This window comes from Citrobacter sp. Cb004 (assembly GCF_030337065.1).
Lineage (GTDB): Bacteria > Pseudomonadota > Gammaproteobacteria > Enterobacterales > Enterobacteriaceae > Citrobacter > Citrobacter braakii.
On the sequence record NZ_JAOWCH010000067.1, the window covers coordinates 1 to 57,671 of the forward strand.

The following is a 57,671-nucleotide window of genomic DNA, read 5'->3' on the forward strand; positions in this document are numbered from 1 at the left end:
CTGGATCGAGCTGGAAAAGGGCTTTACGAACGAAGGGGTAGTACATGAACTCTCCTGGATTCCCGGTGTGCAAACCGGGGTCGTATTATGTGCGATCGCGAGCAAAAAGGGAATTGACCTGCGGCAATAAATAGCAATCGTTTTCCTACTTACAAGTTTGACAGCTAGTGTAGAGGGCGTTTATAGCTCGACTGCGAGATTCAGGAGAATGGTACCTGAGGATCTTATTTTGGCTGTCCATATTCAGCAACTACTCTATCTTTTCAATATTGAATCCATCACGACGAACAAAATCGATTAATCGCTCAATATTTCCAAGTCCCCATTGGTTTGAAATAGCTACAAGCTCGCCTGATGGTAACTCAATCATCGCATCATCATTCATATGAAACCTGTTCTTACGCCCTTCAGGGATATGATCTGCTAATGCTATTGTTCTACTTTTTAATATTTCACTTAATTTTGCTGTCAGCTCACTAAAATCGCTTGGGTTATGCTTCGCGATCCAGTCGGTAAAAAGCTCAAGAGCAAGTTTTCTTTTATTAAAAACCAGCCCCTTATACCTATATTCAGAGTAATCTCGCTCTGATTTCTGGCTGCTTGCAATCTGCTCTACGCGCTTTTCTCTGAACCTCACCTGATACTCTTCAAGCTCCGGAACAGGAATTATCTGCTCCGCATTGATTAAGACTTCACCGTTGAAGTTATACGGCGTCAAGCGGACACAACGAATATCCACTCCTTTATCTCTCAACCAGATAGCTGTTGTCGTCAACTCTTTACTAAAATCGGCTGAAGCAAGAATAATTCTGATATCTTTGCCAAAATCCACAAGTTCAGTATCTTCCAGTTCAACAAATTCGAGTATTTGTGCTTTAGCATCTATATCTAAGTCATGCTTTTGCAGATAAGCTTGGTAATACTCACATGCTTTCGCAAAACTCATAGTAGAAATCATCGCGGCATATCTTAATGCCTGCAATTCCATATGTGCACCGACTTCATCACGTTTTAATTCAATGACAACTAAATTCGCCTGCTTATCGATGGCTAATAGATCTATTCTTCGCCTACTGTCTTCCCAGTCTGAAAACTCTTCCGATATAACGAGACAGTCTGGTGCGACAATATCGATATTTTTCTTGAGAGCCTCTTGCAAGTCATAACGTTCTTGCAAGCCTTCAATAGTAAATGTCGTTTTTGTTAATGCAGTAAGGTTTTTATCAGAGATGCAGTACAGCGCCACGTAGAATTCCTTTTATCAAAAATACAGGAGTTACATATTTTTCAATACATACCTTATTAACTAATTTTTTTATAAAACACCTTACCATTAATTCTTACATATAAATAGCAAGGTGCTTTCACTCCTCTACATACTTAACTAACAGTTTTTTTCATCTTTATATTACTGGCTCTAAGCTTATCTGCTTCAGATATTGCGCCAACCATTTCTTTCGCAACAGCATCAATCACATTAATACATACCGAATTGCCAAACTGTTTATAAATCTGACCTTGTGAAACAGCATCAACAATATAATCATCAGGAAACCCTTGGAGCCGAGCACACTCACGCGGAGTTAGCTTTCTCGGATTTTTATTAAGATGAGACTGATCAATTAATATCTCAGAACCATCTTTATAGTAACGTGCACTAATTGTATTAGTGTATTCACTATTTTCATTAAAAAGTGAATAACCGAAACCATTTCCTTTCTTTTCATGCTCAAGTTTTCGTTTCTGATGGCCGATCCAAAGTTTGTCAGATATTGTATATCTATCATCAAGCTCAGAAATATTGCTCAGATCCTCTAAAATATCACCAACTTTTGTTGGTGTCATTGGGGGTTTTGGCCAATTAAAGATATTATCAAAATCAACCCCACTAAAATAATCCTTATCAAAGCCGACAATAAATATCCGTTCACGATTTTGTGGTGCACCGAAATCGCCTGCACGAAGTACTTTATAATCAACCCAATAATTGAGTTTCTCCGATAACGCAGTCCGAGCATCTTCGCTAATCGGAATATCATCAGGTATTGAATGGGCGCTTTGCCCTCTGAGAATATCCAGAATCGTCTTTAGCGTACGGCCTTTATCATGGCCTTGGAGTTGTTTGACATTTTCAAGCATAAATGCTTTTGGGCGTTTAGTTGCAAGAATCCGTTGAATCTCGAAGAACATAGTCCCGCGAGTATCACTAAATCCTTTTTTAAGTCCTGCCTGGGAAAATGCCTGGCAAGGGAAACCACCAAGAAGGATATCGTGATCAGGAATATCCGTTGCTTTAATCTTAGTGATGTCTCCATGTGGCATCTCACCAAAGTTAGTCAAGTATGTCTTCTGTGAGAATTTATCCCATTCAGAAGAAAAGACGCATTGCCCCCCCAACCGCTGGTAAGGTAGTCGAATTCCACCGATACCAGCAAACAGATCAATAAATGTAAATTTTGATTCACATGTTGCTTTTTGCCGGAAAGGGGCATTCTGTAAGTATTCAGTCATTTGTTTTTCAACAGCTAGTATAGCCTGCCATTTTGTGGATGAAGGGGTATGTTCCCCTTCTTCCCAACCACGGACAGTCCGTTCGCCAGCAGAGCCTAGCCCTAGTAGGTTGGCGAATTCTGTGCGTCCGAGCCCTAATCTTTTTCTCAGTTCTTTGATATGATGCGATTTATTCTGATTGTTCATGATAGGTCATTTTTATCCGGTTTTTGTCCTGGTAATCGTAACACTGTACAAATGATCAATCAATACAGCTAATGGAGGATGGCTATGTCACAGTCTCAATTGCAGCAATTGTATGATAAAAATGTTCAGTGGAATGCTAGCTCAGTTTTTAATGTAAATTTTCTCGGAACTGGTTCTTTTTTTGAGGTGAGTAATTCATCAGGGAAAGTGCATGATATCTCTTTCCAATGCATCCTTCAGTCACTGAAAGATATCCAAGCTAGTGATAAAGCTAAGCAATTTATAAATTATACTGTACAAACACCAACTCCGATAAGAAATGAGCTGATAGCAGACCAACAGACATTTGTCAGTATTTCCCCTATAGGCAACATTCAATGTATTGAATGGAAATATTTTGAAAAAATGGTCCGCGTGTTAGGCTTAAACGTTTTTACCCATCCTCGCGCCAAAGTAGCGGCGCAAGAACAATCCAAGCTTTTTTTTAATGTTGTATCCAGATTTATACATATTGCTACTAATAAAATTCCGCAAGAGCTTGACGAACGAACATCGTTCAGTGAACAAGATATCCTAATCACAATAGAATATCTTGAGCAAGTAATATCTGATTGTACTATATTCACACCTATGTCATTAAAAAGTTCAACCATAACATCCAGTGTAATTTCTAAAAGAATAAAGAATACTATTTATCTTGGTGCTCCTGGCACTGGGAAAAGTTATACGATTGAACAGTTGACTGCTGAAGCGCAAAAATTTCGTACAGTATTCCACCCTGACACACAGTATAGTGATTTAGTAGGAAGTTTAAAACCAAGGATGAGAAGTAATGGTGAATCACAAACTATTAGTTATGAATTTCGCCCTGGAGCTTTCACTAATGCATTTATCCAAGCGAAAAACAATCCAAATCAGAGAGTTTTTTTAATAATTGAGGAGATTAATAGAGCACCCGCGGCAGCAGTATTCGGTGATTTATTTCAGTTACTCGACCCAGACTGTAACTATGAAATAGATATCGACCCAGATATGTTAGATTACATAAATAGTCATCTTACACAATGCATCGATAAATTATCTTTACCAGTAAATTTAACTATCTTGGCAACAATGAATAGCAGCGATCAAGGAGTTAATTTCTTGGATACTGCATTTAAACGTCGCTGGGCTATTCGATATATCCCGATTGACTATTCAAAAGCAACCCCAGGGGTACTTTATCTTCCTTTACAGGGCGATATTTATCAGGTCGAATGGAGTGATTTTTCAAAAATAATCAATGAAAGGCTCACAGTGTTGGGTATCCCCGAAGATCGTCTGCTTGGTCATCGCTTTTTATCATTAGGAGACCTAAGCGATCCTAGCTCTGCAAATGATTCACTTCGTTACAAACTCTTCGTCTATCTATGGGACGATGTTTTACGACACGGTAAAAGGTCTAATATCTTCGCAACAGAGATTGGAGGTATCAGCATCACAAGTTTCGGGCAACTAGTTGCCGCATTCTCGGAAGGTAAATCTGTTTTCGAAAGTAGCCTAGAGGAAACACTTATATCAGCTGGAACTATTCAACCAGAAGAGGTCGAATAATAATGAATATAGTTCTACATGAGGATAAGTGTGTAGTTAATAGTTTACCTAAACATGTCCGTAATATATTAAACACAGAAAACCTAATTTATAAAGAACAAGACAGACTAGATTTTTGTGGCATTGTGGTACAAAAAAACAGAGTCGATATATTTTTACCAAGAAATAGTGGAGCGACAAGAGATGAGGATCCACTAAAACTTGGCGCATCTCTTATCCGTGCAATCTATAAATATACCTTGAATAGAGATCGTACTTCAGTTTCAGATGGTGTCTCTGAAAACGTTATAGGAGATTCATTAATTAGTTTAGCATTTACACTTCTCGATGACTATATCAAGAATGGTATTTATATAAGGAGGGAATCTTCCATCAAAAAAAACATAGGAAAAACAGATTGGAAGCGAACTATTCGTAGAGTTCAAAATTATCCTGTTTCAAACTCTTTTATATATTTGAATACTCTTGGTAGGAAAAGAACTACCCATCATGATGATGAAGTATCTCGCATTCACGCGGAAGTCATTCGTGAGTTAAATGATCTCGTTGGATGGATTATCTTCGATACAACTTCAACAATTTCCTCTGAACTTGTTCATATAAACCATTCCTCTGGGGATATCAAAACTAAATTACAAATATTAGAAAAGGAAATGAGATTAATCTATGCAGACAAAGATTTAAAACTCATGAAAGATCTATCAATGTATTTATCAAATAAAAATAAATATTCGGATAACAATATCGTTATTGGCATAAATAGATTTCACACAATGTGGGAACATATGATTGATTCTTGCATGCTTTGGAAATTTGATATCAATCGTAGGCTGGCTAAGCCTAGTTATAAAATAGATAGTGAATTCAAAATTGCAGTACAAAAAGGAGGTCGTACTGACACTGTTTTGATGAATTCTGATGAAAATGTATTCGCCATTATTGATGCAAAATACTATGGTGCGAACAATGTAGCAAACCTGCCTGGATGGCCAGACCTCATCAAACAATTTTTTTATGCCTCAGCATTAAAAGATATATACCCAGAAGCTACAATCTATAACTATTTTATATTTCCAGGAATATCTGGAATCGTAGAATCAGCACATATTGAAGATCCAATCACAAGAGAGCAACAGGACGTTCAGTATCCCCCCATCAAATGTGAATATCTCAATCCAATGATGCTCATTGAATTCTATGTATCTGGAAAAAAGCTTGTAGACCTATCTGAAAAACTTCTTCATATGTAATAACTCGACTAAAAATTAAAGCCATGAAAATTATAAAAATATAATTTGGACAGATTAATTAATGTTACCGGATATAATTTATTTTATTTATATACACCTCTTGACGAAGTTAACCCAACAAAATATTTTAATTGCTGTCTTTTAGAGGGATTATCTCCCTGCTCAAAAATTGAATTAAAGTAATAAAAAAATTTATTACTTGATTATATTTATTTGACCTTTATATTTTGATTAAAAACTATACGCATATTGATCCATGTCATGTTTTCTCAACTTTATATCAGATCTATAAAAAGTATATAAGTTAAGTTTATCATATGGTTACTAAGAATATTTGTTATATATATCATTGCCGACTTGACTCGGCAACTTAGTTGTTTAGTATATAGTCGTTATATTATTTCATCCATAGACTTTAAACTTATTTATTAAACCTAACATATATTTAATTATTATTAACAAGAGGTTGATAATGACTACGTCCCCGATTTACCTTAAGCAATCATGTATTAAAACTTTAACCGCAGTTGAAGCCAATCGAGACGCCTCAAATCAACACGAATTTAACGGAGTTTCTCAACTAAAACAGATATTTGGTAAAGCTAGATTCACTAAGGAAGTAATATTTTCTATTAGAGGAACGGATACATTCTGCAAAGATACTATCACTTGGTATGATGCTAGAGAGAATTCCCCGGACAGAAGCGAGTTTCGCCTCTATTTTCGAGATAATTATGTTATGGAACAAGCTTGTGAAGGTGACAACATTATTGTTGGCATTGATAAAAGTAACCAAACTCATATTATTTTAATCAAACAGAATAATGCTGAGTATCAAGGACGCATACCTAACTGGAGTTGATTTTTGTTGTTTATTGAACTTACTAATAAAAAATTAGTAAAATTATAATTCCTTGCCCCAGAGTCAATATTCTGGGGCATTATTTATTTTCTAACTATGCTAGTTTAATATATTTAGATTTATGAACACTGGGTTCTAACACGTTTACATCAACGCTCTTGATATACTGACAAATTCTGGCCTAGATATCCTCTTTGGGTACAGTTGAGCGCATTAGTGTCAAATGTACTATTTCATGCGGTTCATAACTGCTGCGTTACTCAATGAATGCAGAAATTACTGCCCGCGTAGCTTTTTCATGCATACGCACCACCACGCCAAAAAACGTTGAGAAATGTTTAGGGTAGCTATCGTATTGTACGGAAATCCCTAGCCCGTAGACATCTTGAGCTACTTAATTAAATAGCCTATTAGGGCGCCATGATAACGTCAAATATTGATAAGCTGGCCCCAGATCTTATCAGTCCAAAACTGTGGATACGAATACGTTTCACAACAGTTGAACACTGCCGGATAGATCCCCCTGCGCCTGACCTTAGAGTTCAACCTCGAGGCTTTATCCGGTGTTAACTCAGTTCAGATTTCTTATCGGAAAAATTCGTTACAGACTTAAATGAGTTGAATTTGTCCATCAACGGCTCAAATGTATCTAGATTATCCGAGCCGATTCAATCGACTGAGATTGAGCAGCCCGTGCATAACTTACTCAACGTCAGTTTGAAAGATTTGTCGGACACCGACGATACCATTCGTTGGCATATATGAACAGAAAAGGGTAGACGTGGACAGACTAAGCAAGACAGAAAATGTGCTTACATTCCATTTTTATGGACTAAACTAGAGATTAGTATACTTGAAAAAAGCTTTGTATGGTGCCGAAGGCCGGACTCGAACCGGCACGTATTTCTACGGTTGATTTTGAATCAACTGCGTCTACCGATTTCGCCACTCCGGCACGGAAGGGATGCGGAAAACGTTGTGGATTATACCTGTCATGCGCCACCATGCAAGCACCAGCGTGTGCCTGACTCGCTAAGTGTTGAAAATTTCAGCATTCCCTCTCTCACCTGCAACCATCGTCACAGTTTGCCCCCTTATTAATCCCCCCTTCTGCGAAGCGTCCCGTTTCCCCATGCTCTACACTTCCAGTTCAACACCACACTGAGGGAAACACGATGTCGATGATAAAAAGCTACGCCGCAAAAGCGGCGGGCAGCGAACTCGAACTCTATGAATATGATGCGGGCGAGCTTAAGCCGGAAGATGTCGAAGTCCAGGTCGATTACTGCGGTATCTGCCATTCCGATTTGTCGATGATCGACAACGAATGGGGGTTCTCTCAGTATCCACTTGTTGCCGGGCATGAGGTGATTGGTCGCGTGGCGGCGCTTGGCAGCGCGGCGCAAGATAAAGGTCTGAAGGTTGGTCAGCGTGTCGGCATTGGCTGGACGGCGCGCAGCTGCGGGTACTGCGACGCCTGTATCAGCGGCAATCAGATTAACTGTCTGGAAGGTTCCGTTCCCACTATTCTCAATCGCGGTGGCTTTGCCGAGAAGCTGCGGGCCGACTGGCAGTGGGTGATCCCGCTGCCGGAGAGCATCGATCTGGCGGCGGCGGGTCCCTTGTTGTGCGGCGGTATCACGGTGTTCAAACCGCTGCTGATGCACCATATCACCGCCACCAGCCGCGTTGGGGTGATCGGCATCGGCGGCCTGGGGCATATCGCCATTAAGCTGTTACACGCGATGGGGTGCGAAGTGACCGCGTTCAGCTCCAATCCGGCGAAAGAGCAGGAAGTGCTGGCGATGGGAGCGGATAAGGTGGTTAACAGCCGCGATCCGGATGCGCTAAAAGCGCTGGCGGGCCAGTTCGATCTCATTATTAACACGGTTAACGTCGATCTCGACTGGCAGCCTTATTTTGAAGCACTGGCCTACGGCGGTAACTTCCATACCGTCGGCGCGGTGCTGAAGCCGCTGCCGGTGCCAGCGTTCACCTTAATTGCCGGCGATCGCAGCATCTCCGGTTCGGCAACCGGTACGCCGTTCGAACTGCGCAAGCTGATGAAGTTTGCCGGACGCAGCAAGGTGTCGCCCACCACCGAACTGTACCCGATGTCGCAAATTAACGACGCTATCCAGCACGTGCGTGACGGCAAAGCCCGCTACCGCGTGGTGCTGAAAGCCGACTTCTGATGCAAGGCTCAGTCCCGCAAGGGGCTGGGCTTATTGCCCGTTACGAAACGCGAGCACCGCCTGGCGGCACTGTTCCGTCACATGCTCAATGTCATGGTTCACGTCGATGCGGGCAATATCACGTTCGTCCTCCTGCGGGCACTCCAGCGCATCGAACTGGCTTTTGAGTAATCCCACAGGCATAAAATGCCCTGCCCGACGCTGCATGCGCGCCAGAATGGTCTCGTAATCGCCGTCCAGCCACAAAAAATGCACATTCGGACTGCCCTGCCGCAATATATCGCGATACTGTTTTTTTAATGACGAGCAGACAATAAACCCGGTCTCATTCTTTTTATATAAACTGTATGAAGCGTCATTTAATCGCGCTAACCACGGTAGTCGGTCTTCATCGGTTAATGGAATACCTTCAGACATTTTATCAATATTTTTGGCCGGATGGAGATCGTCACCATCAATGAATTTAGCCGATAATACTGCAGCAATTTTGCTGCCAATTAAAGATTTACCGCTACCCGAAACGCCCATCAAAATATAACTTTCCCCGGCCATTGAAAAAACTCCAGATTCATATTCCATGGCGCGATACTACGCCTTCCACATTGCAGAATTCACCTTTTTTTGGCGTGGCTGAGCAGATTTACAAGGCGCATCACGTTATGCGTAACATTGTAGTGTAACAATTTTCCAGCGTGATCTTTATCACAAATAATAACAATCAAAACCGTTTAAATGCTGCCGAGGTTACTACCTGACCAGTGAGGCATTTATGCAAGTCAAAACCCAATCCTGCGTTGTCGCGGGTAAGAAAACTGTTGCCATTACCGACCAAAATATTGAATGGAATAATAAAGGAACGCTGGTGCAAATTACCCGCGGCGGAATTTGCGGTTCCGACTTACATTATTATCAGGAAGGAAAAGTCGGTAATTTTACCGTTAAAGCACCGATGATTCTAGGCCATGAAGTTATTGGTAAAGTGGTGCACAGCGACTCAAAAGAATTACATGAAGGTCAGTCGGTGGCTATTAATCCGTCGAAGCCCTGTGGCCACTGTAAATACTGTCTGCAGCACGAAGAAAACCAGTGCACGGAAATGCGCTTTTTTGGCAGCGCCATGTATTTTCCCCACGTTGACGGCGGCTTTACCCGATTTAAAACCGTCGATACCGCGCAGTGCATCCCCTACCCCCAGCACGCCGATGAAAAAGTCATGGCCTTTGCCGAACCGCTGGCAGTCGCGATCCACGCCGCGCATGAAGCAGGAGACCTGCAGGGAAAACGCGTGTTTATCTCCGGCGTGGGGCCTATCGGCTGCCTGATCGTCAGCGCGGCGAAAACGCTCGGCGCAGCAGAAATTGTCTGTGCTGATATCAGCCCGCGCTCGCTGTCGCTGGCCCAGCAGATGGGTGCTGACACGCTGATTAACCCGCAGCAGGACTCGCTCGATGAGTGGAAAAAAGAGAAAGGCTACTTCGACGTCAGCTTCGAAGTCTCCGGTCATCCGTCCTCAATCACCACCTGCCTGGAAGTCACCCGCGCGAAAGGCGTGATGGTGCAGGTTGGCATGGGCGGCGCGGTACCGGACTTCCCGATGATGATGCTGATCGGCAAAGAGATCGCGCTCAAAGGCTCGTTCCGCTTTACCACCGAGTTTAACACCGCGGTGTCGTGGCTGGCGAATAACGTTATCGATCCACTGCCGTTACTCAGCGCTGAATATCCGTTTACCGAGCTTGAACAGGCGCTGATCTTTGCCGGGGATAAAACCCAGGCGGCGAAAGTCCAGCTCGTTTTTGCTGAAACAAAATAAGGAAGAGCATAATGAACGATCTTTTTTCACTGGATGGCAAAAATATTCTGATCACCGGTTCGGCCCAGGGTATTGGTTATTTACTGGCGACCGGGCTGGGTAAATATGGCGCGCAGATTATCGTCAATGATATTACGCCGGAGCGCGCGGAGGCTGCCGTCGCCAAACTGCAACAGGAAGGGATCCGCGCCGTTGCCGCGCCCTTCAATGTTACGCAGAAACAGGACATTGATGCCGCCATCGACCATATCGAAAAAGACATTGGCCCAATCGATGTGCTGGTGAATAACGCCGGTATTCAGCGCCGCCATCCGTTTACCGAGTTCCCGGAGCAGGACTGGAACGATGTGATTGCCGTTAACCAAACGGCGGTGTTCCTGGTCTCGCAGGCGGTAACGCGTCGCATGGTGGAACGTCAGGCCGGGAAGGTCATCAACATCTGCTCCATGCAGAGCGAACTGGGCCGCGACACCATCACGCCGTATGCCGCCTCGAAAGGCGCGGTGAAAATGCTCACCCGCGGTATGTGCGTTGAGCTGGCGCGCCACAATATCCAGGTCAACGGTATCGCACCGGGCTACTTCAAAACCGAGATGACCAAAGCGCTGGTCGAGGATGAAGCCTTCACCGCCTGGCTGTGCAAACGTACGCCAGCCGCGCGCTGGGGCGATCCGCAGGAGCTGATTGGCGCGGCGGTCTTCCTCTCTTCCAAAGCATCCGATTTTGTTAACGGGCACCTGTTGTTTGTCGATGGCGGCATGCTGGTCGCCGTCTGATACAACACAACGCAACATCACGCAGCGCCCAGGCGCTGCATTTTTGGCCACCTCTAAATAATCCGAGTTGCAGGACGGCGGCAAGTGAATGAACCCGATGAGCTTACTTGAGTAAGTGATTCAGGTGAGTGAGCGCAGCCAACACACCTGCAACTTGAAGTATGACGGGGATATAAGAGAAACGATTATGCCATTAATAATAATTGCGGCAGGCGTCGCGCTGCTCCTGGTCCTGATGATTGGTTTTAAAGTTAACGGCTTTATTGCTCTGGTCCTGGTGGCGGCGGTCGTCGGTTTTGCCGAAGGGATGGATGCCCAGGCCGTTTTGCACTCAATACAAAATGGGATCGGCGGGACGCTCGGCGGTCTGGCGATGATCCTTGGCTTCGGTGCAATGCTCGGTAAGCTGATTTCCGATACCGGCGCGGCTCAGCGCATCGCCACCACGCTGATTGGCACGTTTGGTAAAAAACGCGTGCAGTGGGCGCTGGTGATCACCGGTCTGGTGGTGGGTCTGGCGATGTTTTTCGAAGTCGGCTTTGTTCTGCTGCTGCCGTTGGTGTTTACGGTGGTGGCCTCTTCCGGCCTGCCGCTGCTGTACGTTGGCGTCCCGATGGTAGCTGCGCTGTCCGTGACCCACTGTTTTCTGCCGCCGCATCCGGGGCCGACCGCGATTGCCACCATTTTCGAGGCTAATCTCGGCACCACCCTGCTGTACGGCTTTATTATTACTATCCCGACGGTGATTGTTGCCGGGCCGCTGTTTTCTAAGCTGCTGACCCGCTTTGAGAAAGCGCCGCCGGAAGGGTTATTCAACCCGCATCTGTTCACCGAAGAAGAGATGCCGTCGTTCTGGAACAGTATCTTTGCCGCAGTAATCCCGGTCATACTGATGGCGGTCGCCGCAGTGTGCGAAATCACACTGCCGAAGACCAACAGCGTACGGGTGTTCTTTGAATTTATCGGTAACCCTGCGGTCGCGTTGTTTATCGCTATCGTGCTCGCCATTTTTACCCTTGGCCGACGTAACGGACGTACGATCGAGCAAATTATGGATATCATTGGCGACTCTATCGGTGCGATTGCGATGATTGTGTTTATCATCGCCGGGGGCGGCGCGTTTAAGCAGGTTCTGGTCGACAGCGGCGTGGGGCAATATATCTCGCACCTGATGACCGGCACGTCGCTTTCTCCGCTGCTGATGTGCTGGACGGTCGCCGCCTTGCTGCGTATCGCGCTCGGTTCAGCCACCGTGGCGGCGATCACCACCGCAGGCGTGGTACTGCCGATTATCAACGTCACTCATGCCGACCCGGCACTGATGGTGCTGGCTACCGGCGCGGGCAGCGTGATTGCCTCCCACGTTAACGATCCGGGATTCTGGCTGTTTAAAGGCTATTTTAATCTCAGCGTCGGGGAAACGTTGCGTACCTGGACGGTAATGGAGACGCTGATTTCCATTATGGGGCTGCTGGGGGTTCTGGCGCTGAACGCCATTCTGCATTAAGACGGTCATCACCGGGGAGCACAGATCCGCGCTCCCCGGCTCTGGAGAGAAAATGAGGAACCACAGAATTTCTTTGCAAGACATCGCCACGCTGGCGGGCGTGACCAAAATGACGGTGAGCCGCTACATTCGCTCGCCAAAAAAGGTCGCAAAGGAAACCGGTGAACGCATCGCGCAGATTATGGAGGAGATTAATTACATCCCCAACCGCGCGCCCGCGATGCTGCTGAATGCGCAAAGCTATACGCTTGGCGTGCTGATCCCCTCGTTTCAAAACCAGCTGTTCGCTGATATTCTGGCCGGCATTGAGTCGGTCACCTCGGATCATAACTACCAGACGCTGATCGCCAACTACAATTACGACCGGGAATCCGAGGAAGAGTCGGTGATCAATCTGCTGTCATACAATATCGACGGCATTATCCTGTCCGAGAAATATCACACCCTGCGCACGGTGAAGTTTCTGCGTTCAGCCAACATTCCGGTGGTAGAACTGATGGATATTCAGGGCGATCGTCTGGACATGGAAGTGGGCTTCGATAACCGTCAGGCGGCGTTTGATATGGTCAGCACCATGCTGGATAAACGCCAGCGGCGCAAAATCCTCTATCTCGGTTCGAAAGACGACGTCCGCGATGAACAGCGCTATCGCGGCTATTGCGATGCCATGACGCGCCGGGATCTGGTGCCGCTGCGCGTCAATCCGCGTTCTATTTCGTCCATCCATCTCGGCACCCAGATGATGCGGGACGCGCTCGCCGAGCATCCGGATTTAGACGGCGTTTTTTGCACCAACGACGATATTGCGATGGGCGCGCTGCTGCTGTGCCGCGAGCGCGATCTGGCCGTTCCGGAACAGATCTCGATTGCCGGTTTCCACGGGCTGGAAATGGGCAGGCAGATGATCCCAAGCCTCGCCAGCGTGATCACCCCGCGTTTTGACATTGGCCGCATGGCAGCGCAGATGTTGCTGAGCAAAATCAAGAACAACGACCATAACCACAACACCGTGGATTTGGGGTACCAGATTTATCACGGCAATACGCTTTAAGTCATTTTCTCTGGCCATCGCATACTCTCTTTGATGGACATTGCCTATACTCCAGGCAAGATAAATGGAGGAAATCTCAATGAGCACACCCCTGCTAATTGCCCGCACGCCGGACACCGAACTGTTTTTACTGCCAGGCATGGCCAACCGTCACGGACTGATTACCGGCGCGACCGGGACCGGTAAAACCGTCACGCTACAGAAGCTGGCCGAATCGCTGTCTGAAATTGGCGTACCGGTATTTATGGCCGATGTGAAAGGCGACTTAACCGGCGTGGCCGAGGAAGGGCAGGCCTCTGAAAAGCTGCTCGCCCGCCTGAAAAATATCGGCATTACCGACTGGCAACCGCATGCTAATCCGGTCACGGTGTGGGATATCTTCGGCGAAAAAGGTCACCCCGTGCGGGCCACGGTATCTGACCTCGGCCCGCTGCTGCTGGCCCGTTTGCTGAACCTCAACGACGTACAGTCCGGCGTGCTGGATATTATCTTCCGCATTGCTGATGACCAGGGTCTGCTGCTGCTCGATTTCAAAGACCTGCGAGCCATTACCCAGTACATCGGCGATAACGCCAAATCCTTCCAGAATCAGTATGGCAATATCAGCAGCGCCTCGGTCGGGGCAATCCAGCGTGGACTGCTGTCGCTGGAGCAACAGGGGGCGGCGCACTTCTTTGGCGAACCGATGCTGGACATCAAAGACTGGATGCGAACTGACGCCAGCGGCAAAGGGATGATCAACATCCTCAGTGCTGAGAAGCTCTACCAGATGCCCAAACTGTACGCCGCCAGTTTGCTGTGGATGCTCTCCGAACTGTACGAACAGCTGCCGGAAGCAGGCGATCTGGAGAAGCCAAAACTGGTGTTCTTCTTCGATGAAGCTCACCTGCTGTTCAACGACGCTCCGCAGGTGCTGCTGGATAAAATCGAACAGGTGATCCGCCTGATCCGCTCGAAAGGGGTCGGCGTGTGGTTCGTCTCGCAAAACCCGTCAGATATTCCAGACAACGTGCTCGGTCAGTTGGGGAACCGCGTGCAGCACGCCCTGCGCGCGTTCACACCGAAGGATCAGAAAGCGGTGAAAACCGCGGCACAAACCATGCGCGCCAACCCGGCATTTGATACCGAAAAAGCCATTCAGGAACTGGGAACCGGCGAGGCGCTGGTGTCGTTTCTGGACGCCAAAGGCAGCCCGTCGGTGGTTGAACGGGCGATGGTGATTGCGCCGTGCTCGCGGATGGGACCGGTGACGGATGACGAGCGTAACGGGCTGATTAATCACTCCTCGCTGTACGGTAAATATGAAGAACAGGTCGACCGCGAGTCCGCCTATGAGCGTTTACAGCAAGGCGTGCAGTCCAGCACCGAGCAGCAAAATACACCTCCCGCCAACGGTAAAGCGATCGATGTGGACGGCGGTATTCTCGGTGGATTGAAGGATATTCTGTTTGGCAGCACCGGACCGCGCGGCGGCAAGCGCGATGGCGTGGTACAAAGCGTGGCGAAAAGCGCGGCGCGACAGGTCACCAATCAGATAATCCGCGGCATGTTGGGAAGTTTGATGGGCGGGAGAAAACGCTAGCAGGAAGGCGCCCCTCCCGCACAGCGGGAGGGGCGAATATCAGGACTTACGCAGCATCAGCCACAGGCTTATCAGGAAGAAGCTGGCGCTTGGCAGCAACGCGCCGATAATCGGCGGAATGCCGTACACCAGCGTCAGCGGGCCAAAGATTTGGTCCAGCACATAGAACACAAAGCCGAAGCTAATCCCTGTCACCACGCGCACGCCCATCGGGACGCTACGCAGCGGACCAAAGATAAACGACAGCGCCATCAGCATCATTACCGCCACAGACAGCGGCTGGAAGACTTTGCTCCACATATTGAGCTGGTAGCGTCCGGCGTCCTGGCCGCTCGACTTCAGGTACTTCACGTAGTTATGCAGACCACTAATCGAGAGCGCATCAGGATCCAACGCCACGACGCCGAGCTTGTCGGGTGTAAGGTTGGTTTTCCAGGTGCCGCTCACCGTCTGCGAGCCGGTGATTTGCTTCGGATCGGTCAGGTTGGATTCATCCACCTGCGACAAACGCCAGACCTTCTGCTCCGGGTCAAACGTCGCGCTTGCGGCATAGCGAACGGACTGCAGACGGCGCTTGTCGTTAAAGGAGTAGATGCTAATTCCGCCTAACTCGGCGTCACCTTTCACCCGCTCAATGTAGACAAAGCTATCGCCATCTTTCGCCCACAAACCTTGCTGGGTAGAGAGCAGCGAGCCGCCGTACATCTGCTGCGCACGGTAGTTACGCGCCATCTGTTCGCCCTGCGGCGCCACCCATTCGCCGATGGCCATCGTCAGCAACACCAGCGGAATCGCGGTTTTCATCACCGACAACGCCACCTGCATACGGGTAAAGCCAGAAGCCTGCATGACCACCAGTTCACTGCGCTGCGCCAGCATGCCCAGCCCGAGCAAAGCACCCAGCAGCGCCGCCATCGGGAAGAAGATCTGGATATCTTTCGGCGCGCTGAGCAGGGTATACAGCCCGGCGCCCATCGCATCGTAGCTCCCCTGCCCGGCTTTTTTCAGCTGGTCGACAAACTTGATGATCCCGGAGAGCGACACCAGCATGAACAACGTCATCATGATGGTGGTGAAAATGGTTTTACCGATATAGCGGTCAAGTACACCAAAAGGCTGCATTATACCGCTCCTTTACGCATAAAACGGGCACGTAAGCGGCGCATCGGCACCGTATCCCAGAGGTTAAGCACAATCGCCAGCGCCAGATACGCCAGGTTAACCGTCCACATCCAGAACACCGGATCCAGCTTGCCTTTGCCGCCATTCGACTTCAGCGATGTCTGAACCAGGAAGAACAGCAAATAAAGCAGCATTGCTGGCAGCATGGACAGTACGCGACCCTGACGCGGGTTAACCACGCTCAGCGGTACAACCATCAGCGCCATCATAAATACGGTGAATACTAACGTGATACGCCAGGTCAGCTCCGCACGGGCGCGATCGGTGTCGGTCGTCCATAGCGTACGCATGGTCATCTGGTCGGTATCGTTTGGATCCAGCGCCACGGCCTGATGACCGATAATCGCCTGATAATTCTGGAAGTCGGTAATGCGGAAATCGCGCAGCAGCGCGGTCCCTTCAAAACGCGTCCCCTGGTTCAGCGTCACGACCTGAGAGCCATCGCGCAATTGAGTAAGATGACCGGAGTCCGCTACCACCACCGAAGGACGGGCGTTACCTTTCGGGCGGATTTGCGCGAGGAACACATCGTTGAAGTTACTGCCGTCAACGCTTTCGATAAACAGCACCGAGCCGCCGTTAGTCGCCTGCTGGAATTGCCCCTGAGCAAGCGCCGCCATACCGGGGTTCGCTTTCGCCTCCGCCAGGACTTCGTCCTGATGTCTGGAGGACCACGGTCCGGCCCACATCACGTTGACCGCCGCAATAATACTGGTAAACAGCGCCAGCACCATCGCCGCTTTCACTAAGACAGCCTTGCTCAGCCCGCAGGCGTGCATGACCGTAATTTCACTTTCGGTATACAGTTTGCCCAGCGTCATCAGCAGCCCGAGGAACAGGCTTAATGGCAAGATAAGTTGCGCCATTTCTGGCACGCCCAGCCCCAGCAGCGAGAGCACCAGATTCGCCGGGATATCACCGTCAACCGCCGCACCAAGGATCCTGACTAACTTTTGACAAAAGAAGATCAAAAGCAGGATGAATAGGATCGCAAGTTGGCTTTTGAGCGTTTCCCGAACCAGATATCTTATGATTATCACTTTAAATACGCCCGTAAAAACCCGTCTTTTGCCGGAATTTAGCTTGTTTCATGGCTTAAACGTCATTTATTCTCTTGAGTCGTCGAAATCGTCGCTAAGATCATTATACTCAACGGATCCACCTCTCAGAAATTGTTCTGACGTGCCAATGCCGTAATAACGTTAAGATTAACACGAAGTCACCGCAACAGCGGGTATGAGTTACGAAAGCTTGCAATTCTATCCGTAGCCACCGCCGTTGTCTTTAAGATTCAGGAGCGTAGTGCATGGAGTTCAGTGTAAAAAGCGGTAGCCCGGAGAAACAGCGGAGTGCGTGCATCGTCGTGGGTGTCTTTGAACCACGCCGTCTCTCTCCGATTGCAGAGCAGCTCGACAAGATCAGCGACGGGTACATCAGCGCACTGCTGCGTCGTGGCGAACTGGAAGGCAAACCAGGTCAAACCCTGTTGCTGCACCATGTTCCTAACGTTCTGTCTGAGCGAATTCTCCTCATTGGTTGTGGCAAAGAGCGCGAGCTTGATGAGCGCCAGTACAAGCAGGTCATTCAGAAAACCATCAATACGCTGAATGATACTGGCTCAATGGAAGCCGTCTGCTTCCTGACTGAGCTGCATGTCAAAGGGCGCAATAACTACTGGAAAGTGCGTCAGGCCGTTGAGACAGCACAGGAAACGCTGTACAGCTTTGATCAACTGAAGACCAACAAAAGCGAGCCGCGTCGTCCGCTGCGTAAAATGGTCTTCAACGTACCGACCCGCCGGGAACTGACCAGCGGTGAGCGTGCGATCCAGCACGGTCTGGCGATCGCCGCCGGCATTAAAGCGGCAAAAGATCTCGGCAACATGCCGCCGAACATCTGTAACGCCGCCTACCTTGCTTCTCAGGCGCGCCAGCTGGCAGACAGCTACAGCAAAAATGTTGTAACCCGCGTGATCGGCGAGCAGCAGATGAAAGAGCTGGGCATGCACTCTTATCTGGCCGTCGGTCACGGCTCGCAGAATGAGTCGCTGATGTCGGTCATCGAGTACAAAGGCAATCCGTCCGAAGACGCACGTCCGATCGTGCTGGTCGGTAAAGGGTTAACCTTTGACTCTGGCGGTATCTCCATCAAACCAGCCGAAGGCATGGATGAGATGAAATACGACATGTGCGGCGCGGCAGCGGTATATGGCGTGATGCGCATGGTGGCCGAGCTTCAACTGCCAATCAACGTCGTCGGCGTGCTGGCAGGCTGCGAAAACATGCCGGGTGGCCGTGCGTATCGTCCAGGCGACGTGCTGACCACCATGTCTGGTCAGACCGTTGAAGTACTCAATACCGATGCCGAAGGCCGTCTGGTCCTGTGCGACGTATTAACTTACGTCGAGCGCTTTGAGCCAGAAGCGGTGATTGACGTCGCAACCCTGACCGGCGCGTGCGTGATTGCGCTGGGCCATCACATCACCGGCCTGATGTCGAACCACAACCCGCTGGCGCATGAGCTGATCGGTGCGTCCGAACAGGCTGGCGACCGCGCGTGGCGTTTGCCGCTGGGTGATGAATACCAGGAGCAGCTAGAGTCCAACTTTGCGGATATGGCGAACATCGGCGGACGTCCTGGCGGCGCCATTACCGCGGGCTGCTTCCTGTCACGCTTTACCCGTAAGTACAACTGGGCGCACCTCGATATCGCCGGTACCGCATGGCGTTCAGGGAAAGCCAAAGGCGCAACCGGTCGTCCGGTGGCGCTGCTGTCGCAGTTCCTGCTCAATCGTGCCGGTTTTAACGGCGAAGAGTAAGGCGGTAAGCACAAGCAATAAGACCCGTAGGCCGGATAAGCGCAACGCCATCCGGCCTACGGTTGTGCATCATGGCAACGCATTTAAATTCACCAGAAGAAGCCCCATATATGAGAAACGCAACTTTCTATCTTCTGGACAATGACACGCAACACGATGGCTTAAGCGCCGTCGAGCAGTTGGTGTGTGAAATTGCCGCAGAACGTTGGCGTGCTGGCAAGCGCGTGCTGATCGCCTGCGAAAACGAAAAGCAGGCTCTTCGACTGGATGAAGCCCTGTGGGCAAGACCGGCAGAAAGCTTTGTTCCGCATAATCTGGCAGGTGAAGGCCCCAGAGGCGGCGCACCGGTAGAGATTGCCTGGCCGGAGAAACGCAACAGCAGCCCGCGCGACCTGCTTATCAGTTTGCGCGTTGGCTTTGCAGATTTTGCCACCGCTTTCACAGAAGTGATAGACTTCGTCCCTTACGAAGATTCTTTGAAACAATCGGCACGCGATCGCTACAAAGCTTACCGCGTGGCTGGTTTTAACCTGAATACGGCAACCTGGAAATAATGGAAAAGACATACAACCCACAAGATATCGAACAGCCGCTTTACGAGCACTGGGAAAAGCAGGGCTATTTCAAACCTAACGGCGATGAAAGCAAAGAGTCCTTCTGCATCATGATCCCGCCGCCGAACGTCACCGGCAGTTTGCATATGGGTCATGCTTTCCAGCAAACCATCATGGATACCATGATCCGCTACCAGCGCATGCAGGGTAAAAACACCCTGTGGCAGGCCGGTACCGATCACGCGGGTATCGCAACCCAGATGGTGGTTGAGCGTAAGATTGCCGCTGAAGAAGGTAAAACCCGCCACGACTACGGTCGCGAAGCGTTTATCGACAAAATCTGGCAGTGGAAAGCGGAATCCGGCGGCACCATCACCCGCCAGATGCGCCGTCTCGGCAACTCCGTTGACTGGGAGCGCGAGCGCTTCACTATGGACGAAGGTCTTTCCAATGCCGTGAAAGAAGTCTTCGTTCGCCTGTACAAAGAAGACCTGATTTATCGTGGCAAGCGCCTGGTGAACTGGGACCCGAAACTGCGCACCGCGATTTCCGACCTGGAAGTGGAAAACCGCGAGTCGAAAGGCTCAATGTGGCACATCCGCTATCCGCTGGCCGACGGTGCGAAAACCGCTGATGGTAAAGATTACCTGGTCGTCGCCACCACCCGTCCGGAAACCGTACTGGGCGATACCGGCGTGGCCGTCAACCCAGAAGATCCGCGTTATAAAGATCTGATTGGCAAATTTGTTGTTCTGCCGCTGGTTAACCGCCGCATTCCCATCGTCGGCGATGAACACGCTGATATGGAAAAAGGCACCGGCTGCGTGAAGATCACCCCGGCGCACGACTTTAACGACTACGAAGTCGGAAAACGTCACGGCCTGCCGATGATCAATATTCTGACCTTTGACGGCGACATCCGTGAAACCGCGGAAGTGTACGACACCAAAGGCGAAGAGTCCGACGTTTATTCCAATGAAATCCCGGCCGAGTTCCAGAAGCTGGAACGCTTTGCCGCGCGTAAAGCGGTGGTTGCCGCCGTTGATGCGCTGGGCCTGCTGGAAGAAATTAAACCGCACGACCTGACCGTACCTTACGGCGACCGTGGCGGCGTGGTTATTGAACCGATGCTGACCGACCAGTGGTACGTCCGTGCCGACGTGCTGGCGAAACCGGCGGTTGAAGCGGTTGAAAACGGCGACATTCAGTTCGTACCGAAGCAGTACGAAAACATGTACTTCTCCTGGATGCGCGATATTCAGGACTGGTGTATTTCCCGTCAGCTGTGGTGGGGTCACCGTATCCCGGCATGGTATGACAACGACGGCAACGTCTACGTTGGCCGTACTGAAGACGAAGTGCGTCAGGAAAACAACCTCGGTGCCGACATTCAGCTTCGCCAGGACGAAGACGTACTCGATACCTGGTTCTCCTCCGCACTGTGGACCTTCTCTACCCTGGGCTGGCCGGAAAACACCGACGCGCTGCGTCAGTTCCACCCAACCAGCGTGATGGTTTCCGGTTTCGACATCATCTTCTTCTGGATTGCCCGCATGATCATGATGACCATGCACTTCATCAAAGATGAAAACGGCAAGCCGCAGGTGCCGTTTAAGACCGTCTACATGACCGGTCTGATCCGCGACGACGAAGGCCAGAAGATGTCCAAATCCAAGGGCAACGTCATTGACCCGCTGGATATGGTCGACGGTATCTCCCTGGCAGAACTGCTGGAGAAACGTACCGGCAACATGATGCAGCCGCAGCTGGCCGAGAAGATTGCCAAGCGTACCGAGAAGCAGTTCCCGGACGGCATCGAGCCGCACGGCACCGACGCACTGCGCTTCACCCTGGCGGCGCTGGCCTCTACCGGTCGCGACATCAACTGGGATATGAAGCGTCTGGAAGGTTATCGTAACTTCTGTAACAAGCTGTGGAACGCCAGCCGCTTCGTGCTGATGAACACCGAAGACCAGGATTGCGGCTTCAACGGCGGCGAAATGACCCTGTCGCTGGCGGATCGCTGGATCCTTGCTGAATTCAACCAGACCATCAAAGCGTACCGCGAAGCGCTGGACAACTTCCGCTTCGACATCGCCGCGGGCATTCTGTACGAATTCACCTGGAACCAGTTCTGCGACTGGTATCTGGAGCTGACCAAGCCGGTAATGAACGGCGGTTCCGAGTCTGAACTGCGCGGTACCCGCAATACGCTGGTCACCGTTCTGGAAGGTCTGCTGCGCCTGGCGCATCCGATCATCCCGTTCATCACCGAGACCATCTGGCAGCGCGTGAAGGTGATTTCCGGTATTACCGCCGACACCATCATGCTGCAACCGTTCCCGGAATATAACGCCGCACAGGTTGATGAAGCCGCACTGGCTGATACCGAATGGCTGAAGCAGGCGATCGTTGCCGTACGTAACATCCGTGCGGAAATGAACATCGCCCCAGGTAAACCGCTCGAACTGTTGCTGCGCGGTTGCAGCGCTGATGCGATGCGCCGTGTGAACGATAACCGCAGCTTCCTGCTGAACCTGGCGCGTCTGGAAAGCATCACCGTGCTGCCAGCCGATGACAAAGGTCCAGTCTCCGTGACCAAAATCATCGACGGCGCCGAGCTGCTGATCCCGATGGCTGGCCTCATCAATAAAGAAGATGAGCTGGCGCGTCTGGCGAAAGAAGTGGCGAAAATCGAAGGTGAGATTGCCCGTATCGAAGGCAAACTTTCCAACGAAGGTTTCGTTGCTCGCGCACCGGAAGCAGTTATCGCCAAAGAGCGTGAGAAGCTGGACGGTTATGCGGAAGCGAAAGCGAAGCTGATAGAACAGCAGGCGGTCATCGCCGCGCTGTAATTGCCGTTGACGTTATACACGTATTAAAGGCCGGAGCATGCTCCGGCCTTGTTGTATCAGATGAACGGGAAGTAGGTCATCACACCACGTGATACCCACATCGCCGGACCTGTTTCCAACGCCTCTGTATGGTCAGTCAGTTCCAGCGCATCCAAATCCCCTTGTACATGGGAGTTACTGGCCAGCCAACTGACCAGCCACATTTTCATCCACGGATAAGCTAGCCCAAACGTGATGCCTGAAATAAACAACACCAGTACAAAACGCCAGATCAGGCCATGTGCAGTGACGGAAGAATGAAAGCGGATTTTGCCCTCGGCCAGCGCCAGGTTATTCATGAACAGATTACGTAGCGTGGTGTATAAATAGCTTCCAACCACAATAATTCCGGCGAAATAGAGAAAATAGCTCGCCATTATTTTGCTCTGATTCTCCAGGATAAATTCGTCGTCGGCCACGCCTAACACAGCCAACATCACCATTTGCAGAAAAATAGGGGCAATTAGCCAGACAATCACAACAACAAATGGCAGCAGTACCAGCACGGCTTTAATACACCCCACTATGCTTGCTTTCATATTGACGTTAATAGTAAAGCGGTGAATACCAAAATTACCGCCATTACCCACTAACTGCATCCATTTTGCATAGGTAATACCGTAGGTGATACCCATGCCCACAATTCCCACCAACGCGATAAATGCTATTCTGATAAGCATTCCAGTACTGCCCTCAATCCAGTCGGTGGCAAGTATCAGAAGATAAATCACTCCCCAGTTCACCACAGCAAGCACCACTGGCACAACCAGTAAAAAAAGCCATGCATGTAATTGTGAGCAGTCAAAACCAAAACGCACACCGTTAAGCGACGTCATCATCGCCTGATACTGCAGGCTTTTTATGGTCATTAATGGAAGGACAGCTACCAGTAAACCAATCAAAGTAAAACCAACGAGAGGGCTGCCGTTAGCAATAGAACTCATGCTGGCACCATAAATCACCATAATCGACAAGAAGCTTACGAATATCGCGCCACCTGTCGCCTTATAGGTAAAGGGTTGGCCATTGAGAGTCATATTCTCGTAAATATAACGCCGACATTTCACTATCGCCCACGGTGTATAAATACCCAGAGTAATACAACACAGCAAAAAATTGACAATGCAAATAATAAAGTACTGCCATCCTTTACCGATAAAAATAAATGTGTGCCGTTGATTTTCCCGGCCACCAACAAAATCATTCATGAACAATATCCCTAATATAAATTCCATTAAGATAAAAAATAAAAACCAGTGTTTATTTACTGGTTCGTTTACAATACTATTTTTAATTAGCCAATGTATTTTAATTTTTTCTGATTCAGGAACGTCTTGCACCCGACAGAAGAGAGTGGTATTAAATAAATATATAAGTGTATTTTTAGAATTGAGCCATATTATGAATGTTGTGCTACCCTCCACGCTTACGCTGCGCCGAATCACCGCAGCAGATAATGCCGCTATCGCTGCGGTGATCCGCAAAGTTTCCGCTGAATACGGGCTTACTGCCGATAAGGGCTATACCGTTGCCGACCCTAATCTGGATGAACTATTCCAGGTTTACAGCCAGCCGGGCGCGGCCTACTGGGTGGTTGAGCAAAACGGTGAAGTCGTGGGCGGCGGCGGCGTTGCGCCGTTAGGATGTAGCGAACCGGACATTTGCGAACTGCAAAAGATGTACTTCCTGTCGAGCGCACGCGGTCAGGGGCTGGCGAAAAAGCTGGCGCTGATGGCCCTCGAACATGCCCGTGAACAGGGTTTCAAACAGTGCTATCTGGAGACCACGGCGTTTCTGACCGAGGCAATCCGCCTGTATGAACATTTAGGGTTTGAGCATATCAGCGAAGCGCTGGGCTGCACCGGGCACGTAGATTGCGAAGTGCGGATGTTAAAACCCCTCTGACTTCAGCCGGAGGGGCAATGGTTGTGTTACTGCATTTCGGCGGAGAGCATCAGCCGAATGACGCCAGCCGCGCGAGCGGTTGGCAGCGTCAGCACCTGTGACCATAAATCCTGCACCATTTCACAAGCGACTTTCTCTTTGCCCACACCTTTACTCGGATCAGCCATAATCTGGATATCCGGTCCAAAGCGCTGTACCAATCCCGGGCCGATGGATTGCAGATCCTGAAGCGCCAGCTGTTTCTCTTGCGCCGTAACCGTATGTTTGTTCGGGCCATAAGCCGCGTGCATCATACTCATGTCGCTGGCCATTCGACGATTCATCAGCTCCCGCGGAATAATACGCACCGGGTTAATCCCGCCTTTCACCGCCGGGAACAGAAAGCGAAAACACTCGTCATCGCCCACTTTTGCCACCGCAGCAATCTGCTCTAGGTTAATTTTCATATACTCAATCACATTGGCATCGGGTGCCTGCTGCAAACGCGCCATCTGTACCTGCAGGATTTGCGGCTGAATAGCGTCGATAATCTGTTGTTCGCTTTTCCCAGCTTCTTTCAGTTGCGTTGCCTGGTTGAGGATGTTCTGCCATAACGCGGGTTCTTGCTCTTTAAGTACCTGATAAACAGGCATTGCCAGCATCGCATTTTCAAATTTCTGCGCGTCCGTCAGCCCATAATCAGGGCTTTCGCGCGGGATCAGGTAGTGCACATCAAACAGATTCCACGCGACAATCGCTACCACAAAAACCACCGCGCCGGAGATCTTTCCCAGCCAGCCTTTTTTGCGAAACATGCCAACGACGATAGCAATCACCGCCCCGATATAACCCGCCAACAATACGTGTGCCCAGTTCATTAACCATCCTTATGCAAAACAGTCTCTGTTGCGGGGATATATTTCCCCTTCGTGTGTTTTGATTATTACGGCAGCAGCGAGCGATTTCCAGCCACCAGATTTTGCTAATGGAAACAGGAAAGGTAAAACCGCGCGACGATTAGCGCCGCGCGTCAGAGAAGAGAGTCAGGCTGGCACGCCGCTGTGGAAGCGGAATTCATCGTCGGGAGAAGTAATCAATGCGGCTTCTACTTCGCCAAAGAACCGCACCCGACTACTGATATCGTCGGCAGAAACCTGCTGTGCCAGCGCCAGATAGTCTTGATAGTGCCGCGCCTCGGATCGCAGCAGCGAAAGATAAAATGCCTGTAAATCGTCATCCAAATACGGCGCCAGCGCGGCGAACCGTTCACAAGAACGCGCCTCAATGTAAGCCCCGCAAATCAGTTTATCGATTAGCGTTAATGGCTCGTGGGTTCGCACCTCTTTGAGCATGCCTTTGGCATAACGGCTGGCGGTAATTTTGACGTAGGGAATGTTGCGGCTCATCATCGCCTCACGCACCTGCCAGAAGTGGTGCAGCTCTTCTTTGATCAGCAAAACCATGCTGTCGATCAGCTTGCGCCCCCACGGGTCGTCAGTTTGCGGCATTACGCTTTTGCTTATCTGTTTATTCAGCGCGATAAAATCCGGTTCATCCCCTTCTCTGAAAGCATACGCTTCATAGGGTTTCAGCCAGTCCAGTAGCGCCTGCGATCCCTGTTTATCTGCAACATACTTACGCACCAGCAGCATGGCCGTTTGCGCCGCTTTCAGCTCGCAGACGAGATGATCCGTCAGTAACAGAGGGAGATTCGCCGGGGCTCGCGCTTTATCAAGCCAGGCCTGGGGCGTTTTACAGTGCAGGAAGTTGTGGATCGGGGAAAGTATTTGCAGGTAATCCATACGTTATCCTTGGCCTACGGCAGCAGACGCTACCGTAGGTCAGCAGATGACTTAGTGACGCACGCCGTCATCATCTTCGTCGACGAGGTCTTCATCGTCGCCGTCTTCACCTTCTTCGCCGTTCGGGTCTTCAAAATAGGTGCCCCAACCGTCGTATTCCACATCAAATTTTTCAGCCAGGTTCATCAGTTGCTCAACCTGAGCGTCGATTAACTCGGCATTCAGAGCACATTCGCTCAGGATGTCACAGCAAATAACCGTGTCGCCCTCTTCCACTTCCAGCTCTTCCGGCTCGGTCACTTCATAACCCAGCTTGAAGGCTTCTACTGCCGCTTTTTCCAGGGTTTCAAAGTCGTCCGCGGAAAGGTGATGCTCGATGGTGTACAGCGCGTCTGGATCGCTGCCATCTTCGAGTAACTCTTCAATAATCAAGCGCGTTTCTTCACGCTGTTCTTCCAGTAGTTCCGGGTTTGCCATGGCTCATTCCTCATAATGTCCTGCCGATACTCTTATTGTCACATACCGCTGTCATTGCCTCCACCTTTCCAGGAAAGATTTGTTAAACAAGGTTGCAAATGAATAAACATCCATATAAATTGAATTTTAATTCAATAAATGGCCTAAGCCATGTGAGGGAACTATGTCTGCGTTTTATCAGAAACATTTTTTGAAACTGCTTGATTTCACCTCTGCTGAACTCACGTCACTGCTCCAGCTCGCCGCGCAGCTCAAGACGGATAAGAAAAACGGTACCGAGGTCGCTAAACTCACCGGTAAAAACATCGCGCTCATCTTCGAAAAAGACTCAACCCGCACCCGTTGCTCTTTCGAAGTTGCCGCATACGATCAGGGCGCGCGCGTGACGTATCTCGGGCCGAGCGGCAGCCAGATTGGTCATAAAGAGTCGATCAAAGACACCGCCCGCGTACTCGGTCGTATGTACGACGGTATTCAGTATCGGGGCCACGGTCAGGAAATTGTCGAGACGCTGGCGGAATATGCCGGAGTTCCGGTTTGGAACGGATTAACCAACGAATTTCACCCCACCCAGTTGCTGGCGGATTTACTCACGATGCAGGAACACCTGCCGGGTAAAGCGTTTAATGAGATGGTGCTGGTCTACACCGGCGATGCCCGCAACAATATGGGCAATTCCATGCTGGAAGCCGCTGCGTTAACCGGACTGGATCTGCGCCTGGTCGCGCCCCAGGCCTGCTGGCCGGAGGAAAGCCTCGTTGCGGAGTGTAAAGCGCTGGCACAGAAAAACGGCGGCAATATAACGCTAACCGAAGATGTCGCCACGGGCGTGAAAGGCGCGGACTTCATCTATACCGACGTCTGGGTATCGATGGGCGAAGCGAAAGAGAAATGGGCCGAACGTATTACGCAACTGCGTAAGTACCAGGTTAATAGCGCGATGATGGCGTTGACCGGCAATCCGCAGGTGAAATTCCTGCACTGCCTGCCCGCGTTCCATGACGATCAAACCACGCTTGGCAAACAAATGGCGCAGGAATATGGTCTGCACGGCGGCATGGAAGTGACCGACGAGGTGTTTGAGTCACCCGCCAGTATCGTATTTGATCAGGCGGAAAACCGGATGCACACCATCAAAGCGGTGATGGTCGCGACGCTTTCCAAATAATAGCGTTGCGCGATTGAATTGCCGGATGGCGATGCTGACGCACCCTATCCGGCCTACCATCATGCTTCCGTAGGCCGGATAAGTCGCACCCGGCAAACCGGTTTATGCTACCCGCATTTTCACCACGGCTTTGCGTACCAGCGCCGGAGCGCCGACCGCGCACAGCGGTTTATGCACTTCACCCGGATAAAAGACAACGAAGTCACCTTCATTCAGCACCACCGTTTTCTCCTGTTCGCCTTCCGGCAGGAAGGCGATATCTTTATCCGCCAACCAGTCAGTTTCCGGTGCGCCCGCAGGCTGCGTGCTGAAAGTCATGCCTTCCTGACCTTTGAGCAGGATCTGAATATCCAGATAGCGAGCGTGATATTCGGCGCGGCGCTGCGCAAACGGCTCCGTCATATCTTCAGCAATCAGATAGAACAGACGTTCGCCGTCGATGTCGTGCTTACCCTTTTCCGTCGCATCCGTCACGTGCGCTTTAATGTGCTCAATCGCCTGACGCAGCTCTTCCGGCAGCCAGGCATCCAGGTTGTGAATATTGCCGACAATCATTTCAAACCCCTTAATTAAAACATCGTTTCATTTTGGTTGTTATACGAAAAAACGGTCTGCCATACCACTGCTATTTGCCGATATTTTGCGTCAACGCATGTTTATCGCTGATGATGTTAAATAATTGCTAATAGCCAGCAACAGGTTATGCATAAACTCTGCATAACTTTCGTCTCATACTTTTCAACTCAGTCACTAACTCACTGTTATAGAAAGCTTTGTTAGAAAAACCAGCTATCGATCACAGTTTACGTCTCCTTCGTTATCTTTCTTCATCGTCATATTTATTTTGAAATAAACCTTACAGCACAAATAATAAAATAATAGATTCGCATAAAAATTCATTAAATATAGAAAAACATATAAAAATCAATGTACTATTTAATTTATTAAATATTTAGATATGTACATAAAATTAACACGGTTAAATAACAAGACATATTCCTGCGTAGTAATTCAATTATTCATATTTTTATTTTTTAAATTCTCAGAGCCATCTCATAAATTAAACAACAAATGCCAAACATCGACCTGACTGTGAAATGAATCACGTTTCTCTATCAGATAAGATCTAAATATAGATTCTGAAATCAGCTGAAAAACCATGACTGCAATAAACATTATTTGCAGGCACCTCCTCTTTATTTTTTAAAATCGTATTAAAGGAATAATGATGGAAAAGCATTATGTCGGGTCTGAAATCGGTCAATTACGTAGCGTAATGCTACATCGCCCTAACCTCAGCCTAAAAAGGCTGACGCCGTCAAATTGCCAGGAACTGCTTTTTGATGATGTTCTTTCGGTAGAACGTGCAGGAGAAGAGCATGACATTTTCGCCAACACGTTACGTCAACAGGGAATTGAGGTTCTGTTACTCACTGATTTATTGGCACAAACTCTGGATATCCCCGATGCCAAAAGCTGGCTACTGGATACACAAATTTCTGATTATCGCCTTGGCCCCGCTTTCGCCACGGATATTCGCGCCTGGCTTGCAGATATGCAGCACCGGGAGCTCGCCCGACATTTAAGCGGTGGGCTGACATACGGAGAAATTCCTGCCTCAATCAAAAATATGGTGGTCGATACTCACGATATTAATGACTTTATTATGAAGCCATTACCAAACCACTTATTTACCCGCGACACCTCATGCTGGATATATAACGGCGTATCCATTAATCCGATGGCAAAAACTGCACGTCAACGAGAAACTAATAACTTGCGGGCGATTTACCGTTGGCATCCACAATTTGCCGATGGTGATTTTATTAAATATTTCGGCGATGAAAATATTAATTACGACCACGCCACATTAGAAGGTGGAGATGTGCTGGTCATTGGTCGCGGCGCAGTTCTCATCGGTATGTCGGAACGTACCACGCCGCAGGGCATTGAGTTCCTTGCCCAGTCGCTATTTAAGCATCGCCAGGCAGAACGCGTCATCGCAGTCGAACTACCGAAACATCGCTCCTGTATGCACCTCGATACCGTCATGACCCACATCGATATCAATACCTTCTCCGTCTACCCGGAAGTGGTGCGCCCGGATGTCCAGTGCTGGACCCTGACACCAGACGGGCGTGGCGGCCTGAAACGCACCCAGGAAAGTACGCTGGTACATGCCCTCGAAAAAGCACTTGGCCTCGACCAGATCAATCTGATCACCACCGGTGGCGACGCCTTCGAAGCTGAACGCGAACAGTGGAATGACGCGAACAATGTTCTGACGCTGCGCCCCGGGGTTGTGGTGGGCTACGAACGCAACATCTGGACCAACGAAAAATACGACAAAGCAGGCATCACTGTTTTACCCATTCCTGGCGACGAACTGGGACGTGGGCGCGGCGGTGCGCGCTGCATGAGTTGCCCGCTGGAACGCGACGGTATTTAAGGAGACGTTATGGAAAACAAACCTACCCTGGTTGTGGCGCTGGGCGGCAATGCGCTACTCAAACGCGGCGAACCGCTGGAAGCCGACATCCAACGCAAGAATATTGAGCTGGCGGCAAGAACTCTCGCTCAACTCACGCAGCAGTGGCGCGTAATTCTGGTACACGGCAATGGCCCGCAGGTTGGACTTTTGGCGTTACAAAACAGTGCGTATGCCAACGTCACCCCCTATCCGCTCGATATTCTCGGCGCAGAAAGTCAGGGAATGATTGGCTATATGCTGCAACAGGCCCTGAAAAACCAGCTCCCACAGCGTGAAATTAGTGTCCTGCTGACTCAGGTTGAAGTCGATGCCCACGATCCGGCCTTCAGCAATCCCACCAAATATATCGGGCCGATTTATGACGAACCCCAGGCCCATGCATTACAGGCGGAAAAAGGCTGGGTTTTCAAAGCCGATGGTAAAGCGTTCCGCCGTGTTGTGACCTCTCCACAACCCAAACGTATCGTGGAAAGTGACGCCATTCGCACACTGATCGCCCGCGATCATCTGGTTATCTGCAACGGCGGTGGCGGCGTACCGGTGGTGGAAAAAGCCGATGGCTACCACGGTATTGAAGCGGTGATCGACAAAGATCTCTCCGCCGCCCTGCTCGCCAAACAAATCCACGCCGATGCGCTGCTGATCCTGACCGATGCCGATGCGGTGTATCTCGACTGGGGCAAACCTACCCAGCGCCCGCTGGCCCAGGTTACGCCGGAACGGCTCGGCGAAATGCAATTCGACGCCGGTTCAATGGGCCCCAAAGTCACCGCCTGCGCGGAATTTGTCTCTCACTGTCACGGGATTGCTGGCATCGGCTCGTTGGCTGACGGTTCGGCCATTCTCGCCGGTGACAAAGGCACGCTAATTCGGCGCGAAGCCAATGATGTTAACGCTTAAGGCTTTTTTTGCTGGGTAAAGCGAAGCCTTATCCAGCCTACATAAGGATATTTTCATGACTGTTAACCTGAAAAATCGCAATTTTCTCAAATTGCTGGACTACACCCCAACGGAAATCCAGTACCTGATCGATCTGGCTATCGAGTTAAAAACGGCAAAAAAAGCCGGACGCGAAAGGCAAACGCTGGTCGGTAAAAATATCGCGCTAATCTTCGAAAAAACGTCAACTCGCACCCGCTGCGCCTTTGAAGTCGGCGCTTTCGATCAGGGCGCACAGGTGACCTACCTTGGCCCAAGCGGCTCGCAGATTGGTCATAAAGAGTCGATGAAAGATACCGCCCGCGTGTTAGGTCGCATGTATGACGGTATTGAATACCGCGGCTACGGCCAGGAGATCGTGGAAGAACTGGGGCAGTTCGCTGGTGTGCCGGTCTGGAACGGGCTGACGAATGAATTCCACCCTACGCAGATCCTCGCGGATCTGATGACCATGCTGGAACACGCCCCGGGTAAAACCTTACCCGAACTGAGCTTCGCTTACCTTGGTGACGCCCGCAATAACATGGGCAATTCGCTGATGGTCGGCGCGGCGAAAATGGGGATGGATATTCGTCTGGTCGCACCGAAATCCTTCTGGCCGGACGAGGCGCTGGTTGCCGAATGCCGTGAAATCGCCAGCGTGACGGGCGCGCGCATTACGCTCACAGAGGATGTTGAGGAAGGCGTTTACGACGTGGACTTTCTCTACACCGATGTCTGGGTTTCGATGGGAGAACCCAAAGAGGCGTGGGCAGAACGCGTCAGCCTGATGACGCCTTATCAAATTAACCAGCAGGTCATCGATGCGACCGGCAATCCCAATGTGAAATTCATGCACTGCCTGCCTGCCTTCCATAACGAGCACACCAAAGTGGGCCGTGAAATCGAAGCGGCTTACGGCCTGAAAGGGCTTGAAGTCACGGATGAGGTATTTGAGTCAGCGCATTCCATCGTCTTCGACGAAGCAGAAAACCGGATGCATACCATTAAAGCGGTCATGGTAGCGACACTCGGCGACTAACCCCAGCGGGCATGTGTCGCCTGGCGGCATATGCCCAAGCTATCCGGAGAACATCATGGGCAAATTCAAATTTCCCAGCGCGTATACCATCCTGTTTATTCTCATTGCGCTCGTCGCCGTTATGACCTGGATTGTCCCTGCCGGGAAATACCAGATGGCGATGAATGCCACCCTGGGCAAAGAAGTGCCGGTTGCCGGTACCTATGCCCCAACAGAGGCGCATCCACAAGGTTTAACGGCTGTACTGCTGGCTCCGATTGACGGGCTTTATAACCACGAAACCTACACCGCAGGCGCGATTGATGTGGCGTTGTTTGTCCTGATTATTGGCGGGTTTCTCGGCGTGGTAAACAAAACGGGCGCCATCGACGCAGGAATCGAACGCGTGACGGTCAGGCTGAACGGCAAAGAAGAGTGGATGATCCCCATCCTGATGGGACTTTTCGCCGCCGGAGGCACGATTTACGGCATGGCGGAAGAATCACTTCCTTTCTACACCTTATTGGTTCCGGTCATGATGGCTGCGCGCTTTGATCCACTGGTTGCTGCTGCAACCGTTTTGCTTGGCGCAGGCATCGGCACCCTCGGTTCAACAATCAACCCTTTCGCAACAGTTATCGCCGCTAACGCCGCCGGGATCCCCTTCACCCAGGGAATGCTGATGCGCATTCTGCTGCTGGTCGTCGGCTATGTAATCTGTGTGGTATGGGTCATGCGCTATGCACGGAAAGTTCGCAGCCATCCTGAGCTTTCCATCGTGGCCGATAAACTGGAGGAAAACCGTGCCCATTTTCTCGGTAGTCGCGCCAATACCAATCTTGAATTCACGGCTACGCGTAAGTGGATCCTGCTGATATTCGCCGCCGCCTTTGCAGTGATGATTTATGGCGTCGCGGTGCTCGGCTGGTGGATGGCGGAAATATCTGGGGTTTTTCTGGCATCTGCGATTATCGTCGGCGTGATTGCCCGCATGAGTGAAGAAGCATTCACCAGTACCTTCATTGACGGGGCACGGGATCTGCTCGGCGTGGCGCTGATTATCGGCATTGCGCGCGGTATCGTCGTGGTGATGGACAACGGCATGATCACCCACACCATTTTGCACAGCGCCGAAAATTTAGTCTCCGGTCTGTCCACCACCATTTTCATCAATGTGACTTACTGGCTGGAAGTCTTGCTCTCCTTCCTGGTCCCTTCCTCGTCTGGCCTGGCGGTGCTCACGATGCCCATTATGGCCCCGCTGGCTGACTTCGCCCATGTGCAAAGGGATCTGGTCGTCACCGCGTATCAATCCGCTTCCGGCATTGTGAATCTGATTACCCCCACCTCAGCGGTTGTGATGGGTGGGTTGGCCATCGCTCGTGTTCCTTATGTGCGCTACCTGAAATGGGTCGCACCACTGCTGCTAATTCTGACGGTACTGAACATGGTTGTTCTGAGTATCGGCGCGATGCTGTAGTCCTGCTGGCCGTCGGATCACGACGGCTTTTTTGAGCGCGCTCTCGTTTTTCTGCACAACCGCCCGTTTGAGCCGTTATTGATACTGCAAATGTGGTGAATTTCGCCATCGCATTGATACAAATGATAAATTTAGGGTGTTTTTATGAAGGAATTCGATGATTACTCGACCAAAGAGCAGAAACAGTTGGCGATTTGTCAGCGCCTGATTAGCGAAAAAAGCTACCTGTCTCAGGAAGCGCTTCGCCGCGATCTACAACACCATGGTTTCACCGGGATTAGCCAGTCAACGGTATCTCGTCTGCTGAAACTGCTCGGTGCTATAAAAATAAGAAATACAAAAGGGCAAAAAATTTATTCTGTAAATCCGCAATCACGACCCGCGCCTGATGCTGCCCGATCGATTGCTGAAATGGTGGTCAGCGTGGAACACAATAGCGAGTTTATCCTCATCCACACGGCGGCAGGCTATGGTCGCGCCGTAGCCAGAATCCTCGATTATCACGCGTTGCCAGAAATTCTCGGCGTCATTGCCGGTAGCAGTATTGTCTGGGTCGCGCCGCGGGTGGTACAGCGAACGGGCCTGATCCATAAGCAGATTAATTATCTATTCAAAATGAATTAAAATTCATAAGAACCGTTTGCGATGAATAAATAGTGCATTTTTCGCTTGATCCCATAACGGAGCTGAGTATAATCGCGGACAATTTGCCGGGAGGATGTATGGTTCAGTGTGTACGACATTTTGTCTTACCGCGTCTGAAAAAGGACGCTGGCCTGCCGTTTTTCTTTCCGTTGATCACCCATTCCGAGCCCCTCAATTGAGGGGCTTTTTTTTTGCCCAGGCGTCAGGAGATAAACATGGCTAACCCGCTCTATCAAAAACACATCATTTCCATAAACGACCTCAGCCGCGATGACCTTAATCTGGTCCTCGCGACGGCGGCGAAATTAAAAGCTAACCCGCAGCCAGAGCTGTTAAAACATAAGGTCATCGCCAGTTGCTTCTTTGAAGCGTCAACCCGCACCCGTTTATCTTTTGAAACCTCCATGCACCGTCTGGGCGCCAGCGTGGTGGGTTTCTCTGACAGCAGCAACACGTCGCTTGGCAAAAAAGGCGAAACTCTGGCCGACACCATTTCCGTCATCAGCACCTATGTCGACGCCATCGTGATGCGCCATCCGCAGGAAGGCGCCGCGCGTCTGGCAACCGAGTTCTCCGGTAACGTGCCGGTACTGAACGCCGGCGACGGTTCCAACCAGCATCCCACCCAAACGCTGCTGGATCTGTTTACCATTCAGGAAACGCAGGGTCGCCTGGACAATCTGCAAATCGCCATGGTGGGTGACCTGAAATATGGCCGCACCGTCCACTCCCTGACCCAGGCGCTGGCAAAGTTCGAAGGTAACCGCTTCTACTTCATCGCCCCGGACGCGCTGGCCATGCCGCAATACATTCTGGATATGCTGAATGAAAAAGGTATCGCCTGGAGCCTGCATGGCACTATCGAAGAGGTAATGGCGGAGGTCGATATCCTCTACATGACCCGCGTACAAAAAGAGCGTCTGGACCCGTCCGAATACGCCAACGTGAAAGCACAGTTTGTTCTGCGTGCCAGCGATCTGAACGGTGCCAGAGCGAACATGAAGGTGCTGCATCCGCTGCCGCGCATCGATGAAATCACCACCGACGTCGACAAGACGCCGCACGCCTGGTATTTCCAGCAGGCTGGCAACGGCATCTTCGCCCGCCAGGCGTTACTGGCACTGGTACTGAATAGCGAACTGGCACTGTAAGGGAGAAAAAGAGATGACACACGATAACAAACTGCAGGTTGAAGCCATCAAACGTGGCACCGTAATTGACCATATTCCCGCACAGGTTGGTTTTAAGCTGTTGACGTTGTTCAAACTGACTGAAACCGACCAGCGTATCACCATCGGCCTGAACCTGCCGTCTGGCGAAATGGGCCGTAAAGACCTGATTAAAATCGAAAATACGTTCCTGACCGACGAGCAGGTAAACCAGCTCTCCCTGTACGCTCCGCAGGCAACGGTAAACCGCATTGACGATTATGACGTGGTGGGTAAATCACGTCCGAGCCTGCCTGAACGTATCGATAACGTGCTGGTTTGCCCGAACAGCAACTGCATCAGCCATGCTGAACCAGTATCGTCCAGTTTTTCAGTGAAAAAGCGCGCTGACGACATCGCACTCAAATGCAAATACTGTGAAAAAGAGTTTTCGCATTATGTGGTGCTGGCCAACTAATTGGTGTTGGTAATGATTTCCCGGCTCCCTATAATGGCCGGGAACATTCTATTACCGCTGTAATTCAGGAGAAATCATGAGCAAGACTATCGCGACGGAAAATGCACCAGCAGCAATCGGCCCATACGTTCAGGGCGTTGACCTGGGTAGCATGGTAATCACTTCCGGTCAGATCCCGGTCGATCCGAAAACCGGTGCCGTATCGGAAGACGTGTCCGCTCAGGCGCGTCAGTCGCTGGAAAACGTGCAAGCTATCGTTGAAGCAGCAGGCCTGAAAGTGGGCGACATCGTAAAAACTACCGTCTTCGTTAAAGACCTGAACGATTTCGCAACCGTAAACGCGACCTACGAAGCGTTCTTCACCGAGCACAACGCCACTTTCCCGGCGCGTTCTTGCGTGGAAGTTGCCCGTCTGCCGAAAGACGTGAAAATCGAGATTGAAGCGATCGCCGTTCGTCGCTAAGTCTTTTTGTGCCGGATGGCGGCTTCGCCTTGTCCGGCCTACGCAAGCGTAGTTTGCAGGCCCGGTAAGCGCGAGCGCCACCGGGCATTTATCACATCACACCAAACAGTCTCGGCAGGAACAGCGAAATCGCCGGAATATACGTGACGATCATCAGCACCAGGAACAGCACGAAGTAGAACGGCAGCATCGCCTTCACTACCTGCTCAATTTTCTGCTTACTCACCGCACTGGCCACAAACAGCACTGACCCTACCGGCGGCGTTATCAGGCCGATCCCTAAATTCACCAGCATGATCATCCCAAAATGGACCGGATCAATGCCGAGCGCGTTGGTTACCGGTAGCAAAACCGGCGTCAAAATCAGGATCAGCGGCGCCATATCCATCAGAGTACCGATCAGCAACAGCATGATGTTAATGCACATCAGGATAACGTATTTGTTGTCCGAGATGCTGGTGAAAGCTTCGGTGATACGCATCGGCAACTGCATATAGGTCATGACGGCACCGAACGCGGCGGCAAAACCTATCAGGATCATGACGATAGTGACCGTTTTCACCGTACGGAACATCAGCTTCGGCAGTTCAGACCATTTATAGTCACGATAGATAAACATGGTGACAAAGAAGGCCCACAGACAGGCAATCGCCGCAGATTCCGTCGCGGTAAAGATACCTGACAAGATACCGCCCATGATGATCACAACGGTCATTAAGCCCCACAGCGTATCGACGAATATCTTCAGCGCCTGGCGAAACGGTACGCGCTCCCCTTTTGGATAACCGCGTTTGTGCGCAAAAGCGACACACATCACCATCAGACTGAAGCTTAACAGCAGGCCCGGTAGGATCCCGGCGATGAACAGCGCGGCAATCGACACCGTCCCGCCCGTTGCCAGCGAGTAGATAACCGAGTTATGGCTCGGCGGCGTGAGGATCGCCTGCACCGAGCCGCTGGCAGTGACCGCTGCAGCAAAGTCGCGCGGATAACCTTTTTTATCCATCTCCGGGATCATTACCGAGCCGATAGACGCGGTATCGGCCACCGACGATCCAGAAATTGCGCCAAAAAAGGTCGATGCCACAATGTTGACCAGCGACAGACCGCCGCGAATAAAGCCAACGAAAATATAGGCAAAGTTTACCAGCCGCCGCGCAATGCCCCCTTCGGCCATAATAGCCCCGGCCAAAATAAAGAACGGGATCGCCAGTAGCGAAAACTTGTTCACCCCACTGGTCAGTTGGATCATCACCGCTTCCAGCGGAATATCAATGTACCAGGCCCCAATGATGGCGCTAATGCCAACCGCGTACGCTACCGGTACCCCAATCGCCAGCATAATGCCGAGCGTAAAGACGAGAATAAATGCATCCATCTGCTTTCCTTTCTGAAATGGGGGCGGTAACTAGCTGGTCGATCCCAGCATGACAACAGGACGTTGGTACTGCGAGCCACGGCAGATCTTCTCAACGATAAACAGCAGCGTAATAGCAGAGCCAATCGGCAACGGGAGATAGTTTTGCCCGGCGCTTAAAATTGGGAATTCCGCCACGGGCTGTTCCCACAGTTCGAGGCATAGCATGGAGCCGTACCACAGAATGAACAGGCTTATCGCCATTAACATAACGTCTGCGACTACCGAGCAGTAACGGCGGGAAGATTCCCCCAGACGGTCAGTCACCATGCTTACCGCGATATGCGAACCTGCGCGATAGCTCACCGCCGCGCCAATAAAGGTGAATGTCACCATACAAAGAATGGCGACTGGCTCAGGCCATGACAGCGCGTTATTCAGGACATAACGCGCGAATATGCCAATAGGGATAATGGCGACCATAACCAATAATGCGATACCGGCAATCCACATTGACACTCGATAAAGAAAATCCATTACCGATGAATAGCATTCACCCATAATCATCACCTCGAATTAATCAAAAGACTCAGGCGGAGGATTGATATCCTCCACCCGATGAATTACTTCACATCCTGAATACGTTTGATCAAATCCTGGTGGTCTTTACCGTAATTATCCCGTACTGACTGCGTGGCTTTATAGAAATAGTCCGTATCAATATCGTGGAACTGAACACCGTTGGCTTTCATGGTCTCCAGCGATTTCGCATTATAATCCTGCCAAAGTTTACGTTGCTCTACCTGGGCTTCTTTAGCCAGTTTAATAATGAGTTCCTGGTCTTCTTTTTTTAACTTATCCCATTTGGCTTTCGAGAACAGAAAAAGCTCAGGAATAATAAAGTGTTTACTCCAGGTATAGTTTTTCACGACCGGCAAATAGTTATGCGCAACAAACGTTGGCGGGTTATTTTCCGTACCATCAATAACGCCGGTCTGCATGCCGCTAAATACTTCACTGACGCCCATCACAATGGAGTTAGCGCCCATCGCTTTTAGGGTATCCAGCGCTATCGGACTGGCCTGAACGCGGATTTTCATGCCGTGCAAATCTTCCGGTTTCACTACCGGATTCTTGGTGATCAGGTTGCGCGTTCCCGCATCCATCCAGCCAAGGAACACCAGTCGTGATTTGGTATTGGCTGTCAGACGGTCGCCAATCTCCTGACCAATCATGCCGTCGAGAACCTTATGCATATGGTCCTCATCGCGGAAAATATATGGCAGGGTAAACACGTTTATTTCAGGGAGAATTGCGGCAACTGGCGTCATTGAGACGCGAATAATATCAATGGCGCCTAATTGCGCCTGTTCAATCATCTGTTTTTCATCGCCTAACACACCACCTGGAAATGTTTTGATCTCCAGACGACCTTCGGTCGCGGCGCTAAGTTTCTCCCCCATATGTTTCACTGCAACAACGTTCGGGTAATCAGCCGGATGCACATCTGCGGCGCGAAAGGTTTGTGCCAGCGTTGCATGACTCGCCAGTAATACAGACGCGCCAATACACAGACTTAACAGGTTTTTTGTCAGTTTCATTTGTCCTTCTCCAGAAGTTCATAATATCCATTAACAGGAATAGCTTGCAGAGCAAATGACTGCCGGAATTAAAAACGGGCAGCGAGAAACTTTCTTAACGACGTTACCTGCGCAGACTAACTGGTGTAACAATTTATTTCGATGACTGCGTTCACAAAAAATCGCAGATGCTTATAATTTTTAGCACGCTGTTTCATTTTTGCAACGCAGATCGTTTTATTGATAAAAAAACAACGCAAAGAAGGCAATTTGATACTAATTACCCGCGTTAGCATTTCAATAAAAATAAAACACCAATATTTCGGGAGAATATCTTTCGAATGAAAAAGAGAAATGCAGGAGAGTATTAACACCCTCCTGCAAAGAAGTTGAGGATTACTGCCAGCCGTAGCGGCGGCTATAAAAACCTTTCACGAGCTGGGTTAATGTCATGTAGCCCGCCAGAATCGCAATCAGCCACGGGAAGTAGCTCAGCGGCAGCGCCTGCAATTGCAGATAGTTGGCCAGCGGCGAGAACGGTAATGCAATGCCTACCACCATGACCACCAGCGTCATCAGCATCAGCGGCCATGCGGCGCGGCTTTGGATGAACGGCACGCGGCGGGTACGGATCATATGCACAATCAGCGTTTGCGACAACAGGCCTACCACGAACCAGCCAGACTGGAACAACATCTGATGTTCTGGCGTATTCGCATGGAAGACGAACCACATCAGGCAAAATGTCAGAATGTCGAAGATCGAGCTGATCGGTCCAAAGAAGATCATAAAGCGCCCCAACTCGCTGGGATTCCAGCGCTGCGGCTTTTTGATCTGCTCTTCGTCGACGTTATCAAACGGAATCGCCACCTGGGATACATCGTACAGCAGGTTCTGAATCAGTAAGTGCAGCGGCAACATCGGCAGGAACGGTAAGAAGGCGCTCGCCACCAGCACGCTAAACACGTTACCGAAGTTAGAACTGGCCGTCATTTTGATATACTTCAGCATGTTAGAAAAAGTACGGCGTCCTTCGATCACCCCTTCTTCCAGCACCATCAGGCTCTTTTCCAGCAGGATGATATCAGCCGCTTCACGCGCAATATCAACCGCGCCGTCAACGGAGATACCAATGTCCGCCGCGCGCAGCGCCGGGGCATCGTTAATGCCATCCCCCATAAAGCCAACCACATGACCTTCGCGCTTGAGCAGCGTGACAATGCGCTCTTTGTGCATCGGAGTCAGACGAGCAAACAGCGTGGTGCGCTGGGCCAGCGTTGCCAGCTCATCGTCGCTTAACCCTTCAATGTTGCTACCGATAACCACATCGCCCGCATCCAGCCCCACTTCGTGACACACTTTCGCCGCCACCAGCTCGCTATCGCCAGTCAGGATTTTCACCGTAATACCGCTGGCTTTCAGCGCTTTGAGCGCTGGCGCGGTGGTCTCTTTCGGCGGATCGAGGAACGCAATATAGCCTTCGAGGATCAGATCTGATTCATCAATACGCTGGTAATCGCCCTCACGCGCTGGCAGGTATTTCGTCGCCACCGCCACCACGCGCAGCCCCTGGCGATTCAGCGTATCCGTGACGCGCTTCACCCGACGCAGCATGTTGTCATCTAACGGGACAACCTCACCGCTGTAGCGCACCTGGGTGCAGACACTGAGGATCTCCTGCAGCGCGCCTTTGCACACCAGCTGATGCACATCGGCTTCTTCAGCGACCACCACCGACATGCGGCGGCGTTCGAAGTCAAACGGGATCTCATCAATTTTCTGCCAGCGGGTAGAGAGCTGGCGGGCTGATTCTTCGCCCACGCCTTCCAGCACTGCCGTATCCAGCAGATTCTTCAACCCGGTCTGGTAATGACTGTTCAACCACGCAGAATGCAGGACGTGCTCGCTGGGCTTACCAGATATATCTGTATGATTCTCAAGTACAATTTTGTCTTGTGTCAGGGTACCCGTTTTATCGGTACACAGGATATCCATCGCGCCAAAGTTCTGAATGGCGTCGAGGTGTTTGACGATGACCTTTTGTTTTGACAGCTTCACCGCCCCGCGCGCCAGCGTCGAGGTGACGATCATCGGCAGCATTTCCGGGGTCAGCCCCACCGCGACAGACAGGGCAAACAGCGCCGCTTCCCACCAGTCGCCTTTGGTATAGCCGTTGATGATGAGCACAATCGGCGCCATCACCAGCATAAAACGGATCAGCAGCATGCTGACGCGGCTGATCCCTTTCTGAAAAGCATTCTGCTCGCTTTCCTGCTCGCTGACGCGGCCCGCCAGTTGCCCGAACCAGGTATTGGCGCCGGTCGCAATCACGATGGCCTGCGCCGTGCCGCTCACCACGTTGGTGCCCATAAAGCACAGGGTATCGCATTCGAGCGGGTTGCTTTGCTGCGGGTCGCGGCTGGTTGCGACTTTCTCCACCGGCAGCGATTCACCGGTCAGCGAAGCCTGGGCCACGAACAGGTCACGAGCCTGCACCACACGCAGATCGGCCGGGATCATATCCCCTGCCGCCAGCTTAATGATATCGCCGGGAACTAACTGGTCGATCGGCAGTTCAACCCAGCCGTTCTCTCCTTTCTCGTTGATAACGCGCAGCACCGTAGCGGTGTTACTGACCATCGCTTTCAGCGCATCTGCCGCTTTGGTGGAACGCGCCTCCTGCACAAAATTCAGTAACGTAGAGATGACGACCATCAGAGCAATGACGCCAGCGGCAAACAGATCTTCGGTGGCATAGGAAATCGCACCGAGGATGGTCAACAAAATATTAAACGGGTTACGGTAGCAGACCCACAGATGCACCCACCACGGCGACGGCTTCTGCGCCGGCAGTTGGTTCTCACCATGTAATTCGCGAGCGTTTTCCACTTCTGCGGCATTTAATCCTTCCGGGTGCGCGCCAAACGTTTTCCACAGCGCGGCTTCGTCCATCAGCGCCATTTTCAGACAATGTTCGCTCAGCGATGGTGGGATCGGCGTGCTGGCAACGGTCTGGGCATTAGGCAACGGATCGCGATGCACCAGACGATGTGGTAAATGACGGTTTAGCCGGGCAAATAGCTGGCGAGTAATATTTTTGAACATAGGCAGTCCCTCTGCGCCAGTCTCAACAGGCGCAGTAAATCCTTCAGGCGTGGCAAAGCCTTACCTGATGGCAATATTAAAATCACAACAGGGACGTCAGAACGTCACTGTCTTACTGCTCCGGTAAGACAGTGAAAGACAGGCTTACCGGAAAGGGGAGTTTCTCCATCTCGGGAGAGGGGTGGGATCGGGATCCATATAGCCTCCGGTAAGTGAATGATTTGCGCTGCGGATTATACGCAGAAAACCATAAGGTTTGTGGCAATTATGGCAGTATGATAAACCATGGAAACTAAACCAAACGTATACCAGACTTTGCCCATTGCGCTGCGCTTGAGTAAAGTTATTCTCTATTTGGCATAACTTCACACGCAACACGGGAAAACAGGATGCAAAACCGGCTGACAATTAAAGACATCGCCCGCTTAAGCGGTGTGGGAAAATCAACCGTTTCCCGTGTGCTTAACAATGAAAGCGGCGTGAGCGAACGCACCCGCGAACGCGTTGAAGCGGTGATGAATCAGCACGGTTTTTCCCCTTCCCGCTCCGCACGCGCCATGCGCGGACAAAGTGATAAGGTGGTGGCGATCATCGTCACGCGTCTGGACTCGCTTTCGGAAAATCTCGCCGTGCAAACCATGCTGCCCGCCTTTTATGAGCAGGGTTACGACCCGATCATGATGGAAAGCCAGTTCTCGCCCGAGTTGGTTGAAGAGCATCTCGGCATGCTCAGACGCCGCAATATTGACGGCGTGGTGCTGTTTGGTTTTACCGGCATAAGTGAATCCATGCTCGCCTCCTGGCAGGATTCGCTGGTGCTGCTGGCAAGAGATGCCAAAGGCTTTGCCTCCGTCTGCTATGACGATGAAGGCGCCATTCGCACCCTGATGCAGCGTTTATACGATCGCGAGCATCGCCATATCAGCTTTCTTGGCGTTCCCCATAGCGACGTGACCACCGGTAAGCGCCGCCATGAAGCCTACCTGGCGTTCTGTAAGAAACACAAACTGCATCCTGTAGCCGCGCTACCGGGTCTTGCCATGAAGCAGGGTTATGAGCAGGCCGCCAACGTCATCACCCCGGAAACCACTGCCTTAGTCTGCGCGACGGATACCCTCGCCCTTGGTGTCAGCAAATATCTGCAAGAGCAGCGAATTGAGAATTTACAGCTGGCGAGCGTGGGCAGTACGCCGCTGATGAAATTCCTCCATCCGGAAATTATCACCGTCGATCCAGGATATGCCGAAGCCGGACGACAAGCGGCCTCGCAGCTGATCGAGCAGATCAATGGCCGTAGCGAACTACGACAAATCGTTATTCCTTCCACCCTCTCCTGATCGCTTTCTGAGCGTTAATTTGTGATCTTCGCTGCGTTTCGGGAACGTTCCCATTTTTAAAAAATCATCGACGATATACTCTGGCCACAGCAACGAGAGAGTTGCCAGATGGCGATGCTAAAACGTCTTATCCGGCCTACGGGGAACACACATCATCATGAGCAAAATAAAACAAGCAGACATCGACCGGCTGATTGAGCTGGTAGGCGGGCGCGACAATATCGCCACGGTAAGTCACTGCATTACTCGCCTGCGTTTTGTGCTGAATCAGCCTGCGAATGCCAGGCCAAAAGAGATCGAACAGTTGCCGATGGTCAAAGGCTGCTTCACCAACGCCGGGCAGTTTCAGGTGGTGATTGGCACCGAAGTGGGCGATTACTACAAAGCGCTGCTGGCGACAACCGGTCAGGCCAGCGCCGACAAAGAGCAGGCGAAAAAAGCCGCGCGGCAGAATATGAAATGGCACGAACAGCTGATTTCTCATTTTGCGGAGATCTTCTTCCCGCTGCTGCCAGCGCTGATTAGCGGCGGCTTGATCTTGGGGTTCCGTAATGTGATTGGCGATCTGCCCATGAGCAACGGGCAGACGCTGGCGCAGATGCATCCTTCGCTGAAAACCCTTTACGACTTCCTGTGGCTAATTGGCGAAGCGATCTTCTTCTATCTGCCGGTCGGGATCTGCTGGTCAGCAGTGAAGAAAATGGGCGGAACGCCGATCCTCGGTATTGTGCTGGGCGTGACCCTGGTTTCACCGCAGCTAATGAACGCCTATCTACTCGGTCAACAGGTACCGGAAGTGTGGAACTTCGGCCTGTTCAGCATTGAAAAAGTGGGCTATCAGGCGCAGGTTATTCCGGCACTGCTGGCCGGTCTGGCGCTCGGGTTTATTGAAACACGCATGAAACGCATCGTCCCGGATTATCTGTATCTGGTGATCGTCCCGGTGTGCTCGTTGATCCTCGCGGTGTTCCTCGCGCACGCCTTTATTGGTCCGTTTGGCCGCATGATCGGCGACGGTGTCGCGTTTGCGGTCCGTCACCTGCTGACCGGCAGCTTTGCCCCGATTGGCGCGGCGCTGTTCGGCTTCCTGTATGCCCCGCTGGTGATAACCGGCGTGCATCAGACCACGCTGGCTATCGACATGCAGATGATTCAGAGCATGGGCGGTACGCCGGTATGGCCGCTGATCGCACTGTCGAATATCGCTCAGGCCTCTGCGGTAGTCGGGATCATCATCTCCAGTCGCAAACACAATGAACGTGAAATCTCCGTTCCTGCCGCGATTTCCGCCTATCTCGGGGTCACTGAACCGGCCATGTACGGGATCAACCTGAAATACCGCTTCCCAATGCTGTGCGCGATGATCGGTTCCGGTCTCGCCGGACTGCTGTGCGGCCTGAACGGTGTGCTGGCGAACGGAATTGGCGTCGGCGGTTTGCCAGGCATCCTCTCCATCCAGCCGACTTACTGGCAGGTATTTGGCATGGCAATGGTCATTGCGATTGTTATCCCCATGGTACTGACCTCATTCGTTTATCAGCGTAAACACCGTATGGGCACACTACAAATTGTCTAACTTTTCTTCGGGGCGCAGTTGCGCCCCATCGTATTTCCAGGAAACAACCATGAATATTCCCCACTGGTGGCAAAACGGCGTCATCTATCAGGTTTACCCCAAGAGTTTTCAGGACACCACCGGCAGCGGCACCGGCGATTTACGCGGCGTGACGCAGCGCCTCGGCTATCTGCAAACGCTGGGGGTTGATGCCATCTGGCTAACGCCGTTCTATATTTCGCCGCAGGTTGATAACGGCTACGACGTCGCGGATTACATGTCTGTCGATCCGGCCTACGGAACGCTTGCAGACTTTGACGAACTGGTGGCACAGGCGAAAGCGCGCGGCATCCGTATTATTCTCGATATGGTGTTTAACCACACTTCAACCCAGCACCCCTGGTTTCGCGAGGCGCTGGATAAAGACAGCCCGTATCGTCAGTTTTACCTCTGGCGCGACGGTACGCCAGACAGTCTCCCGAATAACTGGCACTCCAAATTTGGCGGCAGCGCCTGGGGCTGGCACGCCGAAAGCGAGCAGTACTATCTGCACCTCTTTGCTCCGGAGCAGGCAGACCTGAACTGGGAGAATCCGGCGGTCCGCGCCGAGCTAAAAAAAGTGTGCGAGTTCTGGGCCGATCGCGGCGTGGACGGGCTGCGTCTCGACGTGGTGAATCTTATCTCTAAAGATCAGGACTTCCCGAGCGATCCCGACGGCGATGGGCGGCGTTTTTATACCGACGGCCCGCGCGCGCATGCGTTTTTACGTGAAATGAATCGCGACGTCTTCACGCCCCGCGGCCTGATGACGGTCGGCGAAATGTCCTCCACCACGCTGGAAAACTGCCAGCAGTACGCCGCACTCGATGGCAGCGAACTGTCGATGACCTTCAACTTCCACCACCTGAAAGTGGATTACCCCAACGGTGAGAAGTGGACGTTAGCCAAACCCGACTATGTGGCGCTCAAAACCCTGTTCCGCCACTGGCAACAAGGCATGCACAATCAGGCCTGGAACGCGCTGTTCTGGTGTAACCACGACCAGCCACGCATCGTGTCGCGTTTTGGCGATGAAGGTAAATACCGCGTTCCGGCCGCAAAAATGCTGGCGATGGTGCTGCACGGTATGCAGGGCACGCCCTACATCTACCAGGGTGAAGAGATCGGCATGACCAATCCGCACTTCCGCCAGATTACCGATTATCGCGATGTGGAAAGCCATAACATGTTTGCCGCCCTGAACGGCCAGGGGCGCGATGCGCAAGAGCTGCTGGCGATCCTCGCCAGTAAATCGCGCGATAACAGCCGCACGCCGATGCAGTGGGATGCCAGCAAACACGCGGGCTTTACTGAGGGTGAACCGTGGATCAATCTGTGCGACAACGCAGCGGATATCAACGTGGCGGCAGCGCTGCGCGATACCGACTCGGTGTTCTATACCTATCAGAAGCTGATCGCATTGCGTAAAGCAGAGCCGGTTATCACCTGGGGCGACTATCAGGATCTGCTACCGGACAGCCCGCATCTGTGGTGCTATCAACGTGAATGGCAAGGACAGCGGCTGCTGGTCATTGCTAATCTGAGCGATACCTTCCAGAGCTGGCAGCCGACCCAGACCGACGGCAACTGGCAGGTGCTGATGCACAACTATGCCGAGGTCGCCAGCCAACCCACAGACATGACGCTGCGTCCTTTTGAAGCCGTCTGGTGGTTGCAAAAGTAACGCCGCAAAGATACGGATAAGCATCTTTATCCGTATCTTTTATTATGCAATCCAGGTGTGACGTATAGCGATACCTGAAATGTACCATGATAAAATTTACAAGCGCTGGAGAATAAAACAAAAATATACCTGCCTCTTATTATATAACCCGGCAGGATATTATGAAAAAACTTATTAGGACATGTACTCTTTCAGCATTACTGATTAGCAGCCAGGGATGGTGTGGGAATACTGCTGTTGATTTACGTTTTGGTCATAACACTAACTCTGACGTTAATGATTCAAGAATTAAGGTCATGCACCAAGCTGATAATGGTTTTTATTTTTCTGTTGAAGCTGCACAAAATCACAATGACACATTTTTTGGCGATACCGATCGTAACGACCCCGATGATAAAGGTGTTACTGAAGCTGCTCAAGAAATAGAAACACGCTGGCGTTTTGACTTAGGTGACGGTTATGCTATTGCACCAGGCTTAGTTACGGTATTTACCACCAGCAACACACATTACCGCCCTTTTATTCAGGGATGGAAATCTTTTGACAATGGGATTAATCTCTCCGCTCGTTATCGTTATAACACCGTAAATGACTCACACAGTGACAGAGAATTAGACGGCAGCGGGTATACCCGCCGCGAATCTCACCAATTCGATATCTGGTTTGCTTATAATATTGGCAAGTTTGGTATGTCTTATAATCCCCGTTTCCGCTGGCAGGACGGGGTCGACCAGGGAACGGGTGATGATACGTACTGGGAACATACCGTGGCATTCAATTATAAACTGGACGATGGTTGGACGCCGTATGTTGAGCTAGTGTCTCTTGATAAAACCTACATCAATGACAACGGAAATCATGAAAATGATTACGCCGTGCGTCTGGGCATCGTTAAGCAACTCTGATGTTTTACGCCGCATCGTGTTGCAACAAATAGCAACCGATGCGGTCAACAACGGTCAGCAGCTCCAGTTGGCCTTCCCGTTGATACAAGGAAATCGCATCGATATCAATGTCGAGGGGCCAACACAAAGTAGCCAGCGCCGCTAACGAAGATTCTCTTCTGGTAATCGCAATTATTTTTAGCCCTTTACGCAACGCATTTCTTGCCATTTCAACTAAAGAAGCGGTTTCTCCCGATTTACTGATCAACACCAGTGTTCCTCGGGAGACCCGAGTAAGCTGATGAATATCATTGAGAATTAAATGGGGCAGACTCGCCAGTGAGAGAAAACGAGAAAGGTAATTCAAACTGGTCAGCGATGCACCACGTGAATATAAAAATATATGACTTGAATTACTCAACTGGTTACACAATTGTATAATTACTTCTTCTTTTTCGTTGCCAATACTATATTTTACCGGCTCGGCAACGCGTCGGTCTCGTGAAAATTTATAGCGTAGTTCCGTATAGCTTTGATACCCCATTTTCTTACACACCCGATTCACGGACGTCGTCGTAGTGAAGGTCTCGGTAGCAATCACTTTAGCGGAAATGCCAGAAATTTCATGTGCATGACACTGTATATATTCAAATATTAATCTTTCACTACCTTGAAAAGAATTCATGAAATAGCACTCTTTAACTACAGATAGAATAATCATACCCGTATCCTAGGCCAGACACTGCAATACGAATCACACTATCATGATACAGGTATGTCCATACGCAATAAGTATCACCAAACGTTTATTGGTTTGTTTAATTCTCTTTATAATTTTCGCAGTCCTATTTTCAGAGATTTCACAATGACAAAACTAAAAATTGTTGCAGTAACGGCATGCCCTACAGGTATCGCCCATACATTTATGGCGGCCAACAAAATTGTCACATGGGCGAAAGAAAATGGCTTTAACGTTAAAGTAGAAACACAAGGAAGCGACGGAGTCAAAAATAAGCTTTCCCGGCAAGATATCGCCAGCGCTGACGCTGTCATACTGGCAACGGACGTTCCCATCCAGGATGCTGAACGATTCGAAAACACGCAGCATCTTAAAATTCGTACACAGGAACTGATTAAAAATACCGAGCGCTATATTCGCCAGGCGCTAGCCTTAAGCAAAGGATCCACCCAGATAACTGACGAATCGGAAGAGCGTCGTTCCGCATGGCAAATATTTATTGGCCATATTATGGCGGCAATCAGCTATATGTTGCCTGTCGTCGTTCTGGGCGGGTTGCTCATGGCGGTGGCTAAAATAACCGGGCAATTTATCCCCATCGCCGGTACGCCGTTTGAGGTGCTGGATAAACTGGGCTTTATGGTTATCAAGTTCATGTACCCAGTATTCGCTATGTATCTCGCCTTTTCGATTGCCGGGAAACCTGCGCTGATACCCGGCCTTATCGGCGGAATTATGTCTGACGAAGTCTACAAGCGCTTTTTTAATCTCGAAGGTTTTATGCCTTCGGGATTTTTTGGTGCAATCGCCATCGGCTTTTTTGTCGGCCACCTGGTGCAATGGCTTAACGATACGATAAAAGTACGCCAGCAAATCACTACCATCAAAACCATGTTGATCGTGCCACTGTGCACCGGTATCACGCTGGTTATTGTGATGCAGTATCTGATTAACCCCATTTTTGGCGCACTGAATCAGGCGATGGTGACTTTTTTTACTTCTGCCGGGGACTCCGGACGCAATTTTTATTCTCTGATGATCGCAGCAGGTACCGCTTTCGACCTCGGCGGACCAATTAACAAAGCGGCGGGATCGGTGGCGCTGGGACTTAACGGCGTGAGCGAGACCTTCGATTTAACGGCCAGAGAGTTGGCTATCGTCATCCCTTCAATCGGCGTCGGCATTGCCGCATTGCTCAATAACCGCTTCGGTCTTCCTGATGTGTTCAATAGTGAAGAAAAAACCATCGGTAGCACCTCACTACTACTGGGATTCATTGGCATTTCCGAAGGGGCGATCCCCTTTATTCTGAAAAACCCACGCCTGATTCCCGTCTTTATGGTCGGCGCGATGTCTGGCGCACTGATTGCTACAACGTTAGGCGTCAAACAATCCTTACCGCTGCCCGCTATTTGGGGATGGCCGCTAGCTACCAACGTTACGGGTTATCTGATCAGCGTTTTCGCAGGCTCTCTGGTGTGCGCTTTGGGCGTGCTTTTCTTCAGCCCGAAACTGGCAACAAATTCAGGAAAGTAAAATGAGTCATATCCATGTCATCGCCCACACGCACTGGGATCAAGAGTGGTATTTCACACTACAGGACAGCAATATCCTGGCATCACGAAATTTTGCCGATGTTATCGACACATTAGAACGTAACGCCGATTACACCTGTTACCATTTCGACGGACAAACCGCGGTTGTTGAGGATTTTCTGGCCGTCAATCCGCAATATGCTGACCGCCTGAAGCAACTCGTCAAAAACAAACGGCTTTATATTGGCCCGTGGTACACCCAGACGGATACGTTTAACGTTCACGGCGAATCGATTATCCGCAACCTGAAGTACGGCATACTGTCCGCGCGTAAACTGGGCCACGCCATGATGGTGGGCTATCTCCCCGATACCTTTGGTCATAACAGCCAGCTTCCGACGCTGCTTCGCGGATGCAATCTGGATAACATCGTGTTCTGGCGCGGTATTGATCATGACACGCAGGTTGCACAGAGCCAGTTTATCTGGCGAGCGCCGTCAGGTTCGCAGGTCATCGCCTGCGCAATGCCGTTTGGCTACGGGGCGGCCAAAAATATTCAGCCGGACGATGCCCACCTGCAAGAAAAAATCTTTCCGATGGTGAATCTCATCCGCCAACGCTCCGGTCTGCATGACTTACTCCTGCCCTGCGGTGGCGATCAGGTCAATATTGATCCCCTGCTGCCAGAGATTCTGCAGACGGTCAGCGAGCGCTCATCTGAAGGCGATCGGTTCCATATCTCGTCGCTGGAGGCGTATGTTGATACGCTTCGTCAGCAAGCCGATGGATTTACCTGCTGGCAGGGAGAACTGAAATCCCCGCGCTATACCCGGATCCACAAAACCATCGGCTCCGTTCGCTACGACATTAAAAAGATAAATTACGATGTCGAACAATTTTTGTTGAGCAAGCTGGAACCGACAATCGCGTTGGCCCGCCATCATGGTATTGACGTCAACCTCCAGTGGGTTGATCAAATCTGGAAAAACCTGTTACGCAACCATGCCCATGACTCTATCGGCGGATGCAACAGCGATGCCACCAACCGGGATATTCTGCATCGACTGGAACAAACGGAACAGCTCAGCCAAAGCCTGTGGAATCTGGTTATCAAAGAACTGGCCATTGCCAGCAGTCAGGAGAACGATCTCTTTGTGGTGAACCCTGGCGCGACGCCCTGGTCCGGGATTATCAACGCCACGCTATACACCAGCGCGCCATCCTTTGAACTCTGCGCTGGTGGGCGGACTCTTTCATTTAGCATTCTTGAACAAACAGAGCTTTCCGGTGGACGCGTGATTCAGGTTACGCCGCAGGGAGAAAAAGAGGTTGAGCTACCGCCCTATTACCGCTCGCAGGTCGCTATCGATACGCAGGCACTGCCCGCGCTGGGTTATATTAATATCAGCGTTCGCGAGGGCGCATGCGCGGTTTCTACGCTACGTCCTTGTGCTGAAAACTACATTGAAAATGACCACTACCGGCTAACGCTTGCTGGCGGAACGCTGACGCTGCGGGATAAGCGTACCGGCAGGACTATCTCCGATCTGCTAACTTTCGAAGATTGTGCGGATGCAGGCGATAGCTATGATTTTTCGCCGCTGGAAGGTGATATCCCGCAAAAGTTCAATCACTTCACGCTTGATGCCTGTGAAAAGAGCCAGCACGTTGAGCGCTTAACGTTGGGCATCACGCTCAACCTGCCTTATTCATTAAGTCAACGCGCGCCACAAGAGTGCCGGTTACAGGTTGTTTGCGAACTCCGTCAGGGAGAAGCCCATCTTTTTATTGATACCCGCCTGGAAAACAACGTTTGCGACCACCGCCTGCGCCTGCTGATCAACAGCGATATTCACACCCACGAATCAATAGCTTCGCAGCCTTTCGGCATTATTCACCGCCCCATTGCCGACGCCCCTGCGAACTGGCAGCAAAACTATCGTGAGAAACCTGTCGATATCGAAACCAGCGAGGGCATTATTGCTATTGCGGAAAACGACAACGCGATGATCGTTAACAGTCTGGGCATGAAGGAGTATCAGATCCTGCAAAATACAACATCGCAGGTAGCACTGACGCTCTTCAAATCGACTGGCGTTCTGGGACGCGACGATCTGGCGTGGCGACCCGGACGCGCTTCCGGCATCAATAACACCGTTATTTACACGCCAGAGGCTCAGCTCCACAAGCTCCTACATTTTAGCCTGACGTTATCTCTCGCCAAACGAGCCGATCATATGACATTACGTCGCCTTGAGGCTCGAGCGTTACGCCAGCCTTTCAGCTGGCAGAACCAGAAGCTAAACACGCTGGACAACCGTCTGGAGCGCTTCACGCTTAATTTCATGCCGCGTTCCCTGCCAGAGACCTGCAGCCTGCTAACGCTGCCTGAACCGCTCATCCTTTCGGCGCTGCCACACGCCCAGACGATAAATGGAACAATATTACGTATTTTCAATGCCGGTGAGCATCCTGTTGAACTTCCGCCATTACTGCAACAGATACCGCAGATTAACTATCTGGAAGAATCCGTTGAACGCTGCCGCGAAATTGCGCCTTTCGCTACATGCGATTTTCTTTTCTCACTGCCAGAGCGTGACGTAAAAGTATGAATATCTCCCCACATAAAGCATTTATCCGCGAGACGCTGACACAGCTCTACCCGCATGCAGATCATCAGGAAATCGCCGCAAAAATCGAGCAACTTGCTCAACGCTGGAAACCGAAAACGCCAACAGCAGTTGCGTTAGATCAAAGCCGTATCTGGATGATCGCCTATGGCGATAGCATCAGCTCGCAAGGGGCAAATCCCCTGTCGATTCTCCACCATTTTGCAAAACTGTGGTTGAAGGGGACGATCAGTGACATTCACCTGCTGCCGATGTTCCCCTGGACTTCCGATGACGGTTTCAGCGTGGTGGATTACCGACAGGTTGATCCCAATCTTGGGCAGTGGTCAGATATTGCCGCGCTGGCGGGCGACTTTAATCTAATGTTCGATTTTGTGATAAACCATATTTCACAGCAAAGCCGTTGGTTCCAGGGCTTTCTGCGCGGTGAGCCACGCTATCAAAACTACTTTATTAACGCCGATCCGGATGACGACTACCACCAGGTGACGCGTCCCAGGACGCTGCCGCTGCTCACCCCTTTCAAGCGAGCAACAGGGGAAACGGCACACATCTGGACCACATTCAGCGCCGATCAGATCGATCTCAATTTTCGTGAACCTGATGTTTTACTGGAAAGTATTGATATTCTTTTGGAATACGCCTCCCGCGGCGCTCGGGCGATTCGACTCGATGCCGTAGGTTTTTTGTGGAAAGAGAAAAACAGCCGCTGTATTCATCTACCGCAAACTCATCTGATCATCAAACTCTGGCGGGCGATTCTGGAAGAGATCTGGCCTGACTGTCTGTTGATTACCGAAACCAATGTGCCGCATCAGGAAAATATCAGCTATCTGGGCTGCGGGGATGAGGCTCATATGGTGTATCAATTCCCGTTACCGCCGCTGACGCTGCACGCCTTCCTGCGTGGCAACGCACGCTGGCTACGCCAGTGGGCGCAAAGGCTGGAGCAGGACACCTTTCCTGACAACACCACGTTTTTCAATTTCCTCGCCAGCCACGACGGCATCGGATTGCGACCCGTTGAAAATATTCTCTCTACGGAAGAAAAAACGTTTCTGGTCAGTGAAGTGGAGCGCAAGCAAGGGCGTATTTCCTGGCGCACCAATCCGGACGGCAGCCAGTCGCCGTACGAGATGAATATTAACTTTCTGAGTGCGTTGAGCGAACCGGGAGAAGCTCCCGACACGCAGGTCGCCAGATTTGCCGCCGCTCACGCCATCCTCTTTATGTTGCGGGGCGTACCTGCAATTTACTACCACAGCCTTCTCGGTAGCGAAAATGATATTGCAGGTTTGAACGCGTCAGGGATAAATCGCCGCATTAACCGTGAAAAGCTGGATTTTGCCCCCCTTCACAACACACTTATTACGCCTGAGTCAAAACAGGCCAGGATCTATGCCGCATTGACGAACTTACTGCGTATACGTAAGCAACATCCGGCTTTTTCACCTTTCGCCACACAGCGCGTTCTTGAACTACCTGATGCGCTTTTTGGTGTTGAACGCCACCATTCGACAGAGGGGGAAACGGTGTACTGTGTGGTAAATGTCACCGGTCTCCCACAATCACTTTCTCTCCCCATCGGAGGAATAGATCTTTTGTCGGGAAAAGCCTTTAACGGCGTTTGCAAGCTAACGGGCTGGCAAACCGTCTGGATCCGTACCACAACGCAACCGGAGGCATAACATGGAACTGTCAGCACTGACTCGCTCTGAACTCATTTTTATCGATCCGCCGCAATCTTCTCCCGATGCGATCATCCGGCATATGTCTTCGGCACTGTTCGAATGCGGACTCATTACCCATAAAGACGCTTTTATTGACAGCGTTCTGCGCCGTGAAAAAGAAGGACCGACCGCGCTGGGAGAAGAACTGGCCGTCCCTCATGGAAAATGTGAGTCCGTCGTGCAGGCGTCGTTCTGCGTCGCCCTCTTTCCCGAGCCAATACTGTGGCCCGGTCTTGAAGGGCCAGAAACCGTACGGTTAGTGTTCCTGCTGGCGATCCCGCCCACGGAAGCAGGCACCACGCATATGCAACTATTAACCCAGCTTACCTCGTCGCTGGTTGAAGATGAGATGCGAAGCGCCATGCTTAACGCTACGTCTGCCGAAGAGGTACTGGCGCTGCTCTCGCCTGGCGCTACGCCAGCGGAGGAAACACCAGAAAACCGCGTGAAAAGTCATCGTCTTGTACCGCTCATTCTGGGTCTCGTCGCCTCAGCTGCCTTCATTAACGCAGGTATTCACTGGGTGCAGTAGCTGTCGTAATAGCGTATTCCGGGCAGCTGATGCCTGCCCGGCTATACCTTTCTGTTTTTGTTGAATAATTAATCAGAATTTTCTGCCCACAATTTACAATCGGCTGTAGTGCCCGTCATCTGTACGCTCCGATTTTTACTTTGCGCTACATCAAATAAATCGTAAACATCCTTGATGCAAATCACTACATATAGAACTTAAAATGCACGCCGACCCAATATGTTGTATTAATCGACTACAATTGCTACAACTACAGTGCACCGCTTCACGGTGGAATTGTGGATAAAGTGGGTCAGGATTGCGGGAAGTCATTGGCAATAGAGATGAATAAAGCCCTGATGGCCTCCCCAACCTCTGTGGATAACCTGTTCTTATAAATATGGAGTGATCATGACACCGCATGTGATGAAACGAGATGGCTGTAAAGTGCCGTTTAAATCAGAGCGCATCAAAGAAGCCATTCTGCGTGCAGCTAAAGCAGCGGGAGTCGATGACGCAGATTACTGTGCCACCGTCGCAGAAGTCGTTAGTAGCCAGATGAATGAGCGCAGCAAGGTCGATATCAACGAGATCCAGACAGCGGTAGAAAACCAGCTAATGTCTGGCCCGTACAAACAACTCGCCCGTGCGTACATCGAATATCGCCACGACCGTGATATCCAGCGTGAAAAACGTGGCCGTCTGAACCAGGAAATTCGTGGTCTGGTTGAGCAAACCAACTCTGCTCTGCTGAATGAAAATGCCAACAAAGACAGCAAGGTGATCCCGACCCAGCGCGACCTGCTGGCCGGTATCGTTGCCAAACACTATGCGCGTCAGCACCTGCTTCCGCGTGATGTCGTCCAGGCGCACGAGCGTGGTGATATTCACTATCACGATCTCGACTACTCTCCGTTCTTCCCAATGTTTAACTGCATGCTGATCGACCTGAAAGGCATGCTGACGCAGGGCTTTAAGATGGGTAACGCGGAGATTGAACCGCCAAAATCCATCTCTACCGCGACCGCCGTCACCGCGCAAATTATCGCACAGGTTGCCAGCCATATTTATGGCGGCACCACCATTAACCGTATTGATGAAGTTCTCGCGCCGTTCGTTACCGAGAGCTTTAATAAACATCGTAAAACCGCTGAAGAGTGGCAGATCCCGGACGCCGACGGTTATGCCCATTCCCGTACCGAGAAAGAGTGCTACGACGCATTCCAGTCTCTCGAGTATGAAGTGAATACCCTGCATACCGCCAACGGTCAGACGCCGTTCGTGACCTTTGGTTTTGGTCTGGGAACCAGCTGGGAATCGCGTTTGATCCAGCAGTCCATTCTGCGTAACCGTATTGCCGGCCTGGGTAAAAATCGTAAAACCGCAGTGTTCCCGAAACTGGTGTTCGCGATTCGTGACGGTCTGAACCACAAGTTTGGCGATCCGAACTACGACATCAAGCAGCTGGCACTGGAGTGCGCGAGCAAGCGTATGTATCCGGACATCCTGAACTACGATCAGGTGGTCAAAGTGACCGGCTCGTTCAAAACGCCAATGGGCTGTCGCAGCTTCCTCGGCGTGTGGGAAAACGAGAACGGCGAACAGATTCACGACGGGCGTAACAACCTCGGCGTTATCAGCCTTAACCTGCCGCGTATCGCGCTGGAAGCACATGGCGATGAAGCCACCTTCTGGAAACTGCTCGACGATCGTCTGGTGCTGGCGCGTAAAGCGCTGATGACCCGCATTGCGCGCCTGGAAGGCGTGAAGGCCCGCGTGGCGCCAATTCTGTATATGGAAGGGGCCTGCGGCGTGCGTCTGAAAGCGGACGATGACGTGTCAGAAATCTTTAAAAATGGTCGTGCATCCATCTCTCTGGGCTACATCGGTATTCACGAAACCATCAATGCGCTGTTTGGCGACAAGCATGTGTATGACAGCGAGCAGCTGCGCGCCAAAGGTATCGCCATTGTGGAACGCCTGCGTCAGGCGGTCGATCAGTGGAAAGACGAGACTGGCTACGGCTTTAGCCTGTACAGCACGCCAAGTGAAAACCTGTGCGACCGTTTCTGCCGTCTGGATACCGCCGAATTTGGCGTGGTCCCGGGCGTGACCGACAAAGGCTACTACACCAACAGCTTCCACCTCGACGTGGAGAAGAAGGTTAACCCGTACGACAAGATCGATTTCGAAGCGCCGTACCCGCCGCTGGCAAGCGGGGGCTTCATTTGCTACG

At 50.8% G+C, this 57,671-nt stretch carries 51 protein-coding genes and 1 tRNA gene (1 of these 52 running past the window's edge); 33 read left to right on the forward strand and 19 right to left on the reverse strand.

The window, feature by feature from the left end; translation table 11 throughout:
* Positions 1–250: 250 nt before the first annotated feature.
* Both OGV65_RS19125 and OGV65_RS19130 read right to left on the reverse strand, forming a co-directional pair.
* Positions 251–1,246, reverse strand: a complete 996-nt coding sequence (locus OGV65_RS19125; RefSeq protein WP_200014248.1) for a PDDEXK family nuclease — start codon at positions 1,244–1,246, stop codon at positions 251–253.
* 134 nt (positions 1,247–1,380) lie between these two features.
* Positions 1,381–2,697 (reverse strand): DNA cytosine methyltransferase, encoded by a 1,317-nt coding sequence (locus OGV65_RS19130; RefSeq protein ID WP_200014250.1) that lies wholly within the window; start codon positions 2,695–2,697, stop codon positions 1,381–1,383.
* A gap of 84 nt (positions 2,698–2,781) precedes the next feature.
* Here OGV65_RS19130 and OGV65_RS19135 point away from each other — a divergent pair, with 84 nt between their 5' ends.
* From OGV65_RS19135 to OGV65_RS19145, 3 genes are all read left to right on the forward strand, one after another.
* The gene (locus OGV65_RS19135; protein ID WP_233598402.1) at positions 2,782–4,290 is read left to right on the forward strand and encodes an McrB family protein; all 1,509 of its coding nucleotides are present in this window, start codon (positions 2,782–2,784) and stop codon (positions 4,288–4,290) included.
* Between the two features lie 2 nt (positions 4,291–4,292).
* Entirely contained in the window at positions 4,293–5,540 is a 1,248-nt protein-coding gene (locus OGV65_RS19140; RefSeq protein ID WP_286455337.1) for an LlaJI family restriction endonuclease, read from the forward strand.
* A 472-nt stretch (positions 5,541–6,012) separates the two neighbouring features.
* Complete coding sequence (locus tag OGV65_RS19145; protein WP_279272497.1) at positions 6,013–6,402, forward strand: type II restriction endonuclease; 390 nt, start codon at positions 6,013–6,015, stop codon at positions 6,400–6,402.
* Between the two features lie 870 nt (positions 6,403–7,272).
* Here OGV65_RS19145 and OGV65_RS19150 read toward each other — a convergent pair.
* Positions 7,273–7,357, reverse strand: a tRNA-Leu gene (locus OGV65_RS19150).
* Between the two features lie 220 nt (positions 7,358–7,577).
* Between OGV65_RS19150 and ahr the strand changes: the two genes are divergently transcribed.
* Positions 7,578–8,597: an NADPH-dependent aldehyde reductase Ahr gene (ahr, locus tag OGV65_RS19155; RefSeq protein ID WP_286455338.1), complete on the forward strand. Its 1,020-nt coding sequence runs from the start codon at positions 7,578–7,580 to the stop codon at positions 8,595–8,597.
* A 30-nt stretch (positions 8,598–8,627) separates the two neighbouring features.
* Here ahr and idnK read toward each other — a convergent pair whose 3' ends face one another.
* A complete protein-coding gene (gene idnK / locus OGV65_RS19160; RefSeq protein WP_047358547.1) occupies positions 8,628–9,149 on the reverse strand; it encodes a gluconokinase in 522 nt (173 codons plus the stop codon).
* A gap of 217 nt (positions 9,150–9,366) precedes the next feature.
* On the opposite strand from idnK, the gene idnD reads away from it, so the two are divergent.
* The 5 genes from idnD (at position 9,367) to OGV65_RS19185 (ending at position 15,326) form a co-directional block, all read left to right on the forward strand.
* The gene (idnD, locus tag OGV65_RS19165) at positions 9,367–10,410 is read left to right on the forward strand and encodes an L-idonate 5-dehydrogenase (protein ID WP_286455339.1); all 1,044 of its coding nucleotides are present in this window, start codon (positions 9,367–9,369) and stop codon (positions 10,408–10,410) included.
* Between the two features lie 11 nt (positions 10,411–10,421).
* The gene (gene idnO / locus OGV65_RS19170; protein ID WP_016151510.1) at positions 10,422–11,186 is read left to right on the forward strand and encodes a gluconate 5-dehydrogenase; all 765 of its coding nucleotides are present in this window, start codon (positions 10,422–10,424) and stop codon (positions 11,184–11,186) included.
* A 187-nt stretch (positions 11,187–11,373) separates the two neighbouring features.
* Positions 11,374–12,693 (forward strand): gnt-II system L-idonate transporter, encoded by a 1,320-nt coding sequence (gene idnT, locus OGV65_RS19175; protein WP_016155581.1) that lies wholly within the window; start codon positions 11,374–11,376, stop codon positions 12,691–12,693.
* Positions 12,694–12,745: 52 nt separating this feature from the next.
* Positions 12,746–13,744 carry a DNA-binding transcriptional regulator IdnR gene (gene idnR, locus OGV65_RS19180; protein WP_047499884.1) on the forward strand — a complete coding sequence of 333 codons (999 nt, stop codon included), beginning with the start codon at positions 12,746–12,748 and terminating at the stop codon, positions 13,742–13,744.
* A gap of 79 nt (positions 13,745–13,823) precedes the next feature.
* Positions 13,824–15,326: a helicase HerA-like C-terminal domain-containing protein gene (locus OGV65_RS19185; RefSeq protein ID WP_200080236.1), complete on the forward strand. Its 1,503-nt coding sequence runs from the start codon at positions 13,824–13,826 to the stop codon at positions 15,324–15,326.
* Between the two features lie 39 nt (positions 15,327–15,365).
* Here the strand turns inward: OGV65_RS19185 and lptG are convergent, their stop codons facing one another.
* The 3 genes from lptG to OGV65_RS19200 form a co-directional block, all read right to left on the reverse strand.
* Positions 15,366–16,448 (reverse strand): LPS export ABC transporter permease LptG, encoded by a 1,083-nt coding sequence (gene lptG, locus OGV65_RS19190; RefSeq protein ID WP_008786067.1) that lies wholly within the window; start codon positions 16,446–16,448, stop codon positions 15,366–15,368.
* Positions 16,448–17,548: an LPS export ABC transporter permease LptF gene (lptF, locus tag OGV65_RS19195; RefSeq protein ID WP_016151506.1), complete on the reverse strand. Its 1,101-nt coding sequence runs from the start codon at positions 17,546–17,548 to the stop codon at positions 16,448–16,450. The genes lptG and lptF overlap by 1 nt, the downstream gene beginning before the upstream one ends.
* Before the next feature lie 62 nt (positions 17,549–17,610).
* A complete protein-coding gene (locus OGV65_RS19200; protein ID WP_212723231.1) occupies positions 17,611–17,661 on the reverse strand; it encodes a hypothetical protein in 51 nt (16 codons plus the stop codon).
* Positions 17,662–17,814: 153 nt separating this feature from the next.
* Here OGV65_RS19200 and pepA point away from each other — a divergent pair, with 153 nt between their 5' ends.
* The 3 genes from pepA (at position 17,815) to OGV65_RS19215 (ending at position 22,735) form a co-directional block, all read left to right on the forward strand.
* On the forward strand, positions 17,815–19,326 hold the full coding sequence (pepA, locus tag OGV65_RS19205; protein WP_003025870.1) for a leucyl aminopeptidase: 1,512 nt from the start codon (positions 17,815–17,817) through the stop codon (positions 19,324–19,326).
* Between the two features lie 110 nt (positions 19,327–19,436).
* On the forward strand, positions 19,437–19,880 hold the full coding sequence (gene holC / locus OGV65_RS19210; protein ID WP_016151505.1) for a DNA polymerase III subunit chi: 444 nt from the start codon (positions 19,437–19,439) through the stop codon (positions 19,878–19,880).
* Entirely contained in the window at positions 19,880–22,735 is a 2,856-nt protein-coding gene (locus tag OGV65_RS19215) for a valine--tRNA ligase (protein WP_075849118.1), read from the forward strand. The genes holC and OGV65_RS19215 overlap by 1 nt, the downstream gene beginning before the upstream one ends.
* A gap of 56 nt (positions 22,736–22,791) precedes the next feature.
* On the opposite strand, the gene OGV65_RS19220 is transcribed toward OGV65_RS19215, so the two are convergent.
* A complete protein-coding gene (locus tag OGV65_RS19220) occupies positions 22,792–23,982 on the reverse strand; it encodes a YjgN family protein (protein WP_286455340.1) in 1,191 nt (396 codons plus the stop codon).
* Between the two features lie 193 nt (positions 23,983–24,175).
* Between OGV65_RS19220 and OGV65_RS19225 the strand changes: the two genes are divergently transcribed.
* Positions 24,176–24,679 carry a GNAT family N-acetyltransferase gene (locus OGV65_RS19225; RefSeq protein WP_016155577.1) on the forward strand — a complete coding sequence of 168 codons (504 nt, stop codon included), beginning with the start codon at positions 24,176–24,178 and terminating at the stop codon, positions 24,677–24,679.
* Between the two features lie 26 nt (positions 24,680–24,705).
* On the opposite strand, the gene OGV65_RS19230 is transcribed toward OGV65_RS19225, so the two are convergent.
* The 3 genes from OGV65_RS19230 to rraB all read right to left on the reverse strand — a co-directional run bounded on the left by OGV65_RS19230 (position 24,706) and on the right by rraB (position 26,937).
* A complete protein-coding gene (locus OGV65_RS19230) occupies positions 24,706–25,536 on the reverse strand; it encodes a hypothetical protein (protein WP_019078255.1) in 831 nt (276 codons plus the stop codon).
* A gap of 165 nt (positions 25,537–25,701) precedes the next feature.
* Positions 25,702–26,460, reverse strand: a complete 759-nt coding sequence (gene miaE / locus OGV65_RS19235; RefSeq protein ID WP_019078254.1) for a tRNA isopentenyl-2-thiomethyl-A-37 hydroxylase MiaE — start codon at positions 26,458–26,460, stop codon at positions 25,702–25,704.
* Positions 26,461–26,511: 51 nt separating this feature from the next.
* The gene (gene rraB, locus OGV65_RS19240; RefSeq protein ID WP_016151501.1) at positions 26,512–26,937 is read right to left on the reverse strand and encodes a ribonuclease E inhibitor RraB; all 426 of its coding nucleotides are present in this window, start codon (positions 26,935–26,937) and stop codon (positions 26,512–26,514) included.
* Between the two features lie 98 nt (positions 26,938–27,035).
* Here rraB and argL point away from each other — a divergent pair, with 98 nt between their 5' ends.
* Complete coding sequence (argL, locus tag OGV65_RS25545) at positions 27,036–27,131, forward strand: putative translational regulatory protein ArgL (protein WP_370916541.1); 96 nt, start codon at positions 27,036–27,038, stop codon at positions 27,129–27,131.
* Positions 27,101–28,105 carry an ornithine carbamoyltransferase gene (argF, locus tag OGV65_RS19245; protein ID WP_047499896.1) on the forward strand — a complete coding sequence of 335 codons (1,005 nt, stop codon included), beginning with the start codon at positions 27,101–27,103 and terminating at the stop codon, positions 28,103–28,105. The genes argL and argF (OGV65_RS19245) overlap by 31 nt, the downstream gene beginning before the upstream one ends.
* 102 nt (positions 28,106–28,207) lie before the next feature.
* On the opposite strand, the gene OGV65_RS19250 is transcribed toward argF (OGV65_RS19245), so the two are convergent.
* Positions 28,208–28,660: a YhcH/YjgK/YiaL family protein gene (locus tag OGV65_RS19250; RefSeq protein WP_016151499.1), complete on the reverse strand. Its 453-nt coding sequence runs from the start codon at positions 28,658–28,660 to the stop codon at positions 28,208–28,210.
* A 673-nt stretch (positions 28,661–29,333) separates the two neighbouring features.
* Between OGV65_RS19250 and arcA the strand changes: the two genes are divergently transcribed.
* From arcA to OGV65_RS19275, 5 genes are all read left to right on the forward strand, one after another.
* A complete protein-coding gene (gene arcA / locus OGV65_RS19255) occupies positions 29,334–30,554 on the forward strand; it encodes an arginine deiminase (protein WP_153690719.1) in 1,221 nt (406 codons plus the stop codon).
* Between the two features lie 9 nt (positions 30,555–30,563).
* Positions 30,564–31,496: a carbamate kinase gene (gene arcC, locus OGV65_RS19260; protein ID WP_286455341.1), complete on the forward strand. Its 933-nt coding sequence runs from the start codon at positions 30,564–30,566 to the stop codon at positions 31,494–31,496.
* 55 nt (positions 31,497–31,551) lie between these two features.
* A complete protein-coding gene (gene argF, locus OGV65_RS19265) occupies positions 31,552–32,556 on the forward strand; it encodes an ornithine carbamoyltransferase (RefSeq protein ID WP_103766882.1) in 1,005 nt (334 codons plus the stop codon).
* Between the two features lie 55 nt (positions 32,557–32,611).
* Positions 32,612–34,015 carry a YfcC family protein gene (locus tag OGV65_RS19270; RefSeq protein ID WP_200080240.1) on the forward strand — a complete coding sequence of 468 codons (1,404 nt, stop codon included), beginning with the start codon at positions 32,612–32,614 and terminating at the stop codon, positions 34,013–34,015.
* A gap of 144 nt (positions 34,016–34,159) precedes the next feature.
* On the forward strand, positions 34,160–34,639 hold the full coding sequence (locus tag OGV65_RS19275) for an arginine repressor (RefSeq protein WP_047499901.1): 480 nt from the start codon (positions 34,160–34,162) through the stop codon (positions 34,637–34,639).
* Here the strand turns inward: OGV65_RS19275 and OGV65_RS19280 are convergent.
* The gene (locus OGV65_RS19280; protein WP_085951096.1) at positions 34,636–34,758 is read right to left on the reverse strand and encodes a hypothetical protein; all 123 of its coding nucleotides are present in this window, start codon (positions 34,756–34,758) and stop codon (positions 34,636–34,638) included. The genes OGV65_RS19275 and OGV65_RS19280 overlap by 4 nt on opposite strands.
* Here OGV65_RS19280 and pyrL point away from each other — a divergent pair.
* The 4 genes from pyrL (at position 34,738) to ridA (ending at position 36,749) form a co-directional block, all read left to right on the forward strand.
* Positions 34,738–34,839, forward strand: coding sequence for a pyr operon leader peptide (gene pyrL, locus OGV65_RS19285; protein WP_003025819.1), 102 nt, complete (start codon positions 34,738–34,740; stop codon positions 34,837–34,839). The two genes, OGV65_RS19280 and pyrL, sit on opposite strands and share 21 nt — an antisense overlap.
* Before the next feature lie 36 nt (positions 34,840–34,875).
* Positions 34,876–35,811, forward strand: a complete 936-nt coding sequence (gene pyrB, locus OGV65_RS19290) for an aspartate carbamoyltransferase (RefSeq protein ID WP_016151493.1) — start codon at positions 34,876–34,878, stop codon at positions 35,809–35,811.
* Positions 35,812–35,824: 13 nt separating this feature from the next.
* The gene (gene pyrI / locus OGV65_RS19295; RefSeq protein WP_016151492.1) at positions 35,825–36,286 is read left to right on the forward strand and encodes an aspartate carbamoyltransferase regulatory subunit; all 462 of its coding nucleotides are present in this window, start codon (positions 35,825–35,827) and stop codon (positions 36,284–36,286) included.
* Between the two features lie 76 nt (positions 36,287–36,362).
* On the forward strand, positions 36,363–36,749 hold the full coding sequence (ridA, locus tag OGV65_RS19300) for a 2-iminobutanoate/2-iminopropanoate deaminase (RefSeq protein WP_016151491.1): 387 nt from the start codon (positions 36,363–36,365) through the stop codon (positions 36,747–36,749).
* Between the two features lie 91 nt (positions 36,750–36,840).
* Here ridA and OGV65_RS19305 read toward each other — a convergent pair whose 3' ends face one another.
* The 5 genes from OGV65_RS19305 to mgtL all read right to left on the reverse strand — a co-directional run bounded on the left by OGV65_RS19305 (position 36,841) and on the right by mgtL (position 42,989).
* The gene (locus OGV65_RS19305; protein WP_016151490.1) at positions 36,841–38,127 is read right to left on the reverse strand and encodes a TRAP transporter large permease; all 1,287 of its coding nucleotides are present in this window, start codon (positions 38,125–38,127) and stop codon (positions 36,841–36,843) included.
* A 30-nt stretch (positions 38,128–38,157) separates the two neighbouring features.
* A complete protein-coding gene (locus OGV65_RS19310; protein ID WP_047499903.1) occupies positions 38,158–38,667 on the reverse strand; it encodes a TRAP transporter small permease in 510 nt (169 codons plus the stop codon).
* Positions 38,668–38,729: 62 nt separating this feature from the next.
* Complete coding sequence (locus tag OGV65_RS19315) at positions 38,730–39,707, reverse strand: TRAP transporter substrate-binding protein (protein ID WP_016151488.1); 978 nt, start codon at positions 39,705–39,707, stop codon at positions 38,730–38,732.
* A 375-nt stretch (positions 39,708–40,082) separates the two neighbouring features.
* Positions 40,083–42,791 (reverse strand): magnesium-translocating P-type ATPase, encoded by a 2,709-nt coding sequence (gene mgtA, locus OGV65_RS19320; protein ID WP_286455342.1) that lies wholly within the window; start codon positions 42,789–42,791, stop codon positions 40,083–40,085.
* A 144-nt stretch (positions 42,792–42,935) separates the two neighbouring features.
* Positions 42,936–42,989 (reverse strand): mgtA regulatory leader peptide MgtL, encoded by a 54-nt coding sequence (gene mgtL, locus OGV65_RS25440; protein WP_223870169.1) that lies wholly within the window; start codon positions 42,987–42,989, stop codon positions 42,936–42,938.
* A 191-nt stretch (positions 42,990–43,180) separates the two neighbouring features.
* Here mgtL and treR point away from each other — a divergent pair, with 191 nt between their 5' ends.
* The 4 genes from treR (at position 43,181) to OGV65_RS19340 (ending at position 48,311) form a co-directional block, all read left to right on the forward strand.
* Complete coding sequence (treR, locus tag OGV65_RS19325) at positions 43,181–44,128, forward strand: trehalose operon repressor TreR (RefSeq protein ID WP_016155565.1); 948 nt, start codon at positions 43,181–43,183, stop codon at positions 44,126–44,128.
* A gap of 157 nt (positions 44,129–44,285) precedes the next feature.
* Positions 44,286–45,704, forward strand: coding sequence for a PTS trehalose transporter subunit IIBC (gene treB / locus OGV65_RS19330; protein ID WP_016155564.1), 1,419 nt, complete (start codon positions 44,286–44,288; stop codon positions 45,702–45,704).
* Positions 45,705–45,753: 49 nt separating this feature from the next.
* The gene (treC, locus tag OGV65_RS19335) at positions 45,754–47,406 is read left to right on the forward strand and encodes an alpha,alpha-phosphotrehalase (protein ID WP_286455343.1); all 1,653 of its coding nucleotides are present in this window, start codon (positions 45,754–45,756) and stop codon (positions 47,404–47,406) included.
* 161 nt (positions 47,407–47,567) lie between these two features.
* The gene (locus tag OGV65_RS19340; protein WP_016151483.1) at positions 47,568–48,311 is read left to right on the forward strand and encodes an oligogalacturonate-specific porin KdgM family protein; all 744 of its coding nucleotides are present in this window, start codon (positions 47,568–47,570) and stop codon (positions 48,309–48,311) included.
* Between the two features lie 4 nt (positions 48,312–48,315).
* Here OGV65_RS19340 and OGV65_RS19345 read toward each other — a convergent pair whose 3' ends face one another.
* On the reverse strand, positions 48,316–48,975 hold the full coding sequence (locus OGV65_RS19345) for a MurR/RpiR family transcriptional regulator (RefSeq protein WP_032946888.1): 660 nt from the start codon (positions 48,973–48,975) through the stop codon (positions 48,316–48,318).
* 180 nt (positions 48,976–49,155) lie between these two features.
* Between OGV65_RS19345 and OGV65_RS19350 the strand changes: the two genes are divergently transcribed.
* From OGV65_RS19350 to nrdD, 5 genes are all read left to right on the forward strand, one after another.
* The gene (locus tag OGV65_RS19350; RefSeq protein ID WP_016151481.1) at positions 49,156–50,565 is read left to right on the forward strand and encodes a PTS fructose transporter subunit IIC; all 1,410 of its coding nucleotides are present in this window, start codon (positions 49,156–49,158) and stop codon (positions 50,563–50,565) included.
* Between the two features lies 1 nt (position 50,566).
* The gene (locus OGV65_RS19355) at positions 50,567–53,176 is read left to right on the forward strand and encodes a glycoside hydrolase family 38 N-terminal domain-containing protein (RefSeq protein WP_286455344.1); all 2,610 of its coding nucleotides are present in this window, start codon (positions 50,567–50,569) and stop codon (positions 53,174–53,176) included.
* Complete coding sequence (locus OGV65_RS19360; protein ID WP_286455345.1) at positions 53,173–54,882, forward strand: sugar phosphorylase; 1,710 nt, start codon at positions 53,173–53,175, stop codon at positions 54,880–54,882. Before OGV65_RS19355 ends, OGV65_RS19360 begins: the two co-directional genes overlap by 4 nt.
* A gap of 1 nt (position 54,883) precedes the next feature.
* Positions 54,884–55,456, forward strand: a complete 573-nt coding sequence (locus OGV65_RS19365) for a fructose PTS transporter subunit IIA (protein ID WP_286455346.1) — start codon at positions 54,884–54,886, stop codon at positions 55,454–55,456.
* A gap of 390 nt (positions 55,457–55,846) precedes the next feature.
* A protein-coding gene (nrdD, locus tag OGV65_RS19370) for an anaerobic ribonucleoside-triphosphate reductase (RefSeq protein WP_016151477.1) crosses the window boundary here: on the forward strand, positions 55,847–57,671 show its 5' portion. Its footprint extends 314 nt past the window's final position; 1,825 of the gene's 2,139 nt are visible here — the first part of the coding sequence; its start codon is at positions 55,847–55,849; its stop codon lies off the right edge, out of view.

Excerpts from the sequence above, each read along its gene's own strand:
- OGV65_RS19130 (WP_200014250.1), bottom strand. The coding sequence starts at position 2,697 with ATGAACAATCAGAATAAATCGCATCATATCAAAGAACTGAGAAAAAGA.
- OGV65_RS19135 (WP_233598402.1), top strand. The coding sequence starts at position 2,782 with ATGTCACAGTCTCAATTGCAGCAATTGTATGATAAAAATGTTCAGTGG.
- OGV65_RS19140 (WP_286455337.1), top strand. The coding sequence starts at position 4,293 with ATGAATATAGTTCTACATGAGGATAAGTGTGTAGTTAATAGTTTACCT.
- OGV65_RS19145 (WP_279272497.1), top strand. The coding sequence starts at position 6,013 with ATGACTACGTCCCCGATTTACCTTAAGCAATCATGTATTAAAACTTTA.
- ahr (WP_286455338.1), top strand. The coding sequence starts at position 7,578 with ATGTCGATGATAAAAAGCTACGCCGCAAAAGCGGCGGGCAGCGAACTC.
- idnK (WP_047358547.1), bottom strand. The coding sequence starts at position 9,149 with ATGGCCGGGGAAAGTTATATTTTGATGGGCGTTTCGGGTAGCGGTAAA.
- idnD (WP_286455339.1), top strand. The coding sequence starts at position 9,367 with ATGCAAGTCAAAACCCAATCCTGCGTTGTCGCGGGTAAGAAAACTGTT.
- idnO (WP_016151510.1), top strand. The coding sequence starts at position 10,422 with ATGAACGATCTTTTTTCACTGGATGGCAAAAATATTCTGATCACCGGT.
- idnT (WP_016155581.1), top strand. The coding sequence starts at position 11,374 with ATGCCATTAATAATAATTGCGGCAGGCGTCGCGCTGCTCCTGGTCCTG.
- idnR (WP_047499884.1), top strand. The coding sequence starts at position 12,746 with ATGAGGAACCACAGAATTTCTTTGCAAGACATCGCCACGCTGGCGGGC.
- OGV65_RS19185 (WP_200080236.1), top strand. The coding sequence starts at position 13,824 with ATGAGCACACCCCTGCTAATTGCCCGCACGCCGGACACCGAACTGTTT.
- lptG (WP_008786067.1), bottom strand. The coding sequence starts at position 16,448 with ATGCAGCCTTTTGGTGTACTTGACCGCTATATCGGTAAAACCATTTTC.
- pepA (WP_003025870.1), top strand. The coding sequence starts at position 17,815 with ATGGAGTTCAGTGTAAAAAGCGGTAGCCCGGAGAAACAGCGGAGTGCG.
- holC (WP_016151505.1), top strand. The coding sequence starts at position 19,437 with ATGAGAAACGCAACTTTCTATCTTCTGGACAATGACACGCAACACGAT.
- OGV65_RS19215 (WP_075849118.1), top strand. The coding sequence starts at position 19,880 with ATGGAAAAGACATACAACCCACAAGATATCGAACAGCCGCTTTACGAG.
- OGV65_RS19220 (WP_286455340.1), bottom strand. The coding sequence starts at position 23,982 with ATGAATGATTTTGTTGGTGGCCGGGAAAATCAACGGCACACATTTATT.
- OGV65_RS19225 (WP_016155577.1), top strand. The coding sequence starts at position 24,176 with ATGAATGTTGTGCTACCCTCCACGCTTACGCTGCGCCGAATCACCGCA.
- OGV65_RS19230 (WP_019078255.1), bottom strand. The coding sequence starts at position 25,536 with ATGAACTGGGCACACGTATTGTTGGCGGGTTATATCGGGGCGGTGATT.
- miaE (WP_019078254.1), bottom strand. The coding sequence starts at position 26,460 with ATGGATTACCTGCAAATACTTTCCCCGATCCACAACTTCCTGCACTGT.
- rraB (WP_016151501.1), bottom strand. The coding sequence starts at position 26,937 with ATGGCAAACCCGGAACTACTGGAAGAACAGCGTGAAGAAACGCGCTTG.
- argL (WP_370916541.1), top strand. The coding sequence starts at position 27,036 with ATGAATAAACATCCATATAAATTGAATTTTAATTCAATAAATGGCCTA.
- argF (WP_047499896.1), top strand. The coding sequence starts at position 27,101 with ATGTCTGCGTTTTATCAGAAACATTTTTTGAAACTGCTTGATTTCACC.
- OGV65_RS19250 (WP_016151499.1), bottom strand. The coding sequence starts at position 28,660 with ATGATTGTCGGCAATATTCACAACCTGGATGCCTGGCTGCCGGAAGAG.
- arcA (WP_153690719.1), top strand. The coding sequence starts at position 29,334 with ATGGAAAAGCATTATGTCGGGTCTGAAATCGGTCAATTACGTAGCGTA.
- arcC (WP_286455341.1), top strand. The coding sequence starts at position 30,564 with ATGGAAAACAAACCTACCCTGGTTGTGGCGCTGGGCGGCAATGCGCTA.
- argF (WP_103766882.1), top strand. The coding sequence starts at position 31,552 with ATGACTGTTAACCTGAAAAATCGCAATTTTCTCAAATTGCTGGACTAC.
- OGV65_RS19270 (WP_200080240.1), top strand. The coding sequence starts at position 32,612 with ATGGGCAAATTCAAATTTCCCAGCGCGTATACCATCCTGTTTATTCTC.
- OGV65_RS19275 (WP_047499901.1), top strand. The coding sequence starts at position 34,160 with ATGAAGGAATTCGATGATTACTCGACCAAAGAGCAGAAACAGTTGGCG.
- pyrL (WP_003025819.1), top strand. The coding sequence starts at position 34,738 with ATGGTTCAGTGTGTACGACATTTTGTCTTACCGCGTCTGAAAAAGGAC.
- OGV65_RS19280 (WP_085951096.1), bottom strand. The coding sequence starts at position 34,758 with ATGTCGTACACACTGAACCATACATCCTCCCGGCAAATTGTCCGCGAT.
- pyrB (WP_016151493.1), top strand. The coding sequence starts at position 34,876 with ATGGCTAACCCGCTCTATCAAAAACACATCATTTCCATAAACGACCTC.
- pyrI (WP_016151492.1), top strand. The coding sequence starts at position 35,825 with ATGACACACGATAACAAACTGCAGGTTGAAGCCATCAAACGTGGCACC.
- ridA (WP_016151491.1), top strand. The coding sequence starts at position 36,363 with ATGAGCAAGACTATCGCGACGGAAAATGCACCAGCAGCAATCGGCCCA.
- OGV65_RS19305 (WP_016151490.1), bottom strand. The coding sequence starts at position 38,127 with ATGGATGCATTTATTCTCGTCTTTACGCTCGGCATTATGCTGGCGATT.
- OGV65_RS19310 (WP_047499903.1), bottom strand. The coding sequence starts at position 38,667 with ATGGGTGAATGCTATTCATCGGTAATGGATTTTCTTTATCGAGTGTCA.
- OGV65_RS19315 (WP_016151488.1), bottom strand. The coding sequence starts at position 39,707 with ATGAAACTGACAAAAAACCTGTTAAGTCTGTGTATTGGCGCGTCTGTA.
- mgtA (WP_286455342.1), bottom strand. The coding sequence starts at position 42,791 with ATGTTCAAAAATATTACTCGCCAGCTATTTGCCCGGCTAAACCGTCAT.
- treR (WP_016155565.1), top strand. The coding sequence starts at position 43,181 with ATGCAAAACCGGCTGACAATTAAAGACATCGCCCGCTTAAGCGGTGTG.
- treB (WP_016155564.1), top strand. The coding sequence starts at position 44,286 with ATGAGCAAAATAAAACAAGCAGACATCGACCGGCTGATTGAGCTGGTA.
- treC (WP_286455343.1), top strand. The coding sequence starts at position 45,754 with ATGAATATTCCCCACTGGTGGCAAAACGGCGTCATCTATCAGGTTTAC.
- OGV65_RS19340 (WP_016151483.1), top strand. The coding sequence starts at position 47,568 with ATGAAAAAACTTATTAGGACATGTACTCTTTCAGCATTACTGATTAGC.
- OGV65_RS19345 (WP_032946888.1), bottom strand. The coding sequence starts at position 48,975 with ATGAATTCTTTTCAAGGTAGTGAAAGATTAATATTTGAATATATACAG.
- OGV65_RS19350 (WP_016151481.1), top strand. The coding sequence starts at position 49,156 with ATGACAAAACTAAAAATTGTTGCAGTAACGGCATGCCCTACAGGTATC.
- OGV65_RS19355 (WP_286455344.1), top strand. The coding sequence starts at position 50,567 with ATGAGTCATATCCATGTCATCGCCCACACGCACTGGGATCAAGAGTGG.
- OGV65_RS19360 (WP_286455345.1), top strand. The coding sequence starts at position 53,173 with ATGAATATCTCCCCACATAAAGCATTTATCCGCGAGACGCTGACACAG.
- OGV65_RS19365 (WP_286455346.1), top strand. The coding sequence starts at position 54,884 with ATGGAACTGTCAGCACTGACTCGCTCTGAACTCATTTTTATCGATCCG.